The organism is Cyclobacterium xiamenense (genome assembly GCF_009467825.1).
Taxonomy (GTDB): domain Bacteria; phylum Bacteroidota; class Bacteroidia; order Cytophagales; family Cyclobacteriaceae; genus Cyclobacterium; species Cyclobacterium xiamenense.
In genome coordinates this window covers 1-56,113 of record NZ_WIOK01000014.1, presented here as the reverse complement: position 1 = coordinate 56,113, position 56,113 = coordinate 1, and the positions used below count along the sequence as shown (strand labels likewise).

Annotated in this window: 58 protein-coding genes (1 of these 58 cut by a window edge); 37 read left to right on the top strand and 21 right to left on the bottom strand. The window is 51.3% G+C overall.

All coding sequences use genetic code 11. The features are described from left to right. The 3 genes in view from GCU44_RS12185 to GCU44_RS12175 are tightly spaced (at most 6 nt apart) and all read left to right on the top strand, a layout consistent with a single transcriptional unit that may run on beyond the window. On the top strand, positions 1-504 hold the 3' portion of the coding sequence (locus GCU44_RS12185) for a metallophosphoesterase (protein ID WP_154856649.1). It extends 336 nt beyond the left edge of the window; only the last 504 of its 840 coding nucleotides appear in the window; the start codon falls outside the window, past its left edge; it ends in the stop codon at positions 502-504. 6 nt (positions 505-510) lie between these two features. Next, complete coding sequence (locus GCU44_RS23270; RefSeq protein WP_455423650.1) at positions 511-837, top strand: GDCCVxC domain-containing (seleno)protein; 327 nt, start codon at positions 511-513, stop codon at positions 835-837. Then, on the top strand, positions 792-1,373 hold the full coding sequence (locus GCU44_RS12175) for a hypothetical protein (RefSeq protein WP_162533410.1): 582 nt from the start codon (positions 792-794) through the stop codon (positions 1,371-1,373). The genes GCU44_RS23270 and GCU44_RS12175 overlap by 46 nt, the downstream gene beginning before the upstream one ends. A 131-nt stretch (positions 1,374-1,504) precedes the next feature. On the opposite strand, the gene GCU44_RS12170 is transcribed toward GCU44_RS12175, so the two are convergent. Together GCU44_RS12170 and GCU44_RS12165 are read right to left on the bottom strand one after the other, a co-directional pair. Beyond that, a complete protein-coding gene (locus GCU44_RS12170) occupies positions 1,505-2,035 on the bottom strand; it encodes a hypothetical protein (protein ID WP_154856646.1) in 531 nt (176 codons plus the stop codon). 218 nt (positions 2,036-2,253) lie between these two features. Beyond that, complete coding sequence (locus GCU44_RS12165) at positions 2,254-3,234, bottom strand: pyruvate dehydrogenase complex E1 component subunit beta (protein WP_154856645.1); 981 nt, start codon at positions 3,232-3,234, stop codon at positions 2,254-2,256. A 208-nt stretch (positions 3,235-3,442) separates the two neighbouring features. Here GCU44_RS12165 and GCU44_RS12160 point away from each other — a divergent pair, with 208 nt between their 5' ends. Continuing rightward, positions 3,443-3,943 (top strand): metallophosphoesterase family protein, encoded by a 501-nt coding sequence (locus GCU44_RS12160; RefSeq protein ID WP_092176561.1) that lies wholly within the window; start codon positions 3,443-3,445, stop codon positions 3,941-3,943. 35 nt (positions 3,944-3,978) lie between these two features. Here the strand turns inward: GCU44_RS12160 and GCU44_RS23115 are convergent, their stop codons facing one another. Next, positions 3,979-4,125 (bottom strand): hypothetical protein, encoded by a 147-nt coding sequence (locus GCU44_RS23115; protein ID WP_174238251.1) that lies wholly within the window; start codon positions 4,123-4,125, stop codon positions 3,979-3,981. Positions 4,126-4,291: 166 nt separating this feature from the next. On the opposite strand from GCU44_RS23115, the gene hisS reads away from it, so the two are divergent. Further along, entirely contained in the window at positions 4,292-5,665 is a 1,374-nt protein-coding gene (gene hisS / locus GCU44_RS12155) for a histidine--tRNA ligase (protein WP_154856644.1), read from the top strand. A 14-nt stretch (positions 5,666-5,679) separates the two neighbouring features. Here hisS and GCU44_RS12150 read toward each other — a convergent pair whose 3' ends face one another. After that, a complete protein-coding gene (locus GCU44_RS12150) occupies positions 5,680-5,973 on the bottom strand; it encodes a hypothetical protein (protein ID WP_154856643.1) in 294 nt (97 codons plus the stop codon). Between the two features lie 210 nt (positions 5,974-6,183). Between GCU44_RS12150 and GCU44_RS12145 the strand changes: the two genes are divergently transcribed. Further along, positions 6,184-6,516 carry a YbaB/EbfC family nucleoid-associated protein gene (locus tag GCU44_RS12145; protein WP_092176555.1) on the top strand — a complete coding sequence of 111 codons (333 nt, stop codon included), beginning with the start codon at positions 6,184-6,186 and terminating at the stop codon, positions 6,514-6,516. After that, positions 6,516-7,526, top strand: coding sequence for a glycosyltransferase family 2 protein (locus GCU44_RS12140; protein WP_154856642.1), 1,011 nt, complete (start codon positions 6,516-6,518; stop codon positions 7,524-7,526). The genes GCU44_RS12145 and GCU44_RS12140 overlap by 1 nt, the downstream gene beginning before the upstream one ends. Here the strand turns inward: GCU44_RS12140 and GCU44_RS12135 are convergent. Continuing rightward, on the bottom strand, positions 7,523-7,741 hold the full coding sequence (locus tag GCU44_RS12135; protein ID WP_092176550.1) for a PspC domain-containing protein: 219 nt from the start codon (positions 7,739-7,741) through the stop codon (positions 7,523-7,525). The genes GCU44_RS12140 and GCU44_RS12135 overlap by 4 nt on opposite strands. Positions 7,742-7,829: 88 nt before the next feature. Between GCU44_RS12135 and GCU44_RS12130 the strand changes: the two genes are divergently transcribed. The 13 genes from GCU44_RS12130 to GCU44_RS12070 all read left to right on the top strand — a co-directional run bounded on the left by GCU44_RS12130 (position 7,830) and on the right by GCU44_RS12070 (position 20,287). After that, positions 7,830-9,368 (top strand): tetratricopeptide repeat protein, encoded by a 1,539-nt coding sequence (locus GCU44_RS12130; protein ID WP_154856641.1) that lies wholly within the window; start codon positions 7,830-7,832, stop codon positions 9,366-9,368. Continuing rightward, complete coding sequence (locus GCU44_RS12125) at positions 9,365-10,219, top strand: ROK family protein (protein ID WP_154856640.1); 855 nt, start codon at positions 9,365-9,367, stop codon at positions 10,217-10,219. The genes GCU44_RS12130 and GCU44_RS12125 overlap by 4 nt, the downstream gene beginning before the upstream one ends. 74 nt (positions 10,220-10,293) lie before the next feature. Further along, entirely contained in the window at positions 10,294-10,806 is a 513-nt protein-coding gene (locus GCU44_RS12120) for a cupin domain-containing protein (RefSeq protein ID WP_154856639.1), read from the top strand. A gap of 7 nt (positions 10,807-10,813) precedes the next feature. Beyond that, positions 10,814-12,019: a DUF5009 domain-containing protein gene (locus GCU44_RS12115; RefSeq protein WP_154856638.1), complete on the top strand. Its 1,206-nt coding sequence runs from the start codon at positions 10,814-10,816 to the stop codon at positions 12,017-12,019. A gap of 22 nt (positions 12,020-12,041) precedes the next feature. Continuing rightward, positions 12,042-13,163 carry a family 20 glycosylhydrolase gene (locus GCU44_RS12110; protein WP_154856637.1) on the top strand — a complete coding sequence of 374 codons (1,122 nt, stop codon included), beginning with the start codon at positions 12,042-12,044 and terminating at the stop codon, positions 13,161-13,163. A 30-nt stretch (positions 13,164-13,193) separates the two neighbouring features. Further along, a complete protein-coding gene (locus GCU44_RS12105) occupies positions 13,194-14,327 on the top strand; it encodes an acyltransferase family protein (RefSeq protein ID WP_154856636.1) in 1,134 nt (377 codons plus the stop codon). 80 nt (positions 14,328-14,407) lie between these two features. Continuing rightward, on the top strand, positions 14,408-14,671 hold the full coding sequence (locus GCU44_RS12100; protein ID WP_092176531.1) for a DUF4235 domain-containing protein: 264 nt from the start codon (positions 14,408-14,410) through the stop codon (positions 14,669-14,671). A gap of 255 nt (positions 14,672-14,926) precedes the next feature. Then, complete coding sequence (locus tag GCU44_RS12095; protein ID WP_154856635.1) at positions 14,927-15,298, top strand: hypothetical protein; 372 nt, start codon at positions 14,927-14,929, stop codon at positions 15,296-15,298. Positions 15,299-15,534: 236 nt separating this feature from the next. Then, a complete protein-coding gene (locus tag GCU44_RS12090) occupies positions 15,535-16,824 on the top strand; it encodes an aminopeptidase P family protein (RefSeq protein ID WP_154856634.1) in 1,290 nt (429 codons plus the stop codon). A 9-nt stretch (positions 16,825-16,833) separates the two neighbouring features. Then, entirely contained in the window at positions 16,834-17,322 is a 489-nt protein-coding gene (locus tag GCU44_RS12085; RefSeq protein ID WP_154856633.1) for a hypothetical protein, read from the top strand. Positions 17,323-17,569: 247 nt separating this feature from the next. Beyond that, positions 17,570-18,280 (top strand): energy transducer TonB, encoded by a 711-nt coding sequence (locus GCU44_RS12080; RefSeq protein WP_154856632.1) that lies wholly within the window; start codon positions 17,570-17,572, stop codon positions 18,278-18,280. A gap of 121 nt (positions 18,281-18,401) precedes the next feature. Further along, entirely contained in the window at positions 18,402-18,632 is a 231-nt protein-coding gene (locus GCU44_RS12075; RefSeq protein ID WP_092176521.1) for a VF530 family protein, read from the top strand. A gap of 188 nt (positions 18,633-18,820) precedes the next feature. Beyond that, positions 18,821-20,287: a Gfo/Idh/MocA family protein gene (locus GCU44_RS12070; protein WP_154856631.1), complete on the top strand. Its 1,467-nt coding sequence runs from the start codon at positions 18,821-18,823 to the stop codon at positions 20,285-20,287. Positions 20,288-20,341: 54 nt separating this feature from the next. Here the strand turns inward: GCU44_RS12070 and GCU44_RS12065 are convergent, their stop codons facing one another. Beyond that, positions 20,342-21,448 (bottom strand): hypothetical protein, encoded by a 1,107-nt coding sequence (locus tag GCU44_RS12065; protein WP_154856630.1) that lies wholly within the window; start codon positions 21,446-21,448, stop codon positions 20,342-20,344. A 58-nt stretch (positions 21,449-21,506) separates the two neighbouring features. Then, on the bottom strand, positions 21,507-22,874 hold the full coding sequence (locus GCU44_RS12060) for a Gfo/Idh/MocA family protein (protein WP_154856629.1): 1,368 nt from the start codon (positions 22,872-22,874) through the stop codon (positions 21,507-21,509). 155 nt (positions 22,875-23,029) lie between these two features. Here GCU44_RS12060 and GCU44_RS12055 point away from each other — a divergent pair, with 155 nt between their 5' ends. The 6 genes from GCU44_RS12055 (at position 23,030) to GCU44_RS12030 (ending at position 30,802) form a co-directional block, all read left to right on the top strand. After that, positions 23,030-24,190 (top strand): sialidase family protein, encoded by a 1,161-nt coding sequence (locus GCU44_RS12055; protein WP_154856628.1) that lies wholly within the window; start codon positions 23,030-23,032, stop codon positions 24,188-24,190. Beyond that, entirely contained in the window at positions 24,187-25,407 is a 1,221-nt protein-coding gene (locus GCU44_RS12050) for an FG-GAP repeat domain-containing protein (protein ID WP_154856627.1), read from the top strand. Before GCU44_RS12055 ends, GCU44_RS12050 begins: the two co-directional genes overlap by 4 nt. Before the next feature lie 131 nt (positions 25,408-25,538). Next, complete coding sequence (locus tag GCU44_RS12045) at positions 25,539-27,137, top strand: fucose isomerase (RefSeq protein ID WP_206670835.1); 1,599 nt, start codon at positions 25,539-25,541, stop codon at positions 27,135-27,137. Beyond that, entirely contained in the window at positions 27,122-28,297 is a 1,176-nt protein-coding gene (locus tag GCU44_RS12040; RefSeq protein WP_241684930.1) for a sialidase family protein, read from the top strand. Before GCU44_RS12045 ends, GCU44_RS12040 begins: the two co-directional genes overlap by 16 nt. A 56-nt stretch (positions 28,298-28,353) precedes the next feature. Next, a complete protein-coding gene (locus tag GCU44_RS12035; RefSeq protein ID WP_154856625.1) occupies positions 28,354-29,295 on the top strand; it encodes a dihydrodipicolinate synthase family protein in 942 nt (313 codons plus the stop codon). Positions 29,296-29,314: 19 nt separating this feature from the next. Then, entirely contained in the window at positions 29,315-30,802 is a 1,488-nt protein-coding gene (locus tag GCU44_RS12030; RefSeq protein WP_154856624.1) for a sodium:solute symporter, read from the top strand. On the opposite strand, the gene GCU44_RS12025 is transcribed toward GCU44_RS12030, so the two are convergent. Together GCU44_RS12025 and GCU44_RS12020 are read right to left on the bottom strand one after the other, a co-directional pair. Next, positions 30,803-31,459 (bottom strand): MCP four helix bundle domain-containing protein, encoded by a 657-nt coding sequence (locus tag GCU44_RS12025; RefSeq protein WP_092176501.1) that lies wholly within the window; start codon positions 31,457-31,459, stop codon positions 30,803-30,805. A gap of 200 nt (positions 31,460-31,659) precedes the next feature. Next, positions 31,660-33,753 (bottom strand): ATP-binding protein, encoded by a 2,094-nt coding sequence (locus GCU44_RS12020; RefSeq protein WP_154856623.1) that lies wholly within the window; start codon positions 33,751-33,753, stop codon positions 31,660-31,662. A gap of 545 nt (positions 33,754-34,298) precedes the next feature. On the opposite strand from GCU44_RS12020, the gene pgi reads away from it, so the two are divergent. Then, complete coding sequence (pgi, locus tag GCU44_RS12015; RefSeq protein WP_154856622.1) at positions 34,299-35,945, top strand: glucose-6-phosphate isomerase; 1,647 nt, start codon at positions 34,299-34,301, stop codon at positions 35,943-35,945. A 30-nt stretch (positions 35,946-35,975) separates the two neighbouring features. Here the strand turns inward: pgi and GCU44_RS12010 are convergent, their stop codons facing one another. Beyond that, the gene (locus GCU44_RS12010) at positions 35,976-36,242 is read right to left on the bottom strand and encodes a TIGR03643 family protein (protein WP_154856621.1); all 267 of its coding nucleotides are present in this window, start codon (positions 36,240-36,242) and stop codon (positions 35,976-35,978) included. Between the two features lie 39 nt (positions 36,243-36,281). Between GCU44_RS12010 and GCU44_RS12005 the strand changes: the two genes are divergently transcribed. Next, entirely contained in the window at positions 36,282-37,745 is a 1,464-nt protein-coding gene (locus GCU44_RS12005; RefSeq protein ID WP_154856620.1) for a cryptochrome/deoxyribodipyrimidine photo-lyase family protein, read from the top strand. 3 nt (positions 37,746-37,748) lie between these two features. Here GCU44_RS12005 and GCU44_RS12000 read toward each other — a convergent pair whose 3' ends face one another. Next, positions 37,749-38,867, bottom strand: a complete 1,119-nt coding sequence (locus GCU44_RS12000) for a DegT/DnrJ/EryC1/StrS family aminotransferase (protein WP_154856619.1) — start codon at positions 38,865-38,867, stop codon at positions 37,749-37,751. Positions 38,868-39,020: 153 nt separating this feature from the next. Between GCU44_RS12000 and GCU44_RS11995 the strand changes: the two genes are divergently transcribed. After that, positions 39,021-39,866 (top strand): alpha/beta hydrolase, encoded by an 846-nt coding sequence (locus tag GCU44_RS11995; protein ID WP_154856618.1) that lies wholly within the window; start codon positions 39,021-39,023, stop codon positions 39,864-39,866. Between the two features lie 62 nt (positions 39,867-39,928). Here the strand turns inward: GCU44_RS11995 and GCU44_RS11990 are convergent, their stop codons facing one another. After that, entirely contained in the window at positions 39,929-40,900 is a 972-nt protein-coding gene (locus GCU44_RS11990; RefSeq protein ID WP_154856617.1) for a hypothetical protein, read from the bottom strand. 255 nt (positions 40,901-41,155) lie between these two features. Between GCU44_RS11990 and GCU44_RS11985 the strand changes: the two genes are divergently transcribed. From GCU44_RS11985 to GCU44_RS11975, 3 genes are read left to right on the top strand one after another with little or no spacing between them, the layout of a single operon-like run. After that, positions 41,156-41,656, top strand: a complete 501-nt coding sequence (locus tag GCU44_RS11985; RefSeq protein WP_092176480.1) for a QcrA and Rieske domain-containing protein — start codon at positions 41,156-41,158, stop codon at positions 41,654-41,656. Further along, positions 41,653-42,210, top strand: a complete 558-nt coding sequence (locus GCU44_RS11980) for a YceI family protein (RefSeq protein ID WP_241684929.1) — start codon at positions 41,653-41,655, stop codon at positions 42,208-42,210. Before GCU44_RS11985 ends, GCU44_RS11980 begins: the two co-directional genes overlap by 4 nt. Next, the gene (locus tag GCU44_RS11975; protein WP_154856616.1) at positions 42,207-43,070 is read left to right on the top strand and encodes a DUF5777 family beta-barrel protein; all 864 of its coding nucleotides are present in this window, start codon (positions 42,207-42,209) and stop codon (positions 43,068-43,070) included. Before GCU44_RS11980 ends, GCU44_RS11975 begins: the two co-directional genes overlap by 4 nt. Before the next feature lie 37 nt (positions 43,071-43,107). On the opposite strand, the gene GCU44_RS11970 is transcribed toward GCU44_RS11975, so the two are convergent. From GCU44_RS11970 to GCU44_RS11950, 5 genes are all read right to left on the bottom strand, one after another. Further along, entirely contained in the window at positions 43,108-44,067 is a 960-nt protein-coding gene (locus GCU44_RS11970; RefSeq protein WP_154856615.1) for a sodium-dependent bicarbonate transport family permease, read from the bottom strand. Positions 44,068-44,096: 29 nt separating this feature from the next. Further along, complete coding sequence (locus GCU44_RS11965; protein ID WP_154856614.1) at positions 44,097-44,537, bottom strand: hypothetical protein; 441 nt, start codon at positions 44,535-44,537, stop codon at positions 44,097-44,099. Positions 44,538-44,736: 199 nt separating this feature from the next. Next, complete coding sequence (locus GCU44_RS11960) at positions 44,737-45,660, bottom strand: LysR family transcriptional regulator (RefSeq protein ID WP_154856613.1); 924 nt, start codon at positions 45,658-45,660, stop codon at positions 44,737-44,739. 277 nt (positions 45,661-45,937) lie between these two features. Beyond that, positions 45,938-46,552, bottom strand: a complete 615-nt coding sequence (locus GCU44_RS11955; protein WP_154856612.1) for an NAD(P)-binding domain-containing protein — start codon at positions 46,550-46,552, stop codon at positions 45,938-45,940. Between the two features lie 192 nt (positions 46,553-46,744). Continuing rightward, complete coding sequence (locus GCU44_RS11950) at positions 46,745-48,052, bottom strand: MFS transporter (RefSeq protein WP_154856611.1); 1,308 nt, start codon at positions 48,050-48,052, stop codon at positions 46,745-46,747. Between the two features lie 114 nt (positions 48,053-48,166). On the opposite strand from GCU44_RS11950, the gene GCU44_RS11945 reads away from it, so the two are divergent. Then, positions 48,167-48,838 (top strand): FAD-binding oxidoreductase, encoded by a 672-nt coding sequence (locus GCU44_RS11945; protein WP_154856610.1) that lies wholly within the window; start codon positions 48,167-48,169, stop codon positions 48,836-48,838. A 20-nt stretch (positions 48,839-48,858) separates the two neighbouring features. On the opposite strand, the gene GCU44_RS11940 is transcribed toward GCU44_RS11945, so the two are convergent. The 3 genes from GCU44_RS11940 to trhA all read right to left on the bottom strand — a co-directional run bounded on the left by GCU44_RS11940 (position 48,859) and on the right by trhA (position 50,188). Continuing rightward, positions 48,859-49,005, bottom strand: a complete 147-nt coding sequence (locus tag GCU44_RS11940; RefSeq protein WP_154856609.1) for a hypothetical protein — start codon at positions 49,003-49,005, stop codon at positions 48,859-48,861. A gap of 43 nt (positions 49,006-49,048) precedes the next feature. Continuing rightward, positions 49,049-49,441, bottom strand: coding sequence for a DUF302 domain-containing protein (locus GCU44_RS11935; protein ID WP_154856608.1), 393 nt, complete (start codon positions 49,439-49,441; stop codon positions 49,049-49,051). A 114-nt stretch (positions 49,442-49,555) separates the two neighbouring features. Continuing rightward, the gene (gene trhA / locus GCU44_RS11930; protein ID WP_154856607.1) at positions 49,556-50,188 is read right to left on the bottom strand and encodes a PAQR family membrane homeostasis protein TrhA; all 633 of its coding nucleotides are present in this window, start codon (positions 50,186-50,188) and stop codon (positions 49,556-49,558) included. A gap of 354 nt (positions 50,189-50,542) precedes the next feature. On the opposite strand from trhA, the gene rimO reads away from it, so the two are divergent. The 3 genes from rimO to GCU44_RS11915 are packed head-to-tail and all read left to right on the top strand — an operon-like array spanning position 50,543 to position 53,891. After that, positions 50,543-51,868, top strand: a complete 1,326-nt coding sequence (gene rimO / locus GCU44_RS11925; RefSeq protein WP_154856606.1) for a 30S ribosomal protein S12 methylthiotransferase RimO — start codon at positions 50,543-50,545, stop codon at positions 51,866-51,868. Between the two features lie 26 nt (positions 51,869-51,894). Continuing rightward, a complete protein-coding gene (locus GCU44_RS11920; RefSeq protein ID WP_154856605.1) occupies positions 51,895-53,058 on the top strand; it encodes a hypothetical protein in 1,164 nt (387 codons plus the stop codon). Next, positions 53,055-53,891 (top strand): penicillin-binding transpeptidase domain-containing protein, encoded by an 837-nt coding sequence (locus GCU44_RS11915; protein WP_154856604.1) that lies wholly within the window; start codon positions 53,055-53,057, stop codon positions 53,889-53,891. The genes GCU44_RS11920 and GCU44_RS11915 overlap by 4 nt, the downstream gene beginning before the upstream one ends. Positions 53,892-53,905: 14 nt before the next feature. Here the strand turns inward: GCU44_RS11915 and GCU44_RS11910 are convergent, their stop codons facing one another. Next, positions 53,906-54,319, bottom strand: coding sequence for a hypothetical protein (locus GCU44_RS11910; RefSeq protein WP_177179683.1), 414 nt, complete (start codon positions 54,317-54,319; stop codon positions 53,906-53,908). 96 nt (positions 54,320-54,415) lie between these two features. Here GCU44_RS11910 and xerA point away from each other — a divergent pair, with 96 nt between their 5' ends. Then, entirely contained in the window at positions 54,416-55,852 is a 1,437-nt protein-coding gene (gene xerA, locus GCU44_RS11905; RefSeq protein ID WP_154856603.1) for a site-specific tyrosine recombinase/integron integrase, read from the top strand. Positions 55,853-56,113 lie beyond the last annotated feature (261 nt).

Genomic DNA, 56,113 nt, shown 5'->3' with positions numbered 1-56,113 from the left:
CGGTATTACCGGGAAACCATTGGGGAAGATTACTACCAATTCGACCACAAAAACCACTCCTTCGTAGTCACCAATACGCAGTTATGGAAAGTAGCGGTGGAAGAGGAATCCGAAAGGCACCGAGCCTGGTTTGAAAAAAGCCTTATCGAACAAGGGGACCGTGGGTATCCGGTGTTTGTGTTGGGGCATTATCCCCTGTATACGGAGCATCCGGATGAAGAAGAACACTACTACAACCTGCCCCTGCCAACGCGAAAGCGATTGCTGGATTTGTTTGTGGAAAATAATGTGGTAGCCTATTTGTCCGGTCATACGCACAAATTGACGAAGAATACCTACGAGAGCATCCAACTGGTAAGTGGGGAGACGAGCAGCAAGAACTTTGACGGGCGGCCATTGGGCTTCCGGGTATGGCAGGTGTCGACAGACAGCCTGTACCATCACTTTGTGCCCCTGGAAGCTACGGGAGCCGATTCCGTACCCACTACATCTTTCGTAAACTAGCGTCCTATGGCTCGCCTGGGCAAACTGTTGGTCAGAATGCCCTTCGTAAAAAAGAACCGTTGCACGCTTCTGTGTTTTGGTTCAGAAATTGGTCCAAAGACAAGGGGCAAAAAAGGAATGAATATACAACGCCAAACCATCATCCGATGCCCGGTATGCGGCCATCAAAAAGCGGAAACCATGCCTACCGACGCCTGTGTGTATTTTTACGCATGCAATAACTGCAGCAACGTAGTAAAACCAAAGCCGGGAGATTGTTGCGTGTATTGCAGTTACGCTACCGTTAAGTGTCCACCCGTACAAGCCGATACGAATTGCTGCAACCGAACGTAATCACCTTTGACTTTAAGCGACGCACCCTGATTTCAGGCCCCCATTTGCTGGGCTCGCTGCTGATCCTGTCCGGTATACTTGCCCTGGTAGGCACGTCATTCCTAAACCTCGGCGACTCCCTGGAAAGAAATCTTGCGGTTGGGATGGCTGCCATTCTCCTGGGACTACCTATCGTTTCTACCTACGGGGGCACGCGCATTGATTTTTCAGGCAATCGCTACAAAAACTATCGGTCCATCGCCGGGTTCAGACAGGGCGCCTGGAAAACACTTCCTCCCATTGTGCGGGTGGAATTGATCGAAACCAAGCGGAGGCGTACCAACCAACCGAATGGAATAAGCCCAACACTCTCCGGGAATGTCATCGAATTCACAATCCTAATGTATGCATCGGCCCCGCGTCCGCTATTTGTCTTCGTGTATACAAATGGAGACAAAGCGCTGGAACAAGCACAGTTGTTGGCTTCAGCCCTGAAATGCAAATTGGTCCTCCCTATTTCGCAATCCACCAAGCCTGGGAGAGAAGGAACCGAATAGAGAAAAAGCACCTTCTTTGCCAGGCAGCGAACTCCGGATCCAAAAATGTTGCTCACCGGGAAAAAGCCGTCGAAGAAAAAACAACCTGGCAAATGGCAAAAAAAGACGCCCTTTCGGACGCCTTTGACGAATTAGCTTTCTGTTTCCGGATCGTATTCCATGTCCATATCGATGTCCTCCGGATCAATATCCAGGATTTCTGGAAGGTCTATTTCCAGGACGACCTCCCGTCGAACCAGTTCCACCATTATGTCCATTTGCTGCGGAAAGGGGGCGCCTGCTTCTTTTAATTCATTGAACCGATTCATCAATTCATCGTCGCTGTAAGCGGCGTACCGTTGCTTCCGGTTTTCTTTAATCTGTGCTTTTTGCACCCTCAGGACGGAATCTTTCCGCGCTTCAAGCTTTTCTTCGTACCGGTCCATCAGTTGCTCCAATTCTTCGCTTTCTGCAAAGGGTGTACTGCTTACCGTCACTGGTTCGGCCACCCCATCGATGTGTACCACGGTCAGGGTGTCTGGATTCTTTACGTAATAGGCATCTCCGGTCTCGGTATCCAGTATCCGTTCGGTTTCAAAAATGTATCGATCCTCCTTTTCTCCCGAACATGAGGCCATGATGAGCAGTAGCAGTAGGATTCCTAATTGATTTCGAATAAGCATAGGTACGTATGGTTTGTAGGTGAACATTTCTTTCTTTGTACAGGTCCGATGACCTGCACCTTAAATGGTGCAAAAACCATGACAAAGGATGCCCAAACCACAGCCAGGTGGCGGAGAAATTTAATATTCTTAGTAAACTACTATAGAGACTCCTCAAAACACAAAAAAGGCAGCCCAACGGCTGCCTTTGTCTAGTCGAATACGTGGATAATTGCCCGTTATTTCTGGTAGGTGACCGATTTCACGGCGTCAATGGTGCGTTTGGCATTGGGTAATGTAGCTTCGATGTAGGTAGGGGAGTAACTCAACGGGATATCCATGGAGTTGACCCGCATGACCGGTGCATCGAGGTAATCAAATGCATGCCGCTGTATCGTAAAGGCCAGGTCGGTAGAAATGGAGGCAACCGGATTGGCTTCTTCTACGATGACGCATCGGTTCGTCTTTTTTACCGAATCGAGTACGGTCTTGTAATCGATGGGCCGAACCGTTCGCAGGTCAATGACTTCGGCCATGATGCCTTCTTTTGCCAGTTCGTCGGCCGCTTCAAACGCCACTTTCATCATCTTCCCGAAGGAAACCAGGGTAACATCGTCGCCTTTTCGTTTGATCTCTGCGATGCCAATCGGGAGTAGGTACTCGCTTTCGGGAACCTCGCCCTTATCGCTGTACATCAATTCAGATTCCATAAAAATTACCGGGTTTTCATCCCGAATCGAGGCTTTCAGTAGCCCCTTGGCATCGTAGGGGTTGGATGGCACCACCACTTTTAACCCCGGGGTATTGGCGAACCAGTTTTCAAAATTTGAGGAATGCGTTGCCCCTAATTGTCCTGCGTTTCCGGTAGGCCCCCGAAACACGATCGGCACGCTGTATTGACCACCGGACATGGCCAGCATCTTGGCCGAAGAATTGACCAACTGATCCATGGCCACCAGGGAGAAGTTAAACGTCATAAACTCTATAATGGGTCGCAGTCCGTTCATGGCCGCACCCACACCCAATCCGGAAAACCCAAGCTCCGAGATAGGCGTATCGATGACACGGTCGGGCCCAAACTCGTCCAGCATTCCCTGGCTGGCCTTGTAGGCACCGTTGTATTCCGCTACTTCTTCGCCCATCAGAAACACGTTTTTATCGCGTCTCATCTCTTCCGACATGGCTTCCTTGATTGCATCTCTGAATTGTATTTCTCTCATTTAGTCGCAAAATTTTCTATCGTCGTAAAAATAGAAAGGAATCTTACAATTACCAAGTAGGATGTATCATTCAGGAAGTTTAATTAAAAGATTCTGCCTTTATTTGTAGGAAAGCAAGGGCTGTCTCCTTGCCCCATCTTCCGGAACGGTTACTACACCCGCGCATGCAAAACCGGTGGAAGCGTAGGATACAGGTAAGTAGAAAAACATGAAAAAAATAGCATTGATTAGCGATACGCATGGTGATTTTCCGCAAAATGCCCGGGGCATATTGGAAGATGTGGACGAAATCTGGCATGCTGGAGATGTGGGAGATCCCCGTGTGCTGGCCGCCCTGCCACAGGGACCGCTGCAGCGCATCGTTTATGGAAACATCGACGATACCGAGCTGAGAAGTCGGTATCCGGAGGAACTATTTTTTGAAAGTGGAGGGGTAAAGGCACTGATGCTGCACATTGGAGGGAAACCCCCGCGCTACGCCAAAGGTGTCAAAACGAAAATCCGTTCCTTGCAACCGGACTTGTTTGTCTGCGGTCATTCCCATATTTGCAAAGTGGAATTCGATAAGCAACTGAATTGCCTGTACTTGAATCCGGGTGCGCTGGGAAATCAGGGTTTTCACCAGGTAAAAACCCTACTGACCTTCGAATTGGACAAAAAAATAAAAAACCTACGGGTGGTGGAGTTGGGAAAACGCGGAAAACTATAAAAAAAACCCAACAAGCGCTGGGTTCATTTGGGGTTTTATTTGTCGGAGAACTCCTTTTTGATCGCTGCAACATCCACGTTTTTGATCACGGGCTTGGCGTTCAATTGTTTGATTTTCAAGACTCTGGCGTTCTGTGCCTGTCTCTTTCTCCTCAACTTTCTTTTTAAAGTAGTAACAGCCATGGTATTTTTTATTTATGTTATTCCTGAAATCGAAGGGCAAAGGTAGTAAACTATTGGAAAAAAGTGCCATTTACGGGCAAAGAAGTTTACCTGTGCGGCGAAATATACCCCTTTGCCGGCCCTTCAATCCTGTAATATTTTATACCTTTGGGCAAATTTCCAACGCATGAGCAAACAAAAACCAAGCATACCAAAAGGAATGAGGGATTTTGGGCCGGTAGAAATGGCTCGACGGAACTATATTTTCACTACCATACGGGATACCTTCCGTCTGTTTGGTTACGAGCAGCTGGAGACACCGGCCATGGAAAACCTGAGTACCCTTACCGGCAAATACGGTGAGGAAGGGGATCAGTTGCTTTTTAAGGTGTTGAATAGCGGTGAATTTTTAAAAAAGGTGAACGATACCGCGTTTAAAACGGGCGAGACCGCTGTACTTCCCCTGCTTTCGGAAAAGGGATTGCGGTATGACCTGACAGTCCCTTTCGCCCGGTATGTGGTCATGCACCAAAACGAGATTAGTTTCCCATTCAAACGCTTTCAGATGCAGCCGGTATGGCGAGCGGACCGACCGCAAAAGGGCAGGTACCGGGAGTTTTACCAATGCGACGCCGACGTGGTCGGAACGGACAGCCTGATCTGCGAAGCGGAGATCATTGCCATGATCAAACGGGTCTTTGCCGCGTTTGGGTTGGCCGATTACAGCATCCACCTGAATAACCGTAAAATACTATCAGGAATCGCCGAGGTAGCAGGGGCAGCCGGCATGGAAGCGGAACTGTGTGTCGCCATCGACAAACTAGACAAGATCGGCCGGGAACGGGTAGAGGAGGAGTTGTACCAAAAAGGCTTTTCGCAGGAGGCAGTGGCCGTGTTGGCTCCCGTGCTGGAAGCGTCAGAACGAAGCAACGGCGAATGGCTGGACTTCTTAAAGGCATTCCTGGCAAACAGTGTGGTGGGTTCAACCGGTCTGAAAGAAGTGGAGGAAGTACTTTCTTTTCTTACCCTATTGGGCGAAGATACACGGTTTCTTACCCTGGACCCCGTCCTGGCACGGGGCTTATCCTATTATACCGGAGCCATTTTTGAGGTAAAAGTGTCCGGTGTGGGCGTTGGCTCGGTGAGTGGTGGCGGCCGTTACGACAACCTTACGGGGGTATTTGGACTTCCCGATATTTCCGGGGTTGGCTTTTCATTCGGGGTGGATCGTCTGTATGACGTTCTGGACGCCCTCAACCTGTTCCCAGAAGCCCAAAATGAGGGTACACGCGTGATGTTGGCGCATTTTGGTGCCGAGGAAAGGAAGCAAGCCATGGCGTACCTGGCCGCTTTCAGAAGAGCGGGTATTGCTGCGGAGATATATCCGGATCTGGCAAAAATCAAGAAGCAATTCAACTATGCCGACAAAAAAAATATAGCCTTTGTAGCTATCCTGGGTGCGGAGGAATTAGCAAACGGAACGCTGGGTCTAAAAAACATGGTCAGTGGTGAGCAGGAAACCCTGAGCCTGGAAGAGGCTATCTCCCGGCTCCAGGGGTAACTGCCGTACCTTCCTCAATCGATTTTAAAAATGGAAGAGATGGGGATGGTGATCCCTCCCTTCAGGGATATGAATCGTTCGCCAACTGCCCAAACGGTGGTATTGATCCGGTAGGCATTTCCATCCGCTGTCTGGAAGTAAATCCAGACTTTGTTGCGGGCTATATTACCAAGTATCTGGGACTTTTGTAATTCGAGCAAGCGCATGCGTTTCGCCTCGGGATCGACTACAACTTCCTTTCCGGAAAATCGGAGGTTCTGCACGTACTCTTTCTCAATGGTGATGATTTCTTTTTCCAGTGTGTTCATAAAGGTGTTAGTTAGGTTTGATTGAAACAAAGAGGATTCAATGCTATTTAATACGGGAAATGATTCAAAGAGGTTTAATAATTGGGGAAATCCTGCTTTTGTAAAAGTATCTGCCTGTTTGTTTCCGATTTGGGAAAGAAGTGCGAACAACTCGGAGGAACAAACGTTAGATATTCGATTATATTTGTAGATACATTAACGATAGAACCTATGATGGATTTCATGAACCTGATGAACAAGGTAAAAGAGGCGCAGGCAAAAATTAAAGAAACCCAGGCGGAGCTTGTTCACTTACGGGCAGAGGGCGAGGCAGGGGCAGGAATGGTAAAGGTCGTTGTGAACGGGCAGCGGAAAGTCCTGGACATCGCTATCGACAGCTCACTGGTAAACGAACAAGACAAAGACATGATGAAAGACCTGATTGTCGGCGCCACCAACAAGGCCCTGGAAAACATCGATGCAAAAATCAAAGAAAAAATGAGTGCTGCTACCGCAGGGATGATGCCCAATATCCCAGGAATGGATTTTGGTAACATGGTCTGATGAAGAAAGCCGCAATCGTCATTTTGAATTTTAACGGGAAAGGAGTGCTCAAAAAATACCTGTCCCAGGTGGTTCATCAGTCTGTTTTTGAAGTGATTGTGGTGGACAATGGGAGCACGGATGGGTCCATCGACTACCTAACCGTACATTTTCCGGAAATACGCTTGCTGCTCTTAGGAGAAAACCACGGCTACAGCAAGGGGTACAACCTGGGCCTGGAAACCCTTAACGGACAGTTTGACTACTACTTGTTGTTGAACTCGGACGTGAAAGTGGTACAGGGCTGGGACGAAGCATTGGTTCGCTACATGGAAGGAAACCCTACATTGGCGGCCTGTCAGCCCAAAGTCCTTTCGCTGAAACAAACAGGGTACTTTGACTATGCCGGCGCCGCCGGTGGCTACCTGGACCGGCTGGGGTATCCCTATTGCCGGGGTAGGATGCTGCATACGTTGGAAAAAGATAGCGGGCAATACGACCAATCCCAACCCATCGATTGGGCCTCCGGCGCTTGTTTCTGCGTCAGGGCCGATTTGTTTCACGAATTTGGCGGATTCAATCCCAATTTTTTTTCACACATGGAAGAAATTGAGCTCTGCTGGCGCTGGAGAAATGCCGGCTTTCAAATTCACCATTGCAGCGATGCCCAGGTCTATCACTTCGGCGGCGGCACGCTGGCTAGCACCAACCCCTTTAAAACCTACTTGAACTTTCGAAACAGCCTGTTTATGCTGTATGCAAACCTGACCAGGGTCGGTTTTTGGCCGGTTTTTTTCCTGCGGGTTGTGTTGGATACGGCGGCGGCGCTGCACCTGTGGTATGGCAGTGGACCTGCCCACGGCAAGGCGGTGCTGCGTGCGTACCGCGATTTTTGGAGCGAACGCAACCGGAAGGCACCCGGAAATGCGATTCGGGTAGGATGCGTTGGTTCAGAAAAATCTACCCAACCCTTCTCGTTGATCGTTTCCTACTACGTTCTCGGAAAACGGTATTTCTCCTCCCTCCACTAATCAAAGAGAATGGGATTGTTCATTCTCCGGAAATAAGTCCGCAGCTTCATCAGCATGGCCATGCTCACATAAAGGATGATGGGAGAGCCCAGGGTGATGAAAGAGCTGTAAATAAAAAACAACCGGATGCTGTCAATTGGGAAATGAAGTTTTTCTCCTAATTTTGAACAAACGCCAAATGCGCTGCCCTGAAAGAATAATTTGATCTGTTCCATCCTTTTAACCTGTTTAAATGTAAGGAAACCCTTAAGGCAAACAACTTACTGATATTAACCGGATTACCCTATGATTGTTGCAAAAAAAATGAGTACTGCGTTAGGTCTATTAGCTGTTTTATTTCTGTGTTCGTGTAACAAGGGGCAAGTTATAAAAAAAGCCGAAAATCAAAAAATTTTTATCACGCCCAAGGTACTCGAGCGATTAGGGGATTCCGTTCGTTTTTCCATACGCGTAGAGCTGCCAAATGCCCTACTATCCAGAAGCGAGCGTTACGCGCTGACGCCACGGTTTTCTTTTGGCGGGGAGGTGTTGCGTTTTGAGAAGAAATTGGAGGTCAGCGGCGATACGCTGGATCCCTATGCACCGGTAATTCTGGAAGGGGACTTCAGCATGCCTTTTTCAAAGGGGATGGAAAAAGGCGAGCTACTGGCGATCACGGAATTCAGAAAGGGCCGAAATCCTGTTCCGGTACTGACGACCGAAGAATTGCTGGCTCGCGGCATTGTTACCACGGCGTCTTTGGCTCAGATTGGACAGTACCGGGGTCAGGAAAAAATCCCTGTTTTGGGAACCTGGCTCCCTCCTGATTCCCTGGAGAAAGCCGGGATGGGGCTCCGCGGCTGGCAAGAGATGGAAGACCGCCTATCGGCCTACAGCAATTTGCCTTTTACCGAAAAAACCCCCTTTCTGGAGGTGTTGAGAGGACCCGGCGACTGGAGCTACAAAAAGTGGAAAATGACCGGCCTGCCCCATTATCCGGAGATCAACCGGCAGGTGCTGTTGCGGTTTGAACGCGAAATCCGCCGGCAACCCGAGCCGCCACTCTCCGTTTCGGACATGCAGCTGTCCATTTTGGCCCGGGGCATTCGGCAGGGAATGCTGCCCGCAGATACCCTCAGTGAGCGGGAACTCGCCCACGCAGTCTCCCGGGAACCGGGTTGGAACGAACAAGAGCAACTGCTGCTGGCCATGGAACAGGTATATCCCAGCGCCTGGGTGTACAGCAATCTGGGAATGGTTTTTCTAAACCGGGCGCAGCGTACGCAATCGGTACAGGAACGGAATCAACTGCTGGAAAATGCGCTTTTTTCGCTAAATCGCTCCAATGCCTTTTTTGAAAACCCCACTGCAGTATACAACTTGGGGCTGGTATTTTGGCTTTGGGGAGATAAATTCAGCGCTTACACCAACTTTTATCGGGCGCTGGCCTTGACGCAATCGGATGCGCAACGGGAAACCTACGAAGGTGCTTTGGGTGCCGTTTCCATATTTAATGGGGACTACCGCCTGGCTGCCATACACCTCAACAAAGCCGCCCAGGATCCCATCAACCTGTTTAACCAGGGATTGGCCAATTTTCTGGCAAAGGACTACTATAACGCCACCATCAAGTTTGAAGAAAGCGCGATTCAAAACAGGACAACCGGCTATCCGTTTTATGGTCTGGCGCTGATTGCTGCGCGAAATGGCGAGGAGGCAAAATTATACGAAAACCTGGGCAAGGCCCTGGAAAGGAACGATTTCCTGAAAAACAGGGCGCCATCGGACCGGGAGTTTTTCCAGTACCACGAACGGGAAGGATTTAAAGAGCTGCTGCGTGCGGCAAACGGGCAGGAACAATGAAGCAGTACCTCGGAATTGATATCGGTGGGTCCCATATAAGTGCCGGACTGCTGACAGCAGATGGAAAAGACATCGCTAACGAAAACCTGGTGCGCAAACCGGTCAATTCGTTAGCCAGCCGGGAGGAGATTTTAGCCGCCTGGGTAGCTTGCATCCAGCGCCTGGGCCCCACAAAAAATACCCTGCTGGGCATCGCCATGCCGGCCCCCTTTGATTACGAGCAGGGAATCTCCCTAATGGTAGACCAGGGCAAGTACCTGGCTCTTTACGAGGTGAACGTGACGACAGAACTATCGGAACGATTGCGTATTCCGGCTGAAAATATTCGGTTTATGAACGATGCAGCGGCCTTTCTACAAGGAGAGGCAGGGGTAGCAGGCTGGGATAACGGCACGCACCTGATGGGCCTGACCTTCGGTACCGGGCTGGGTGGGGCGTTCAAATCCGGGGATCTGGCCGAGGACGGAGCACTATGGTCCACGCCTTTTAAGGAGGGGATCGCGGAGGATTATTTGAGTACTTCCTTTTTTTCCAAGTGGGCCAAAGAGCGGTTTGGGCATTCGGACATCGGACTAAAGCCCTTGCTGGAAGCCGCAGAGACACGTGCCGAGACCCTGGAAATGCTTGGGATTTTTGGACGAAATTTGGCCGATTTAATAGAGATACAGGGGAAGATCCGGAAAATTGACGCGGTAGTGCTGGGGGGAAACATGGTGAAAGCAGCCGACCACTTTCTCCCCCAGGTGAGGCAACTACTCAACGCCCGTGGCCTCCAACTGGATATTCGCATCAGCAGGCTTGGTGAAAAGGCAGCCATGATTGGCGCTGCCAGCATCCATCGTGAAATCTGAAAATAAATTTAGTATCTTGAGCAGATTTTACTAGAAATTGATAAACGTTGTTTTTTTACGTAACCGCAGTTAACATGAATGTATCAAAAGAAGTGACAAAAGATGCCATTTTTAATCAGGTGGGCGATTGGTTGGACGGTTTTGGCTACCGGATTGTAAGTCGGGACGAAACCCGGCCCTGGGGTGGTTTTTTTGTGATCGATGAAGCACAGATCGGGCAGTTTCGGGAACAATTTTTTCCAGAGGTGCAACTTACCGAAGCGCAGCTGAAAAATAAGTTAAGTCCTAAAATTCTACTGGCTGGACCCGGAAAGCGCCTGTCCTGGCAGTATCACCACCGACGGGCTGAAATCTGGAAGCTGGTAGCCGGAGAGGGCGGTATTGTAACCAGTGCTACGGATACAGAGAATGCGCCAAAAACGCTGACCATTGGTGAAGTCATTCGGCTGGAACAAGGGGAAAGACACCGCCTTTTGGGGCTGGGCAGTTGGGCCATAGTAGCCGAGATTTGGATGCATACCGATCCGGCAAACCCTTCGGACGAGACAGACATCGTACGGGTACAGGATGATTTTGCCAGAAAATAAGCAGTAAATGGAGGCCGCAGCTGCACCGGTGACTAGCCGAAACCATGCGATCGATGTTTTTCGGGCGCTAACCATGATGTTGATGATTTTTGTCAACGACCTGTGGACCCTTCGCGGTGTGCCCGAGTGGTTGCTGCACGTGCCTGCCGGGGTAGACGGAATGGGCCTGTCAGACGTGGTTTTCCCCGCTTTTTTATTTATTGTGGGATTGTCCATTCCACTTGCCATCAATAACCGGTGGAAAAAGGGCGAAAATACCTCCCAAATTCTGTTGCATATAGTGAGCAGATCCCTGGCGCTGCTGATCATGGGGGTGTTTCACGTCAACCTGGAGTCCTACCAGGCCGAAGGAGCCCTGTTGCCCAAAGCGGTGTGGCAGATACTACTTACCCTGTCCTTTTTCCTGATCTGGCTGGACTACCCAAAAGTGCCGGAGAAACAACGGAGGAAGTGGGTAGGAAAAACCCTGGGATGGGGATTGTTGGTTTTTTTGGCAGCCAGCTATCAGGGAGGCGCGGGCGATGCGCCCATTTGGATGGGCTTTTACTGGTGGGGGATATTGGGATTAATTGGCTGGGCTTACCTAATTGCATCCCTGGTTTACCTTCTCAGCCGGGGGAAACAGGTTTGGATAGGCCTGGCATTTCTGCTCTGCATGGGGTTCAGTGTGCTGGCAAAGTTGGATATGCTGGCGTTTTTACAGGTAATCAAACCCTATATTTGGCTCATTGACGATGGGGCGACGCCAGCCTTAGCATTGGCGGGCATTTTGGTAAGCGGGTTTTACCGGGACCAGTTCAAACAAGGCAGGCAGGACCACTTTTGGTTCGTCCTTTCCGGCTTGGCGGCGGTATTCCTTTTTCTTGGTCTGGCGAGTAGACCCCTGTGGGGCATTCACAAGATTGGTTCTTCCCCATCCTGGGTATTGATTTGTATTGCGATTAGTATGGCTGTTTTTGGCCTGTTGATTGTCCTGGTCGAGCAGTACAAGAAGAAGCATTGGTTTGACGGAATACGGGCGGCCGGGACCAGTACGCTGACCTGTTATTTGCTTCCCTACATCCATTATGGGCTGTTGAGCATTACGGGGCTTGTTTTGCCCGAGGTGTTGCGGACCGGACTGCCTGGGATATTGAAATCCCTGCTATATGCCTGGCTCATCATACAGCTTGCAGGGTTTTTGGAGCGGAGAAAATTGCGTTTAAAAATTTAAATTTACCTTTAAATCGTAAAAAATGAGGCATTCGGTCATTGTATGGGTAAGCAGCTGCCTGGTTTATTTCGTTGCAGGATCCCTGCATGCCCGGCAAACCACGGCAGGCCTGCCGATTCGGGGACTTGCCATTGCTGCTCCGCAGGCGGGAGAGGTGGATTCCTTTGTAGCCTTCATGGAGCAGGTACTGGCACCGCGGGGCGTCAATACCTTGCTGTTGCGGGTGGATTTTAATTATGCCTACGAATCGCATCCGGAATTGCGTAACGAGGACGTGCTTTCGAAAACCGAGGTAAAAAAACTCGTGGCTGCGGCCGCCCGTCATGGGATCAAACTCATCCCCCAGATCAATTTGTTGGGGCATCAATCCTGGGCGTCCAGCCTGGGCAACTTGTTGGCGATGTACCCTGAATTTGACGAAACCCCGCATGTGCAACTTCCGGAGGAATACGAATGGCCGAATCCGGATGGGCTTTACTGCAAAAGTTACTGCCCCCTGCATCCGGAGGTCCACGGCGTGGTGTTTGACCTGGTCGATGAGATTGTGGAGGTATTCGAAACGGATGCCTTTCATGCGGGGATGGACGAGGTCTTTTACATTGGAGACGATCGGTGTCCCCGCTGCAACGGAAGAGACAAGGCCGAGCTTTTTGCCGGAGAAGTGACCCGCATACGCAATCACCTTAGCCGGACAAATACACGGCTTTGGATTTGGGGAGACCGGCTGATTGATGGCAAGACCACGGGAATTGGCATGTGGGAAGCCAGCATGAACAATACGCACCGGGCCATTGACCTGATTCCAAAAGATGTGGTCATTTGCGATTGGCATTACGAGCGCCCGGATCAAACGCCCGTACTTTTTGCCATGAAAGGCTTTGACGTGATTAGCTGTTCCTGGCGGAAGCCTGAGGTTGGTGAGATGCAAGTGGAGGATATGTATCGCTACCGAAGGTACCAAACGCCCGAGTTGAAGGACCGGTTCCAGGGGGTGATGTTGACCGTCTGGTCGGGCGCTGCTTCGTTTATGGAAGGATATACCCGGTACACGGAATCCGAGAATCCCGGGGAGGAAGCGCAGGAGCAGCCATGGGTAACCTTTATTCGAATGTTTGATACAATAGACCGGTTGTCCGGTAGTTAATTTCCACAACCTCAAAGCCAATTCTACGCCATGAATCCATTGCAGCAATCGACTCGCTACCAATCCCTGGATGTACTCCGTGGGCTCACCGTCGCCCTGATGATCGTGGTCAACACGCCCGGCAGTTGGTCTACCAATTTTGCCCCTTTTCTGCATGCTCCCTGGCACGGATTGACCATTACGGACCTCGTTTTTCCATCGTTTTTGTTTGTGGTAGGAAATGCCATGAGCTTTAGCCTGGCGAGGTTACGCGACCGGGGAGGGGCGATTTACTTTAAAAAAGTGATCCGAAGAACGGCCATTATTTTTCTGATCGGGCTGTTGCTTACGGCCTTTCCGTTTTTTCGAATCATAGACGGGAATCCCGTGCCGTATGATTTTACTTCCATCCGTGTACTGGGGGTGTTGCAGCGCATTGCCCTTTGTTACGGCATAGCAGCCACCTTGGTATACTTTCTAAGCCTCCGGACGTGCCTGGCCATCGCCGCGGCGACTTTGCTCGGGTATTGGGGCCTGATGTTTTTCTTTGGGGATCCGGGTGCGGATCCCTATTCCCTGGAGGGAAATGCCGCCAGAAAACTGGATCTTTGGCTGATCGGCGCGGGAAATCTGTACCGGGGCGAGGGGATACCCTTTGACCCGGAGGGCTTGTTGAGTACCCTTCCCGCGGTGGTGAACGTGCTGGCAGGCTATGCCGTGGGGCTTTTTATCAAACGGCAAGGGGCACAGGTACAAACGGTAGTGCGCCTACTGGCACTGTCAGTCCTGCTATTGGTCGTTGGCTACGCCTGGGATCTCCTTTTTCCCATCAATAAGAAGATATGGAGCAGTTCCTTTGTTCTGGTATCCGTGGGTTACGTCACGGCCCTTCTTGGGTTGCTTGTCTATCTTTTGGAGATCAAAAATTGGAAAAGCTGGGCCTACTTCTTTGAGGTTTTTGGTAGAAACCCCCTGCTTCTTTACGTGCTTTCGGGAGTTTTGGTACGGATCCTGCTCATGGTTCCCGTGAAGGGGTCTTCCCTGAAAAACTGGATCTATGAGGGCTTTTTCACCGGGATTTTACCCCCAAAAACAGCGAGTTTATCGTTCGCACTTGCATTTATGCTGCTTATTTGGCTGGTCGGCTGGATAATGGATAAGCGAGGGGTGTACATCAAAGTATAACCCCTTTTGATGGTCTCGATTGCGCTAAACTGGCACGATTTTCCCAGTGTATTTGTCAGCAGTTGTAAACCATTCATCACATGAAGACCGACGATAAAAAATTCATCCAATCCCTGGCCATTTCTGGCCTGACACTGGCAGGTGGTTACCTTATCCGGAAAGGGCTGGAAAAGTCCTGGGAAAAAACCACAGGAAAAACACCACCAACGAGCCCTTACCGTCCGGAAAACTCGATGAAAGAGGTCATGGCCTGGGCGGTGGCGACGGGGATTTTGGTAAGTGTTTCCAAAGTACTTCTGGACTGGGCCTTTTCGGCAGGCACGGATACATTGGTAGACGATTGACCCTGGCCGATCATCTTTTACTGAAAATACTGGGAATTTTCCGTAAAAATGGGTGGTATTGATTGTAAATCAGTGAATTACTTCTTTCAGAATGGGTAATTGTGCGGTAAATGGGGAGAATTCCTGACCTCATCGGGTAGGTGTTTCGCACCGATTCCCGACTAAACCCAAGATGCCCCATGAAAAAGTTGCTGGTATTTTTCTTCTTTCTGTCAAGCCTGCTGCCGTTAATCGCTCGGCAGGTACAGGTGGCAGGTGGCAGAGCCGGAATTTTCCGGTATCGTTCTTCTGGTTAGGACCGAGCAGCTAGGAGAACCGCTGGAAAAGCAAAAAGCGTCTACCGGGTCAAAAGCCAGTGTTGGGTTGGCCCTGTTTGGGGTGTCGAAAGCGAAAGGCATGAATCTGGTCGATAGGGCAAAGAGTCCTGTGAGAACCGAAGCTGGTGAAAATGTCCGTTTGCTGGTCAAAGCAGACCAAAACACCCGGGACCCCATCGAAATCATACATGTGTTTTTACTTGAGTCCGACCCGGATAAAAACCGACGATTAATTACCACAGGCACCGTTAATTTTAATAAAACTACTGCCGCGGATATTGATTTTATTCCATTTACCGCCTCAAAATAGGAAAGTTCGTCCTACTTATTGGAAATAGAGGCTTTACCTCCCGGCGAATATGCAGTCACGTTGGACGGTTCGCGGGATGTATTCAATCTTTTTGGGGTGGATGCCAGGTAAGGCAAATCCGCAAAAAAGCAGGTTCCGAAGTCATTTACTTTCTACGAGGGATTTCTTTTAAATACCCGGTAAATTCAATGTGCCGGGCGGGTATATTTTTTACCTTTGCAAAAACCGATGACCACATGAGATACCAACCGGCTCCCGCCTCGCTTTACAAGAAGAACCGTAAAAAAATCGAGAATAAGCTGCCGTCTAAGGCTATTGCCGTCTTTCATTCCAACGATATACTGCCTACCAACGCAGACGGAACCATGAGATTCCGGCAAAACAACGACTTGCTCTACCTGTGTGGTGTCGACCAAGAAGAAACCGTATTGGTGATTTGCCCGGACTTCCCCGATCCTAATCTAAGGGAAATCCTGTTTATAAAGCCTACGAGTGAACACATTGCCGTATGGGAAGGGCCTAAATTGACCAAAGCGGAGGCCACTTCCCTTTCGGGAATCCGTACCGTGAAGTGGACAACGGATTTTGAACAGATCTTCCACACCTTAATGGCGCTTAGCAAGCACGTATTTCTCAATACAAACGATCACTTGCGTGCCGATGTCACCGTAGAAACCCGGGATGCCCGGTTTATCAAATCCTGCAAGGAACGCCACCCCCTGCACGAATACCACCGCGTTTCGCCCATGATGCATGCCTTTCGTAGCGTAAAGGAGCCGGAGGAAATCGCCCAACTTCAAAAAGCCTGTGACCTAACGGAACAGGCCTTTCGGCGGGTGTTGGCCTTTGTGAAGCCGGGAGTCCGGGAATACGAGATCGAAGCCGAGTTTGTACACGCGTTCGTGAAATCCGGCAGTCGTGGCTTTGCCTACGAACCCATCATTGCCTCGGGAAAAAACGCCTGTGTGCTGCATTACATCGAAAACAACGAGGTTTGCCAGGACGGAGACCTGGTGCTTTTTGACGTAGGCGCAGAATACGGTAATTACAACGCCGATATGAGCCGCACCTTGCCGGTCAGCGGCCGATTTAGCAAACGGCAACGACAGGTGTACGATGCCGTGCTGCGGGTACAGCGGGAGGCGATGAACCTGTTGCGGCCAGGAATAACCATACAAGCCTATCATAAAGAAGTGGGACTGATCGTGCAATCCGAGTTGGTGAGCCTGGGTCTGCTTGACCAAACCGATATCCGCAATCAGGATCCGGAAAACCCTGCCTACAAGACCTATTTTATGCATGGAACGTCCCACCACCTGGGATTGGACGTTCACGATGTCGGCACCATGTACGAGCCCCTGCAGGCGGGTATGGTGCTTACGGTAGAGCCGGGGATTTACATTCCGCAGGAAGGAATGGGCATTCGGTTGGAAAACAATATCGTGATTGGAGACAACGGGTACACCGATTTGATGGAAAATATTCCCATTGATCCCGAAGAAATCGAAACCCTGATGAACGCCTAACCCCATCCATTGGAACCAATCGATCTGAACGAACAATCCCCGGATGCCATTCGGGAATTCAAGGCCGGCCTGAAAAAAGAGGCGTTGGATAGCCTGCAGCAAAAGAAAGAAGAACTGCAAACGCAGCTTTTGGCGCTGCAGGAAGCGGCTTCGACCGATACAAAAAGTAGTGCCGGCGATAAATACGAGACGGGAAGGGAAAGCATTCGGCAGAGCCGCACCTTGCTCGAAAAGCAATGGCAGACCCTTGCGCAGTGGGAATCCGCAGTGCAGAAACTCTCGGTGGAACCGGCGTTCATCGTCCGCGAAGGAGCCCTGGTTGTACTGGATATTGGGTGGGTCTGGGTATCTGCTTCGTTTGGGAAAATGGTCTTCCGTAGCCAAGAAATTCAGGGCGTTAGCAGCGCCTCCCCATTGGTGCAAGCCTTAAAAGGCAAGAGAAAAGGAGAAACTGCATTTTTCCGAGGCAAAGCGATTGAAGTCAGGGGGGTAATGTAGAATAAGAAGAAAAAATTTATTTTTCCGAATAAAATTTTATTTTTTAATTGAAATACCGCTTAATGGCATGGTCCTTGGGAGTTACCTATCCGAACTAGAAAAGCACTCTGGTTGCTAATTTGGTTAGTTTGTACCGGCCACAGGTAAAACTACCCAATTGTATTTTCCATCGGAGTGCCCGGCCAGGTCCGTATTCAAGGCTCTGGTTGGATGATGAATAGATTTTAGAACCAAAAAAAGCAATGTCATGAAAACGTTACACAATGCAATGAAATTAGTATCCATACCTGTCACCCTTCTGTTTGTATTTATGCTCAGCGCCGGGGCACAAGCGCAACAGGACGACAGCAAACTGTCCGGCAGCGAATTAGAGCGTATGCAAGATCGGAACATGAATTACATGTTTCAGATCAATGAAATCATCAAGGACTATCCGGCGTTTTCCTACTCCTATAAGATGAAGGATGGAGAACTAGATGACGTAGTAGTTACCGGTGTGGACAATGAAATTGACCGGAAGAAATTGGAAGTGATCATGTTTGATCTGAAGAGCAATCGAAATAAGATGAAGAGTAAAGCCAACCGGATGGGCGTATTTTACTCGGTGGACGAAGAAGCCGATTTCGAGGGGGGAGAAGAAGCCCTACGCACTACGGTTCTAAGTAACCTGGAATATCCGGAGACCGCCAAAAATTGGGGATTGGAAGGAACGATTTTCGTGAAGTTCGTAATTGATGAGAATGGAGAAATTCCTTTTGCGACGACTACCAGCAATATCGAAACTTCCATGGAACGCTACCTGAAAGACATGGAAGCGCAAGCCATTAAAGCGATCAAAGCTACCTCCGGGGAATGGGAACCTGCAGAAGTGGAGAACGTTGAAGTCGCTTCGCTGTCGGTTTTACCCATAACCTTTGATTTCGAGAAAAATCCCACGCTTCCTGCCTTAATCAGGTAAGGACAGGTACACGTACCAACACCTATACGGGCAATTTCAGGAAGACAATTCCTGAATTGCCCGTATTTTTTTTACAAGCGTTCGCTAGGAGAAACTGCCCGGAACACTTATTTTTATTGGAATGAAAGACAAGTCAGCCTCCCAACCCGCTAATCCGCTCCACGGAGTTCGATTGGAAGATATGGTCGTACATTTGCAGGAAACCTATGGGTGGGAAGCGTTAGGTAGGCGGATTCGCATTCGGTGCTTCACCCACGATCCTTCTGTCAAGTCCAGTCTAACTTTTTTGCGGAAGACACCTTGGGCCAGGGCTAAAGTGGAGCAACTGTACCTGGAATCGATTGAAAAATGATCGGTCGACAAGCAATCGAAGACAGGGGTATGTTAGTTCATCCCTGAATTCAACCATTTATGGAAATAACAGCGAGGCAAATTGCCGTAAACGAGGTGCCAGGCGTATATTTTTGATGCCCAGATTTAAAAAGTACCGCAAATTTTACATACATTAAGTTTTTATCCAATCAATAAGTTGAAATAACCATGAAATCACCAAAGAAAGAAAAATCGGATCCCGGCAGGCGATCTTTTATTAAGAATGCGGCGATTGCCTCTTCCATCATTTTTGTTCCTCGCCACGTGTTGGGAGGAGTGGGGTATACGGCGCCCAGCGATCAGCTAAATCTCGCTGCCATCGGTGCGGGGGGAAAGGGCGCCAGCGATATTAAAAACGCATCGGTCAATGGCCGGGAGCGGGTAGTTGCCCTCTGTGACGTTGATTTTTCGGGTTCTGCTTCCCGCTCCGTAGAGAATTTTCCCAATGCCAAACGGTACAGCGATTACCGGGAGATGCTCGATAAGGAAAAGGACATCGACGCGGTGACCATTTCTACACCGGACCATGTACACGGCCCTGCCGCTGCCTATGCCATGGAGCGTGGCAAACACGTATACGTGCAGAAGCCCATGACGCATAATATCCGGGAGGCGAGAATGCTGACCGAAATGGCGCGAACGAACAAAATCGTCAGCCAAATGGGAAATCAGGGTGGCTCCAATCCACTGTTGGACATGGTGCAAAAATGGGTTGATGACGACAAAATTGGCAAGGTATCCAAGGTTCAGGTTTGGACCAACCGTCCCGTATGGCCACAGGGAATTCCTTTTCCGGAGCCAGCTCCCGCCAAAAAGCCGGACGATTTGGCATGGGACCTGTGGTTGGGACCTGCCGAGTACATTCCCTACACCCCAAATCTCCACCCCTTCAACTGGCGGGGATGGTGGGATTACGGAACCGGCGCTCTCGGTGATGTGGGCTGCCACCTGATCGACATTCCCTTCCGTACCCTTGGTTTGAAGTACCCAACGGATGCGGAATGCAGCGTGGCCTCCATATACACCGATATGTGGACGGCAGATTATTATCCCAAAGGCTGTCCTCCTGCTTCTTTTATCACCTTGCATTTTGACGAGACGGTCAAAAGCCGTGCACCCATTGAGATGACCTGGAGTGATGGGGGGATTCGTCCTTCCCACCCCGATATCATCCCTGCAGACGACGATATTGGCGGGAAAAACAGCGCCAATGGGGTGCTGATCATTGGAGAGAAGGGGATCATTTCTACCAATATCAACGATAGCTCGCCGCTTATGCCCAAGTTGTACCTAAACGACGGCACCACCGAATTTGGTCCGGAGGTAGAGAAAAACGACGAGCCTGAATACGGTCACCAGCGCAGATGGGTGGACGCTTGCAAGGCGGGATTCAACAGCCCCGAACACAAGGCGCTTACCTCCTCCTTTGACTATGCCGGCCCCATGACCGAGACGGTCCTGATGGGCAACCTGGCCATCCGAAGCTACATGCTTCGTAGAGAAAACAGCAAGGGACAGGCCGAGTTTTTTGGCCGTAAAAAGCTGTTGTGGGACGGAGAAAACATGCGCATCACCAATTTGGAAGAAGCCAATCAGTTTGTGGGAAGAACCTACCGCGAAGGCTTCAAGGTTTAAACAGACAAACGTTGCCATTTATAAACCCACCGGACATCTGACCGGTGGGTTTTTTTAATACCCCGTGATTTCCCGAAGCAGGGCAAAAAAGTCTCTTTTTCGGTCTGATCCCGTACTCCAGTCTACGGGTACGCTCTGATAGCCTTGTTCGAAGCCCTCGCCCTCCATTCGGAAATCAAAGAAACCCCAGGAAGCTCCGGCTGATACCGCCGCTATGAAATTGTTCCAGTCCTTATCGAAGTCAAAATGATCGTCCTCGTTGAATACAATGGGCATGTCCCGGTAGCCCTCCACCGATTTGGTTTTACGTACCATTTCCACGATCTGGTCCGGATCCGATACGCCGTTGCCATGGATGAGGAGAAAATCGGCCGCCTTCACCACATTGGGTAAGGGAATAAATCCGCCTCCATAGCTGGTGCTGACGAGATAGCGAAAGCCGTTTTTTTCGTTGGCTTTCACGCGTAGGATCAATTCGTGTACCCGGTCCGGTTGCAAGATCTCGTGGGTATAGCGAACGTTGCACTCGTTATTTACTTCGATAAGTACGTGTTTGTAGGCCTGCATGTGTAGCCAGTTCAGGATATTGTCTACCGCCCGGATGACAGCCGCCTCATCCGCCAGGCGGTGGTCCTGTCCAAAATAGAACAATCCCAGAATGGGCACCATCTCCAGCCGCTCCGCTTCGTCCAGGATTTTCTTCAGCCGTTGCAGATAGGCAGGCCGCAATTCTCCGCTTGCCGTGAATGCGGAATTGTGCCAGGGTTGATTCCGGCTGTAGCCTTCGGGGCTTCCTCCCTGAAGGTTTAGCGTAAACGACAACAGGCCATGGGCTTTCCATTCGGCCATGTTCGCAACAAATTCCCGGGTATTGCGGTCGGGATCCCACACTTCGGTATCCGGGTACTTCCACCGATTCACCGTTTCTGGATTCAGGTCGTCAAAAATCCCCTGCACCATGCGGCTATTCATGAGCAGGCCTTCGATGGCGTGGCCTTTCCAGGTTCTCTCGGGATAGGTGGGGCGGCCGTTGATGTAGAATTTTTCTCCCGTTATCGCCACAGTTGTTTGGGCTACAGCCTGGGAGACTGGATAGCTGAGCAGCCCGAATGACAGGCAAAGCACACCCACAAAGCAAATATATGAAGAATTGCGTATCATGGTTTGGTTCGATTGGGTATGAGAAAAGGCCTGTCCTTGTTGAACAGGCCGGTTGGTATTACACAAAGTTGGGATCCGGATGCTGATAGGGAGCCCGGTAAGGGCGCCGCAGCAAGCGCGTGGCCTCCTCATCGCCGATCACCATTCGTTTTTCGGGATCGTATGCCAGGGGTCGGCCCAGTTCCATGGACATGTTTGCCAGAATACAACTGGCAGTAGAAATATGGCCTTCTTCCACGTCAGCGACCGGGCGTCCGCCCTCTTCGATGGCCCGTAGAAAATCCCGCATGTGATCCCGGGTAGCGGGGGCTGCGTGGAGTTCAATGTCTTTTTCGTTTAGATCTTCCGGGTAGCGTTCCCGTTCGTAGACTACGTCTCCTTTGATCACCTCACCCCCTCCCTGAGGAATAAATTCGTACTTCATGACGGAAGCTTTAAGGGTTCCTTTATCCCCATAAATTTTGTAGGCCCAGGGATATTCCGGATCCTGGGGAGTACCCCAGGAGCGGTGGGTCCACACGCAATCCAGTTCATCGTAATGAAAGGTTGCCGTCTGGGTATCGGCAGTGGTGGATTTTCCGCCTTTTTGCACGTAGATTCCTCCGGTAGCAAACACACTTTTGGGCCAGCCCAGACCCAGGGTCCACCGTACCGCGTCAAACATGTGCACACACATATCGCCGGTAATGCCGTTGCTGTACTCCATCATGGTACGCCACCAACGGCGGTGCGGAAGCCCGTCGAAGGGCCTCATGGGACCCGGACCTACCCATAGCTCGTAATCGAAAAAATCGGGTACCGGTTGCACCTCCGGTTCCCCGTTGGCCCGCATGTGGTAGTAGCAGCACATTTCGGCATGGGATACTTTGCCCAACAAGCCCTTGTCCACGATGTTCTTTTTTGCCTCCACCAGATGGGGGGTGCTCCGGCGTTGGGTGCCGATCTGCACCACCTTGTTGTGTTTGCGTGCCGCTGCCAGGATGGCTTCCCCTTCGATCACGTCTACACTGATGGGTTTCTGTAAATATACGTGGGCACCCGCCTGTATGGAGTCAATGGTCTGCAGGGCATGCCAATGGTCCGGACTGCCTACCAGTACGATGTCCAGTTCGTTTTCCTCCAGCATTTGCCGGTAATGCGTGTATTTTTTTGGCGTATTTCCCGAGGTCTGCCGTTGGCTGACCAGTACGGCGGCTTCGTCCAGCAGGTTTTGGTCGGGATCTGCCAGGGCCAGGACCTCTACCTCGGCCACCTGAATCAATCGGAATAAATCACTTTTCCCATACCAGCCAGTTCCGATCAATCCGACTTTGTAGGGAGATTTTCGTGCCCTCCAGGGCATGGCCTGTACCCCCACACTGGTCAGCGCCATGAGGGCAGTACTACTTTTGATGAATTTTCTTCTGTTTACGTGTAACGGGTCCATTGCAAAATTTATGTTTTTCCAGATTAAGGAATGAATATAGAAAATTAATCCCTCAGAATACGTGTTTTTGTAAGGAACGGTCACATTTAACGGAAATTTCTTTCAAAGCGGAAAATCTTGGTGTATTTTTCAGCAGTAGACCGAATAAACCCCGCATGAAACCAAAAATAACCGCAGCCTTCTTTCTTTCAGGCCTTTTTTATGTGATTTTCCCCTCCCTGGCACAGGAAAACCGCGCCTACTTGCAGGCTCCCGAAGTGTATCTCAAAGGTAGCTACGCACCGCGACACCAGCCGGATCAACGTCGATTTTCCGGTATCCCCAGCCTGGCTCTTACAGGGGACGGGCAGCAAATGTGGTCGGTTTGGTACGCCGGACCGAGTCCCGGGGAAGACGAAAACAATTACGTGGTGCTGGCCCACAGCAAAGACGCCGGCAATAGCTGGGAAGAGCTGCTGGTGATCGATCCGGATGGACCCGGAGCAGTCCGGGCCTTTGATCCGGAGATATGGATGGATCCAACGGGCAGATTATGGGTATTCTGGGCCCAAACCATCGGGATGGACGGTACCGAGGCGGGCGTTTGGGCCATGACAGCCGATCTGGATTCCGAAGGCGGAGCCACCTGGTCCACTCCCCAACGGCTGACGGATGGCATTATGATGTGTAAGCCCACGGTATTGCGTACCGGGGAATGGGCTTTGCCAGCCTCGACCTGGCGATTGACTGACAACAGTGCCCGAATGGTGGTATCCGCAGATCGTGGAAAAACCTGGCAGCTAAAGGGCGCCATTCACGTGCCGCCAGCAAACCGGGTCTACGACGAACACCAATTTGTAGAAAAAAAAGACGGGAGGATTTGGGCCCTGCTTCGCACCAATTACGGCATCGGCGAAAGCTATTCCACGGACCAGGGAGCGCGTTGGTCTCCGGTGCAGCCCTCCTTGTTTGCCCACCCAAGTGCCCGGTTTTTTATTCGCCGCCTCCATTCCGGAAACCTACTTTTGGTAAAGCACGGTCCACTGACCCAACGCACCGGGCGATCCCACCTGATGGCCTTTGTTTCCCGGGACGATGGGCTTACCTGGTCCCGTGGACTGTTGCTGGACCAACGCCCCGGTGTCTCTTATCCGGATGGACAGCAGGCGGAAGACGGAACCATTCACCTGGTGTACGACCGCGATCGGACAGGAGAACGGGAAATCGTGCAGGTCTCTTTCCGAGAAGCGGACATTTGGGATAGCGCCCACGACGAAGCCTTGTACCGGGTGTTTACTTCCCGAAAAATCATCAGTAGCAAATCAAAAACCGAATGAAGACTGGCATACGGCTAAGCGAATTAGTGGTTCTGGCGTTTTTTCCGCTGGCGGGCCTTGCTCAGGAGGAGCAGGGTTTTGCGGATACTACTCCCTGGATCCGGCATACGATCGACAATACCTCCCTTGGCTCGGACGGTACCAAAACCGCCGATGTCAACGGTGACGGCAAGTTGGACCTGGCGGTAGGCTGGGAAGAAGGCGGGGTGGCCCGTCTGTACCTGCAGCCAGCAGACCCCAGGCAGCCCTGGCCGTACGTGGAGGTACCGGCACCGGATGTGGAGGATGCGTTTGCCGCCGATTTGGACGGGGACGGGCAAATGGACCTGATCACCTGTTCGGAAGGAGATCATCAGCGAGTGACCATTCACTGGGCTCCTGCTGACCCGGAAAAATACCTGGATTCGAAAGCCTGGCGGTCCGAAGATATTCCAGTTACCCTGGGTACGACCCGCTGGATGTTTGGCAGGGCCGTGGATGTGGATGGTATCCATGGTCTGGATTTGCTCGTCGGATCCAAGGATCCCAACGGGACCGTGGGCTGGCTGGAGGCGCCGGTAGATCCGCGAAACATGGAGGGTTGGGTGTACCACGAGATTTCTCCTGCGGGTTGGATCATGTCCATCGAATGGGTGGACATGAACGGAAACGGCACACCCGACGTGTTGATTACGGATAGGAAAGGTTCCCTGCGTGGCCTCCGCTGGTTTGAAAATCCGGGTGCGTCCGGAGTTCGTGGCGCCTGGAGGCCTCATTTGCTGGGCGTGCGATCCGGTGAACCCATGTTTTTGGGTCTGGAACCCGATACGGGTGCCTCGCCACAGGCCATTGTTGTTGCGGATCTGCTTGGAGGCTGGACGCAGTTTTACCGGCAGGGGAAGCAGTGGCTTTGGGAGCAGCAGGCTTATCCGGAAGGTCTGGGAACCCGGGGCAAATCGGCCCTGTTGACCGATCTGGATCAGGATGGGAAAATGGATCTGGTGCTCTCCTTTGAAGGGGCCCTGGGAAAATCCGGGCTGGCTGCGCTGATGGATTTTCGGTCGGATTCCCCGGGACTGTTGGACATTAGCGGAGCAGCAGGCGTCAAATACGATTTTGTCACGGCAATCGACCTGGATGGAGACGGAGACCTGGACCTGGTTACTTCCGAGGAAACGGCCGCAGACGGAAGCAAAAAGGGTCTGGGAGTAATTTGGTACGAAAACCCACTGAAATAAGCCGGTGACCGGCCGCAAATTTTTTGGTCAGGCATGGGCCTGATTGGAAGAATTCGGCGTAGTATTCCCAAGCAGGAAGAAGAATCACTCAAGGTACCGGCATGTACGGAAGCAAATAACTAAAAATGCATATGATAGACGAAATTTACCTGATTGCGAGTGGCGACCTGCGATTGGCTGCCAACCAAACTTGTTGGCCGGCGCAGGAAGAAATGGAGGAAAAGCTGGTGCGCGTTTTCAGCGAACTGGGGGTGCGGGTAATCCGCGCTCATCCCTATGACGCCGAAAAAGGGCATGGTTTCATCGATTCCCAGAAAATGGGCATGCAGGTTTTTCGCGACCTGGATCCGGCGAAGCCCCTGGTCGTGGCCGAAAGTGTCTGGCAGTATTCCCACCACGTCTTGGCAGGATTAACGACGCATAAGGGACCGATTTTGACACTGGCCAATTGGGACGGGCAATGGCCTGGCCTGGTGGGAATGCTAAACCTGAATGGATCGCTTACCAAAGCCAGCGTGTCCTATTCCAGCCTTTGGAGTCGGGATTTTAGCGACGACTTTTTTCTCAATGGCCTGAAGGAGTGGATTCACTCCGGAAAAGTGACCCATGACCTTGGTCATGTACGGGACTTTGACACTGCAGCTTTTCCAAATGGACCCGCCGAAACGGGTCGTCGTTTTGCCCGGGAATTTCGGAAACAGAAGGCCATTATGGGCGTGTTTGACGAGGGCTGCATGGGCATGTTCAACGCCATTATTCCGGATCATTTGCTGCATCCCACCGGCGTCTTCAAAGAACGGCTAAGCCAGTCTACGCTCTATGCCGCCATGAAAACGGTTACGGAGGAAGAGGCAGCGCAGGTGCTGGATTGGTTACTGGACCGGGGGATGACCTTTGTCTGGGGATCGGATCCCGCCACGGAGCTCACCAAAGCGCAAACCCTGGAGCAGTGCAAGATGTACATTGCCGCCCTGCGGCTTGCGGAGGAATTTGGCTGCGATACCATCGGTATTCAGTACCAGCAAGGATTAAAGGATTTAGCGCCTGCCAGCGATTTGGCGGAGGGGCTGCTGAATTGTACGGAACGACCGCCAGTCCTGGGACGGGACGGGAAGGAAATCCATCCAGGAAAAGCGCTTCCCCATTTCAATGAGGTGGACGAATGTGCCGGACTGGACAGCCTGCTGACCTACCGCCTTTGGGAAAAACTGGGCATGCAAGGGGACAATACCCTGCATGATCTCCGCTATGGGGAGGACTACCCGCTTGCAGGAGGAGATGCCTTTGTCTGGGTCTTTCTGATTTCCGGGGCGGCTCCGGCCTCGCATTTTGCAGGAGGATATGCCGGGGCAAGTAGCGAACGGCAGCCCCCCATGTATTTTCACCTGGGCGGAGGCAGCCTCAAGGGCGTTAGCAAACCCGGGCACATTGTCTGGAGCCGTGTGTACATCATGAACGACCGGCTGCACTGCGACCTGGGTACGGGAGAGGTTGCCGAATTACCTGCCGAGGAAACCCAACGCCGTTGGGACCTGACCACCCCCCAATGGCCCATCATGCACGGGGTATTGGATGGCGTGAGCAGGGATCAAATGATGGCGCGGCACAAGGCCAACCACATTCAGGTGGTCTACGCGACCAGTAAAGAAAAAGCGCTGGAGGCATGCCTTGCAAAAGCCGCAGCCATGGACGAACTAGGAATAAAAACAGCATTATGTGGTATCGAGTAAAAATGGTTTTCGCAACGGTTACGGGGGCTTCCGCAATGGCCCTGACATTGGTTGGTTGTGGATCCGGGGAGAATACTTCCCAATCCCGGCAAGAACAGGAGGCAAACGACATTACGGGAAACTACTACCTACCGCCCAAAGCCGAGGTCGGTGAAGGGGCACTGGTACATGCGGAGTTGATTTATCCGCTGGACAACCGGCCCACGCCTCAGGTACATGCTTCCACGTTGGTGGAGACACCGGCAGGTATCGTGGCCGCCTTTTTTTCCGGAACCCATGAGCGCAATCCGGACGTAGGTATCCGGGTAAGCCATTTGGAAAACGGTACCTGGTCCTGGCCCGAAGAAGTGGCCAATGGCGTGCAAAACGACACCTTGCGGTACCCTTGCTGGAATCCCGTGCTTTTTCAGCCGGAGGAGGGACCGTTAATGTTGTTTTACAAGGTGGGGCCTACCCCCCGGGATTGGTGGGGAATGCTGATTACCTCCGAAGACAACGGCAAAACCTGGTCTGCTCCCAGCAGGTTGGGCGAGCACCCGGCGATTGGCCCCCTGCTGGGTCCTGTCAAAAACAAGCCGGTACAGCTGGAAGACGGCACGATAATCAGCCCTTCCAGTACGGAAGTGGAATCGGATGGGGAAACCTTCTGGAAAGTGCATTTTGAAATTAGCAAGGACCGGGGAAAAACCTGGCAGGTGGTCGGACCCATCAATGATGGGGTGGCATTTGATGCCATTCAGCCCAGTGTGTTGCTGCATGAAGACGGCGCCTTGCAAGTCCTTTGCCGGACGCGGCAAAATGTCATCGCTGAAAGCTGGTCCAGGGATCAGGGTCAGACCTGGTCGGAAGTGGAGGCGACCTCCTTACCCAATCCCAACTCGGGGACGGATGCCGTGACGCTGCAAGACGGAAGACACCTGTTGATCTACAACCACAGCACCAAAGAAGGAGCGGAGCCCAACGGTAGAAACATCCTCAACCTGGCCATTTCGGATGATGGCAAAACCTGGCATCCCTTCATGACCTTGGAAAATGAACCCAATAATGCGGGGTACAGCTATCCGGCCATCATACAAGCCGAAGACGGCATGGTGCACCTTTCGTACACCTACGACCGCATATCGGTGAAATACGCAGTCATCGATCCATCAAAAATATAAGAAATTTCCCAACGAATCCTGATTTTTAAACGCCCTACGAAGTAGGAATAACACACATGCAACGAGACTTACTCAATCAACCACTTCGGGGGATCATTCCCCCGGTCGCCACGCTATTACAGGATGACACCCGCCTGGATACAGAAGGTATGTCCAAACTTCTGGCCCACCTCATGGAGGGTGGCGTGCAGGGATTGTTTATTCTGGGCACCACGGGAGAATGCACCAACCTTTCCTACGATCTTCGACGGGAATTGATACAGCTGACTTGTAGGGAAGTAGACCAACGCCTCCCGGTGCTGGTAGGTGTGACCGACACCTCTTTTCATGAAAGCCTGCGGTTGGCAGGGGTTGCCCGGGATGCCGGCGCCGATGCCGTGGTGGCAGCGCCTCCGTATTACTTTGGATTGGGAGAGCGCGAAATCCTGGCCTACTTTACAAAATTGGCCGACGAGTTGCCCTTACCGCTCTACCTGTACAACATGCCCTCCCATACCAAAACCATGTTGAGTCAAGCGAACGTTGTCGAGCTTTCCCAGCACCCGAATATTTTGGGGTTAAAGGATAGTTCGGGTAATGCACCCTACTTCAATGCCATGGTACATGCCTTTCGCAACCGTCCTGATTTTACCCTCCTGGTGGGGCCAGAGGAAATGCTGGCATCCGCGGTACTGATGGGAGGCCACGGGGGCGTGAGCGGAGGAGCAAATATGTTTCCAAAGGTGTACGTAGACCTGTACCAGGCAGCAGCATCCGGTAATTTGGCCGAAATGGCCCGTTTGCAAGATATGGTGATGGAAGTTTCTGCAGAGCTTTACAGCCTGGGAAGTTACGGCTCGAGTTTTCTAAAAGGTTTAAAGGCGGGCTTGCATTTTCTAGGCCTTGGAAATGGCTTCCTGGCTGCCCCACTGACGGCTTTCGAAGGGGCACAGCTGGAGGAAATACGGGAAAAGTTGCCCCAACTGGCTGCTTACCGCTATTGCACTAACCCTATATAAGTTCAAATTCAGGTAAGGTATGAATCTACCCATTATTGATCTAGTTGTTTTTTTATCCTACATGCTGGCGATTGTCTTGTTTGGAGCTTCGTTTTATTTCAAAAAACGCTCTTCGGAGGACTTTATCACGGGAGGAGGAAAGCTTCCGTCCTGGGCAATCGGCATGTCCATTTTTGCTACGTTTGTCAGTAGCATCAGTTTTTTGGCCTTGCCGGGCAACGCCTACCTTTCCAATTGGAATGGGTTTGTCTTTAGTCTTTCCATTCCCATTGCCGCCATTTTGGCGGTGAAATTCTTTGTACCTCTTTACCGGGGTATAAAAAGTCCCTCGGCTTACTATTACCTGGAGACTCGCTTCGGCGCCTGGGCCAGAACGTATGCCTCCATCTGCTACCTGTTGACGCAGCTGGCACGGATGGGGGCTATCATGTATTTGCTCGCGCTACCAATGAATGTGCTTTTCGGATGGAGTATTCCGGTAATCATTGTCATCACCGGAATCAGCGTGCTAATCTATGCCATCATGGGTGGTTTTGAAGCGGTGATCTGGACCGATGCCATTCAGGGGATCATATTGATCAGCGGAGCGGTGGCCTGTTTGGGTATTATCTTTTTTTCCATGCCCGAAGGTCCCGGACAGGTGTTTGCCATTGCCTCCGCCCACAATAAATTTAGCCTCGGGAGTTTTGGGTTTAGCTTTTCGGAAGCCACCTTTTGGGTCATTCTGATCTATGGCCTGTTTATCAATTTGCAAAATTTTGGTGTAGACCAGAACTACGTACAGCGGTATTTGAGCGCCAAAACGGACAAAGAGGCGGTAAAATCCACCCTTTTGGGTAGTTTATTGTACGTACCGGTATCCTTGTTGTTTTTCTTTATCGGCACGGCCTTGTTTGCCTACTATCAGGCCCTGCCGGATCTGTTGCCGGTGGAGTTTAGGGGTAGCGAACAGGCCGATAAGGTATTTCCTTACTTTATCGTCAATGGATTGCCGGTAGGGATGACTGGCTTATTGATTGCTTCCATCTTTGCGGCCGGGATGAGTACCATTTCTACCAGTATCAACAGTTCGGCAACGATCATTCTAACCGATCACTTCAAAAAGTACCTCTCGCCGGACTTACAGGAAAAAGCAGAAATGAAGGTATTGGTAATCGCTTCCCTGGTGATGGGCTTTCTCAGCATCGTGATTGCCATTGCCTTCAACGGGGTAACGAGTGCCCTGGATGCCTGGTGGGCACTTTCTGCCATCTTCAGTGGTGGAATTTTGGGATTGTTTTTGTTGGGATTTATTGGCAAAAACATCCGCCAAAAATATGCCGCCATTGGCGTGGTTTTGGGGGTATCGCTTATCGGTTGGATGAGTTTATCTCCGGTAGTCCTGGAGGAAGGGGCCACCTTTAGAAGCCCCTTTCACGCAAACCTGACGATTGTTTTCGGCACCCTGGTTATCTTTCTGGTAGGATTTCTCCTATCTGCGCTGGCCAATCGGAAAAATGCGCGTTAGTTAAGCCGTTTCTTCTTTTTTGCGGATGGCTCGGGAAGAATAGATCAGCATGCTGATGATGATGAGCAGGACAAACAATACGGCGTATTCGAATTGCATCCAGATATCGGATCGGGCTTTGATGCGGTAACTGAGGTTGGTGAGTTTTTCTCCTTCTCTGAGCTGAATCTTTGAAAGCTCCCGCAGGTCATAAAATACCCGCTCAAAGTCCGTGTTAAACTTTTCCACGGTGGTTTGGTAGTTTTGCTCCGATTCTTCCAGGTCGGTAAAATAACTTTCGATTTCAAGCTTTTCCGTAATTAGCGATTTGAATTCTTTCAGATACTCCGACTCTTTGGGTGTGAGGTGTGTTTCTTCGAAGGACGAGATGATGTTCAGAATTTGATCGTGGTAATCCATTACCTGTTTCTTCACCGAAAGGTATTGCTCCAGGGATTCGGTATCGGCTACCAGTAATCGCATGCGGAAAAGGAGTTCGGTGATGTTGAAAATATAGTCCTGAACGACCAGCCGGTCTTCGTAGACCGAGACAAAGGAGGCTTCCAATTCATCGACGTTGCTTTTGTCCACGAGACTTTTTGCAAAAATCAGAAACAAAACCAATGACAGCGCAATCGCTATCTTGATTTTAAAGGCTTTAAACGAGCTATCATTCATTTTTTTCAGTTTTTGTTGCGGTACTCACCTGGCCCATTTCCGGGGAAATTCCTGCATAAAGATACCAGCAAGGAGGAAAATGCATACACGTTTGCATCAATTATTTTGCACTAATTTTAACGTGCTACATTCTCCAATAAAGAAAAAATAATCCGAAATACCAATTTACCCGCTGACTATTCACGGATGCGGCCCTTCGATCAGGCGATCGGCAAGGTAAAGGTAAATTTACTCCCTTTTCCCGGCTCGCTTTCCACATGGATCTCTCCACCGTTTTTACAGATAAAGTCCTTGGTTAGCTGCAGGCCGAGTCCTGTTCCTTTTTCCCCAGCGGTACCGTATCGGTGTTTTTCCTTCAGAACCGGCGTGAATAACCTGGACAGGGTAGTATTGTCCATGCCAATGCCGTCGTCTTGAATGGCTATTTCCCAAAAGGAGTCATTGATTTTGTTGCTGCTGATTTGTACCTGTCCGCCACGGTTGGTGAATTTCAGCGCGTTGTTCAAGAGGTTTCGAACAATCAGGTTGCATTGTTCCCGGTCGGCCAGGCAATCGGTTTGGGGCGAGAGCAGGTCAATAATAGCGATGTCCTTTGCTTCCGATACCGGTTTGTAGAGGCTGATATTTTCTTTGAGGATTTTATTGATGGATACTTTTTCCGTGTCGGTCACGATCCCTTTCATTTGGCTTTTCGCCCAATGAAGCAGGTTGATCAGGGTAAAATGCACCTGTTCTACCTCGTTTCTTAACTGCGCTGAAACCAGCAGAAACTCTTCCTGGCTTAATTTTTCATCGACTACGTATTGCATGAGGCCTTTGAGGCTATTGATTGGGCTTTTGAGGTCGTGGCCGACGATGCTGAAGAGTTTGTCCTTGGTTTGGTTTACTTCAAATAGCTGGTTGGCCACCTTTTCGATTTCATTTTTTTGTTGGAGGATTTTTTTGTTCAGTGCTTCCAGTTCGTTTTTTTGTCGGGTCACCACGCCTCTGGCTTTCACCTGGTAGCGTATCGATCGAAGGGCCACAAAAAAGGCCACCAATAGAATGGCCAGGATGATGGTAACACCCATCCGCAGGCGCTGCTCCATTCGGGCCTCGTTCCTAAGCTCATTTTCCCGTTGTTGCTGCAGGAGTTCGGCTTCTTTTTTTTCGAAGGCATATTCTGCAGCAAGTTTCTGAATTTGCTTTTCCGAATCCTGATTGAATATGCTGTCCTGGTATGCCTTGTGTAACTTGAAATGGTACAGGGCTGCAGTGGCATTTCGCTGCATTTCGTTCAGTTCGCTAAGCAACAAGTGGGCTCGTTGTATAACGGACTTGAGGTTACTTTCCATGGCCATTTCCAAGCTTTCCTGAAAAGCGTTTTTGGCGGCAGTCAGTTTTCCCAAATTCATCTGCGCCTCACCGATGCCCAGGTAATCTTCGGCAGTTCCCGCCTTGTCCTTGATCTCCTGATCCAGGCTCAGACCCGATTCGAAATGGAACAAGGCTTCCGCAAAGTTTTGTTGGGCCAGATTGATCTCTCCGATATTGAAATGACTGGCGGATGCCAATCGCTTGTTGTCGATCGCTGCCCCAATCGCCAGGGAAGACTGGAAGTTTTCCAGGGCCTGATCGTACGCACCGGTGTGTTTGTAGACGTCGCCAATGTTTAGCATGGAAGAAGCGATACCCAGCTGATCGTTTGCTTCCTTGCGAATCGCAAGGGCTCTTTGGTGATAGTTGAGCGCTCTGTCGGTATCTTCCATGTCCAGAAAGACCAGACCCAGGTTGCTTAGCGTTCTGCTTTGCTCGATTTTGGACAGGTGCTTTTCCTTTATTTCCAGCGATTTGAGGTAGGCAGTGACCGACTCTTCCAAAATACCCCGATCGTAATAGTTAAGCCCGATACTATGGTAGGTATTGGCCAACCCCTTCCAGTATTGATTTTCTTCGGCAATATGCAGCCCCTCCCGAAAAAAGCCCATTGCCTGCTCGTACTCACCGCGAAGGTTGTGGTAGGCCCCGATGTTTCGGTACGCATCCACTACCCCTTCGATATAGCCGACCTTTTCGCTAGCGTCCAGGCTCTTCATTCCCAACAAAAAGGTACTATCCGGGTCCAGGTTGTAGTACAGTTCGCCCAGGTGGTTAATCAAATCGATGTAAGGCTTGTCTGGCGAAAAGTTTTCGCTACGTTCAATCGCATGCAATTCCAATTTCATGGAATCAATCGCTTCCCGCTGGCCAAACGTATGCTGAGACCAGGTAACAGCAGCAAAGGTCACGGATAAAAAAAGTATTTTAAGATGCAAAATCACTTTCAAGATTTCGTGTAATTGATTTTTGGTACCACTATCCAATTCAGTTGCAAAAATGGTGCAATTTCCAGTTTATTGTCGCATTTAAGCCGGCTTCTATCATACAGGTTTGAATGCTAAGTGAATGTCTATGTATATCCTTTTAAAATTAACTTCGGTTCAGAAATGTTCAGAAATTTTACGTCTAAAAAAATAAACCAATGATAACTGTAGGGTTGGTCCTGAATATGACTCTAATTTATTCATTTTCATTTAATTTTTATTTTATTTTAAATAATTAACTAAATAAATTCAAGAATTTTTTATACCGGGTTGCTTCACTAGCAAACGGACGAATGCTTCATGTGCGCTTACGTGTCCACAACCTGCTGGTTTTCAGTTTTTTCGGGTGCCAATTTGGCTGCCACCTGTTTTTCAGGGCCCTGGTTGCCCGGTTTGGTCCGCTGCGTGTTTTTTTTGAAGCGGCAATTTGACCGGCTAATTTCACAAGCTACCGTTTTATTTTTAGTTTTACGCCCGAAACCTGAACAAACAAACGCATGAAAAATATAGATCCGACCACCACCAATGCCTGGAAGCACCTAACTGAGGCAGCCAACGAGACCATTTCCATCAAAAAGCTGTTCGAAGAGGATCCCGCAAGGTTCGAAAAGTACCAGGTACGGTTCAAAGACATCCTGGTGGATTACTCCAAAAATCGCATCACAGACGGTATCCGCCAAACCTTGCTCGACCTGGCCGAACAGACCGAGCTAAAAGCGGCTATCGAGGCCATGTTTGAGGGCAAACTGATCAACGCCACCGAAAACCGGGCGGTGTTGCATACGGCTTTGAGAAACCGATCCAATAGCCCCGTCTACGTGGATGGAAAAAATGTCATGCCGGAAGTAAACAAGGTCCTGGAAAAAATGAGGGTCTTTTCGGAAAAGGTATCCAAGGGCGTGTGGAAAGGCTATACCGGCAAGCCCATATCCGCGTTGGTGAATATTGGCATCGGCGGCAGTGACCTGGGTCCTGTGATGGTGACAGAGGCGCTCAAACCGTTCCAGTTTCCGCACCTATCGACCTACTTCGTATCCAACGTGGACGGTTCGCACATTACCGAAGTACTGAAACAAGTAAATCCGGAGACCACGCTGTTTTTTATCGCTTCCAAGACCTTCACCACCCAGGAAACCATGACCAATGCCCACACGGCGCGCGATTGGTTTTTGGAAAATGCGCATGATAAAGAAGAGGTGGCCAAGCATTTTGTGGCCCTCTCTACCAATGGCAATGCGGTACGCGAGTTTGGCATTGACCTCAACAACATGTTTGAATTTTGGGATTGGGTCGGTGGAAGGTATTCCCTGTGGTCGGCGATTGGCTTGACAATCGCCTGTGCCGTCGGTTTCGACAATTTCCGAAAACTCCTGGAAGGTGCCCATGCCATGGATACCCATTTTAGAAACGAACCATTTGATCGGAACATACCGGTATTACTGGCCCTGATTGGTATCTGGAACACCAATTTTTTGGGAGCCGCATCGGAAGCCATTTTGCCCTACGACCAATACATGCACCGCTTTCCCGCCTATTTTCAACAGGGCAATATGGAGAGCAATGGCAAATACATCGACCGGGAAGGCCGTCCGGTAACCTATGCCACCGGTCCGATTATCTGGGGAGAGCCAGGTACCAACGGACAACATGCATTTTACCAATTGATCCATCAGGGAACCCAGATGGTGCCCTGCGACTTTATTGCTCCGGCGCATACCCACAATCCCCTGGGGGATCACCACCTCAAGTTGATGTCCAACTTTTTTGCACAAACCGAAGCGTTGATGAATGGAAAATCCCTGAAAGACGTGCGGGAAGAGATGGAAAAAGAGGGAAAAGCCCCCGAGATCATCGACAAAATAGCTCCGCACCGGGTGTTTGAAGGCAACCGTCCCACCAACTCGATTTTGGTAAAGAAAATCAATCCCTCCACATTGGGCGCCTTGATAGCCCTGTACGAGCACAAAATTTTTGTTCAAGGCGTGATCTGGAATATTTACAGTTTTGATCAGTGGGGTGTGGAACTGGGCAAAGTTTTAGCCAAATCCGTTTTGTCCGATTTGGTTTCACCGGATGAAGTCACCGGGCACGATGCTTCCACCAATGGGCTAATCAACGCATTCAAGAAATTCCGTCAGGAGTAATAAACCCGGAAGCAATCGGCCGGGTTCAAATCAGGTGATTTGGTTGTGACTGATGGGCTTTTGTCGGGAACATTTAAACCGGTGCTCCTTTTTTGGGAGCAATTTCTCGTGTTTGGTGGCCCGGTTTTGTACCCGTTTTCTCCACCTTCGAAAGGCACTTGCTTTCAATTCGCGGCGCATCAGTTGGATGACTTCTTTTTCTGGGAGCCCAAATTGTCGGAAGATGGCATCAAAGGGGGTACGGTCCTCCCAAGCCATTTCCACAATGCGGTCCCGGTCTTCGCTAGTTTGTTGCATGCCTGGTAAACTTTTATTTGTACCAATGGTTTTCCGGTTATGGAAGAAATTACCCTGGTTTGGCTGAAAAGAGACCTGCGCCTGCGCGACCATGCCCCGCTGAAAGGGGCCATCGAGCGCGGGCTTCCGATCCTGCTGGTATACGTGGCAGAACCCTCCCTGCTGCAGGCCGACCAAAGCGATAACCGGCACTGGCGTTTCGTTTGGGAAGGGTTATGCGACCTGAATCAATCTCTTGCGCCGGTGGGAACAAAGGTCCTGACCCTGTATTCGGAGGTCCTTGCAGCCTTGCAGACGATTCAGCGGCACGTTCGCATCCGCTACCTGTATTCCCATCAGGAAACCGGCATCCGGCTCACCTATGAACGGGACAAGGCAGTGACCGTTTATTGCCGGGAGCAGGGGATTAGCTGGTGCGAATGGCCGCAGCAGGGCGTGCAACGGGGAAGAAAAAACCGAAGCGGCTGGTCCGAGCAGTGGGATGCCTTTATGCACCAGCCCCTGGAGGATCCGGACTGGAAACGCGCTACGTTTTTGAATCCCGACCGCCTTGATTTTTTAAGGGATCTCTTTTGGCAGCAGCCCCCGGCACCCAACCCTGCGGGCATGCAGCAGGGTGGTGAAAAAAAAGCCCAGCGATACCTACGCAGCTTTCTGGAAGGTAGGGTGCGCGATTACAGCCGACACATTAGCAAGCCGGAAGCGAGCCGAAGGAGTTGTTCCCGGCTTTCTCCCTACCTTGCCTGGGGTAATCTTTCGGTACGGCAGGTGTTTCAGGCCACCGAAACCCTACGAAAAAGTGGGGTTCACGCCGGTCAAATCCGGAATTTTCAATCCCGGTTGCGGTGGCATTGCCATTTCATCCAAAAGTTTGAAATGGAGCCCCGAATGGAGCTGGCCCCGATCAATACCGGCTTTAGCGACTACGGCTACGATAAAAACCCGGTCCTGTTGGAGGCCTGGAAGCAGGGAACGACCGGCTTGCCGCTGGTGGATGCCTGCATGCGCTGCCTGACCGCAACGGGCTACCTGAATTTTCGGATGCGGGCCATGCTGGTTTCCTTCCTTACGCATCAGCTCAACCTGGATTGGCGAGAGGGGGCCGCCCACCTGGCTCGCTTGTTTTTGGATTTTGAACCCGGCATCCATTATCCCCAGCTTCAGATGCAGGCGGGGGTGACGGGCATCAATCAGGTGCGGATATATAATCCGATAAAGCAGTCCCGCGAGCAGGACCCCGAGGGCCTGTTTATCAAAAAATGGGTGCCGGAATTGGCGGATATTCCGTTTCCGCATTTCCACGAACCCTGGAAAATGTCGCCCATTGAGCAACAGTTTTATCGTTTCAAGCCGGGGGAAACGTATCCCTTGCCGGTAGTGGACCCGGAATTGGCCTCCAAAAAAGCGCGGGACGCCATTTGGAAGGCGCAATCCCTGCCCCAGGTAAAGGCCGACGCCAAACGAATCCTCGCCAAACACACCCTTGCCAAACGCTGGCGCTAAGGATTACCAGCGATTGATGCAGGTTATGATGTAGTCCTGCTGTTCCTCGCTCAGGGCGGGATGAAGGGGCAGGCTGAGGGTTTGTCGGTGAATTTTCTCGGTAACGGGCAGCCGGTACCCCTGCAAAAGGGAGGCAAAGGCAGGCTGCCGATGCGGGGGTACCGGATAATGAATGGCCGTTTCGATGCCCTGTTTGGCCAAATAGGAGCGCAGGGAATCCCTTTGTTCCGTCAAAACGGTAAACAAGTGCCAGGTATGGTAAAAGGGCCTGCTTTCCGGCTCCGGAAGGAGCAAATCCGGATGGCTGAGGCGCTCCAGGTAACGGGCGGCCAGCAAGGCCCGGTGTTGGTTGTCCCGGTCCAGGTGGGGCAACTTCACCCGCAAAGCCGCCGCCTGAATCTCGTCCATTCGAAAATTGAATCCCGTATAGGCATACCGGTATTTTTCCGTACTTCCGTAATGCGCCAGGGCCCGTACGCACGCTGCCAATTCCGGATCGTCCGTGGTCACGGCTCCCGCATCGCCCATGGCGCCCAGGTTTTTGGTAGGGTAAAAGCTATGGGCGGCTGCATGGCCCAGGCTGCCGGTTTTTTTGGCATTCCATTGGTTTCCCACCGCCTGCGCATTGTCTTCGATCAGCAGCAGGCCCTGGGAGTTTGCCCACTCGGCAATGGCTTCCGAATAGGCAGTTCTTCCGTACAAGTGGACCAACACCAGGGCTTTGGTTTTTGTACCCAACGAACGTTTCAGGGCAGGCAGGTCCGGGAGGAAGGTCTGAAGGTCGGGGTCTACGGGTACCGGAACCATTCCCTGATTGACGATCGCCAGGAAGGTGGCGATAAAGGTATTGGCCGGAACCAGTATTTCGTCGCTTGGCTGTAGCAGCCCCTGTTCCCGGTAGCCGCGCAGGATGAGTTCCAGGGCGTTGGTCCCGTTACTTACGGCAAGGACATGGCGGGTACCGATATAGGCACCGAATTCCTGTTCAAACTTTTCCGTGTGTTCCCCTACCAGATACTGCCCGGCTCGAACCACCTGCAAGGCGGATTGGCTCAATTGAGGCTCAAATCGCTGGTTGACGGCCTTCAGGTCGAGGAAGGGTATGTACGTATCGGGTTTCATGGAAAACAAGATTCCTTTTGGTTGCGAGAAGGATCGGGGCCGCAGGGGGAGCCCACGAGTTACCGGTTTATTTCCTTTATGTGGTGATTTTTCTTTTATTGCCGGATAATTGGCCTCTTTTTACTCGCCAAAGGTATGTATTAAAACGATTTTATGGCAAACTATCTTTGCATGCTGCTACTAGCGGTGCTGGCCTCCTGTTCGTTCAGGGGGATCACCGTGACGGAAAACATCCCCTACATGGAAGAGGGCTTCCTGGAGGAAATGCCCGAAAAACGCCTTTCGCTTTTTGTTCCGAAAAGAGCCGCGGAACCTGTACCGGTGCTGGTATTTGTTCACGGGGGAAGTTGGCGATCGGGCAATAAGGAGCGCTACGGTTTTTTCGGTAGACGAATGGCCCGTCGGGGGATTTTGACCGTGATCATCGATTATCCGCTGAGTCCGGCCTATCAGGTGCATGCCATGGGTCTGGCCACGGCCAAGGCATTGGATTGGGTGGCCACGAATAGTGCAGATTATGGCGGAGATCCCGAACGCATCGTGGTGTCGGGACATTCCGCAGGCGGTCACCTCGCCGCCCTGGTGACGCTTACTAACCGGTATTTTGACAGCCTTGGCGTAGACAACCCCGTGGCTGGCGCCGCATTGATCGACGCGGCGGGCCTTGATATGTACCAGTACCTCAAGGAACAGGACTATGCACCGGGGACCTCGCACCTGAAGACATTCACCGATGATCCGGAGGTATGGAAAGCCACCTCGCCGATCTACTTCCTTCGCGACGACATGCCACCGCTGCTCATCCTGATGGGAGGGAAAACCTACGACAGTATTCTGGAAGGAACGGCCCGATTTTTGGCTGCCTACCGGGAATTTGAGCCCGAACCCAATTTTAAACGGCAAGACAACAAGCGCCACGTGCCCATGATGGCCCAGTTTCTGTACACCCCCGGAAGGGCATTTCGCTGGGTGCGGGACTTTGTGCTGGAGATCGACTGAACGGACAAAAAATAAGGGATGGGCGGGCCAAAACCCCATCCTCCAGCACCTTTGTACCGGTATTACTTATCGTGGGAGGAAAACACATCAATGCGGGTGCGGCCTTCCAGCTGATAGGGGGCGCCGAGCAATTCCAGGCTTCCCCCGGAACCGATCACCAAACCGGCAGCGGCTTTAAAATCCACCGGCTCCCCCGGGTGAAAGACCTTGCTGGCCAGCTTTCGAAGCGAGGGGGGCGATTTTTCTGTCTGGAGCTCAAACAAGTCCCCAACCTGGTTTCCCTCCCCGTCTCTACCCGTACCCACCAGGTACAGGCGCTCCTGCTGATCGGTAAACAAATTGATGTTTTGGTAGGAATTCCAATCCGGGTCCGACCAATCGGATCGGGGTAGCTTGCTTGCGTCCAGACTGATTTGCAGATCAAAGGATCCGGTACCCTGCTCAAATTCGGCTTTCGGGCAGGTGTAGATGTCCAGGTTTCGGCTGTCCCAGTTGGCCACCAGTAGCCATAGTTTCTGCCGGTAGGCGGTAAGCCCGACGGCTCCCGCCGTGACCCGTTCGTAGGCCCCCTCCCGGAGCAGGCTGTAGTGTGGCTGGGACCAGGGATTTTCCGCATGCAGGTCGTAAATCTGTACCCGGGAAGTCGTACGTTTTTGATTGTCCTCGATGCCAACGGCCAGGTACCGACCGTAAATCTGAAAGCCCCCTGCATGGCGAAAGGGGGCAGGCATCAGGCTGTCTACGGACACGATTCGCTTGCGTTGGGTATCCCCCAGGGCCATGTAGCTGTGGGTTTCGGTGCTACCGCTCAGGTACAACGCTGATTCCCCAAAACGCTGCATGCCCTGCAAGTGTCCGCCACCTGGATCGAAGGAAGGCTGGTAATCGAGGAAATAGGTCCGGGTTGGCAACGTGTCCAGATTCAGGAAGAGCAGCGTAAAATCCGGTACCAGCTGACGGTCTGTGGATTGAGCCTGCAGGGAGACTGGAAACGCCAGAAATAGCAGAAAGAGTACAGCACAAACAAATTTCATTTCCTCTAGTTTATTGTCAGTTATAAAGGTAGCGCATCGCGGGAAATCGGCAAGGAAATGCATCTATTTTGATCCGGTTTACGGGCGATTATTCGCTGGTATCCGGGTTGAATAGCCTTCCGGAAAACCGGAAAACGTCGGCAAAAGATGTCCTTAGTAGATCCAGCGCGGGTACTGGCTTCGTAGCTTAGAAAACAATAGAAAACAAAATCAACTTTATGGGGCGGATGTACCCGAAAACTAAAACCAATTCAAATGAAAAAGACAGCGGAATTCAAACAAGGAAAACTGGCGGTTGACCGGAGGCAGTTTCTGGAAAAGTCGGGAATGGTCTCTTGCATGGCCCTTTTTGGGCTGGGCTTTTTTACCAGTTGCACGGAAGAAGAAGATCCCATGCCCGATCCCGATGCGGGCAACGGTGGAGGCGCCGGCAACGGTATACAGGTGACGCAGCAGGCCGTGCAAATCGATTTGGATCGAAACGAAGCCCTGGCGAGTTCCGGGGGATGGTTGCTGATCACCCAGGCCCGTGTTTTGGTGGTCAATGTCAACGGGCAGTTCAATGCGCTCACCTCGGTTTGTACCCACTCCCAATGCGATCGAAACTGGTCCTATGGCAACGAGGTGTTTACCTGTTCTTGCCACGGTTCCCGCTTCGATACCAACGGACAGGTGGTCAATGGCCCTGCTTCCAGCCCGCTGAGATCCTACGGGGTCAGCCGTGATGGGGACAACCTAACCATCAGCTTGTCATGAGGCGGATGGTCTTGCGCTTTCTTTCGCTGATCCTCCTGCTGCTTGCAAGCGAGGCCAGCGCACAGCGGTTCCAGACGGAGGCCGGTGAGGTGGTCTTTTTGTCGACTGCGGCACTCAATGAATTCACGGGTGAATCCAGCCAGCTAAACGGATTGCTGGACTTGGAAAGCGGCCTGATTGATTTTTACATCGATCTCAATACGCTGGACACGGGCATTGGGCTACGGGATCGACACATGCGGGACAATTACCTGGAAACAAAAAAATATCCTTTCGCAGAATTCTCCGGAAACCTGGAAAAATCCGGCCCGCTGGAAATGAACGAGCCTCTGGAGGTAGAGGCCCGGGGCACCTTTACCCTGCACGGGAAGGAGAAATTCCTTAACATCACCGGGACCCTTACCCAGCTTACAGCTTCGGAAATCCTTTTGGAAACCGGTTTTGAGGTGGTATTGGGAGATTTTGACATTGAGATTCCAAAACTGATGTTCTACGAATTGTCCGAAACACAAACGGTGACCATCCAGGCACGTTTAAAAAAAACTGATTTATGAACCGATCGATCCTACTGACGCTGGCGCTTCTGCTGGTGCAGGGAATTTCCCTGGCCCAACTCGAACGAAAACTGGCCAACGCCGACCGTGCCACGGAATTGACCTTCCATGCACCCCGGCACATCAACTTGCTGACGGTGGAGCCGCTGGACAAGAAGGTCTTGCATTTCGCCATCATGCATACCTTCGGTCCGGTGTCCGGAGGCTTACGCAACCTGTATGGTCTGGATAATGGGGCCAATATCCAATTTAGCTTTGAATATGCCTTTGATGAGCGGTTTTCGGTGGGCGCCTCCCGATCGGGCAGGGATAAATTCTACAACCTGTTTGGCCGGTACCACCTGGTCAAGCAAACCGAGAGCGGGAGTGTTCCGATCTCCGTTTCGCTGATGGGTGCGGCGGGCGTCAATACCGTCGACTACGGTTTTTTGCAGGAAGCGGCGCCAACCTTCAGCGAGCGGAGCAGTTTTGCCGGGCAACTGATGGTGGCACGGAAGTTTTCGGAAAAACTCAGCCTGCAACTTAGCCCCATGTTTGCCTATTTCACCGAGCCCTTGCCTGCCTACCTGATCGAAGGGGAGCAGCAGTTGTACCTGGGGCTGGGCTTTTCCGGAAAATACAAAATTACCGGGAAGTCTTCCCTGACCCTGCAATGGATCCCAAACCTGAACAGCGATTTGCGGAACAACCTGGGGCTGGGAATCGATCTGGAAGCGGGGGGGCATGTTTTTCAGCTCTACTTCGTCACTTCCCAAAACCTGAACGAACAGTACCTGCTTGCCGGGGGAAATGGTTCTCCTGGTGAGGAATTCCGACTGGGCTTTAATGTCAACCGTATTTTTGCCAGCGGGCGAAAATAGCGCCGATGAACCGTGGGCACTCCGGGGTGGAATTCTTTTACAGCAGGATAAGCATAAAATAAATGGGAAAACCGATCGTGATATTGATTGGAAAGGTCACGGCCAATGCCATGGGTAGGAAGATGCCCGGATTGGCTTTAGGGACGGCCATCTTCATGGCAGCTGGAACGGCGATGTAGGAGGCAGATGCGGCCAGGATGGCCAGCATGAACCGATCTCCGGGCTCCGAACTAACCCAGCCGCTAAGCAGGGCCACCAGCGATCCGTTGATCAGCGGAATCACAACGGCGAATACACTGGTAAACCAACCCGAACGCAAGAAATCCGAAAGCTTCTTGCCGCTTGTGATCCCCATATCCAGCAGAAAGATCGCCAAAAAGCCCTTGAAAATATCCGTGGTAAAGGGCTTGATTCCTTCCGCCTCCTGCTCGTTTGCCAGGAAGCCGATCACCAGGCTCCCCAGAATAAGGAAGACGCTTCCGTTGGTCATGGAATGTTTTAGCAGGCCTCCCAGGCTGGTTTCCCGGCCCTCACCGGCACCAAACCAGCGAATCAGCAATACCCCGAGGATGATGGCGGGGGCTTCCATCAGCGCCATGATGGCAACCATATGACCGCTGAAGGTGTAGTTTTGAATTTCCAAAAAACTGGCAGCGGTCACAAAGGTGACGGCACTTACCGATCCGTAGGCAGCGGCGATTGCCCCGGAGTTTTCGATCCCCATGCGTTTTTTCAGGATAAAAAACGTATACAAGGGTATGACGCAGGCGGTGACCATGCCAAAAAGGATAGACCAGACGATCTCCATGCCAAAAGGACTGTGGGCCAATTCCTGTCCGCCCTTAAAACCGATCGCAAACAGCAAATACAGGGAAATAAATTTGGAGGAATTATCGGGAATTTTTAAATCACTTTTGAGCTTTACTGCGAGTATCCCGAGAAAAAAAAACAAAAGGGCAGGGTTGGTCAGACTCTGCAGGAGTAGTTGTAAATTCATAAGCGGGGTTAATGGGGCAATTAGCGAGTTTAACTAATGGAGATTGCAGATGGCTTCCAGGCTTCCACAGGTACGGCTTCCAATTTTTGGCAAGGGGGATCGATCAGCATGCCCCCTATGCCTATTCCTTCCTCACGGAGGACTCCTTCGATCAGGGGATGCCGTGCCAGCTTCTGACAAAGGCTGCCGATATGCAGCAGTGCCAGTTCCCGTACCTTTTCCTGTTCCGATTCGAGCGGATTTATCCGGTAATAATGATCGATATACAGTTCAAATAGCTCCTTCTCCGCGTAGGAATCCAACTCCCGGGAGTGGTTGATGATTTTCTTTTTTAGGGGGCAATCCAGGTTATGCACCAGGATGATTTGGGCTACCGGACCATTTTTTAAAAACTCCACCACTGCCTCGACGAACCGCACCTCTTGAAACCGGAAAACCGAACCCAGCGCGGTGAGAAAATAATGATGCAATCCGAATTTTCTTTGGATATAGCTTTCCGCAAAACCTAGAGGACAAACTAAATACAGGTTCTTTTGCATGAGACAAGGACTATTTGTTCCTGCAAACCTAAGGAGGATATTTAATTAATAAAAATTTATAATTATTATAAAGTACATAAATAAAATTAATGATAAGGCTTTTTCCCGGCGAAACGGATTTGGCTTTTTCTTAGTACTTGATGTACCACTCAAAATTCTTTTGGATGATGGCCGGCGCTTCCCTTTTGATGTAGGCGATAAATGCCTGGGCTACGGGACTGTGGTTTTTTCCTTTTACCCATACCAGTTGCCACATGGTCGCCATAGGCAGGCCTTCCAGCGGAAATATCTTAATATCGCCGTTGTTTAGTTCGTTTTTTAGCCCGATGAGGGGCATGATGGAAAAACCGAGTCCGGCGATGATGGCTTGCTTGACGGCTTCGTTGGAAGTCAATTCGATTTTTTTGGCAATGGACCAGTGGCTTTGTTCCACAAAGGCCTCCATCATTTGCCGGGTTCCGGACCCTTTTTCCCGGTAGATCCAATTCAAGGTATTGAACTGTTCGTTGATCGTGAGGCTTTCGTTGATGGAGGCTTTGGAGTTACCCACCAGGTACAGCTTGTTGGGAAGTAAGTCGATGTGCTCCAGGTTGAGCTTTTGGGGAAGGATGGAAACCATGGAAAAATCCACCTCGTTGTCCTCCAGGCTTTCGATCACCCGCTGCTTGTTGGTCACGTCCATCAGCAGTTCTACCCCCGGATTCCTACGCAAAAACTCGGAAAGAAAGTACGGCATCACGTATTTCGCCGTGGAGACAATGGTAATTTTCAGTCGGCCGGCCAGCTGTCCTTTGTATTGCAGGGTTTTTTGGTTGATGCCGTTTACCTGATTGATGATTTCGGAGGCTGCTTCGGCGATTTCCTTTCCAAATTCGGTGATGTATATTTTCCTACCCACGACCTCGGTAAGGGGAATGTCGAATTGTGCCTGGAAATTCTTCAGCTGTATGGAGACTGCCGGCTGGGTTAAGTGGAGTTGCTCCGCAGCTTTGGTCACGCTTTGGGTTTGGGCAACCTTTAAGAAGACCTGCAGTTGATTTAATGTATAATGCATTGCTTATGTATGATGCACCAAATATATTTATTTATTTATTATCTGCTAGTTTTTAAGCGGGAATTTTTTTGTATCCGACCCGGGTCGATTTGCGGTGCTTGCCTGTGTTCAGGCCGACTATCCGCTTGCATGCAGCCGGAGCGGGAGGTGTTTCGATGAAAAAATTGGAATAGGGGGTGAAAAGAGCGTCGGGGGGGGGTCAGTCTTGCGGGAGCTGCCTGCACCAGCATTTCCCGGTAGGTTACGGCGACCCTACCGGCCTATCGGGGAAAGTGCCTTAGACGGAAATCAGCTTGAAGTGACACTGCTTGTTTTGTTGTTGCTGCCTGCCAATTTTCAGTTTGAGGTGGTAAAAGGCCTCCAGGAGTCGGGCGCTATCGTATTCGCCGGCATCGATTGCCTTGAAACCGGCCAATTCGATCCATTTTTTTACCTTGGATTTGTTTTCGTTGTTTGCTCCGCAATAGTACGTTTCCTGAATGACGCCCAGGGGATCGGAGAGGGGATAGTCCAGGCCCAGGTTATTGAAGGCTTTGTACAGGTTTTTGCTGCCCAGCTTTTCCATGAGGGGGAAGGTCTCGCCCGCGTTTTCCTCCGCATAGGTGCCATTGGTGCAGTCAATGATGATTTTATTGGGATCATTGACCTGCAGCAAGCTGTCACAGATGCCGGGCAGGCATTTGGTGTCACAACAGATAAAGACCAACTCCGCATGGGCGATGGCTGCGGCATAAGGCAGAACCTTGTCGGAATTCTTGTTGTAGATTTTCCAGGCAATGTCTGTGATTTGAAAATTCTTTTTTACGCCAAAAACCACGTTGATGCCCCTGTTCATGTACCGGTACCCCAGATTTCTGGCCAGTGCGCTGTCTCCTAAAATTGCGATATTCATTCTTTCTACCTGTTTATTTCCCTACTACCCGATCGCATTGTCTGGCCTATTGGTAGGGGAAATGTAAACAAATAAGCTGGATCTATAAAATAATATAGTGAAAAAATTGCATTAATAAAATAACATACAGGAATGGTAGGGTATAAGTCAAATTTTGCTACACAAAATTCGCTTGCTCTTTTCGGACGCGTCCTACGCTTCCTCTAGTTGGCTTCCCACCAGCAGGGCCAGTAGCAGCAGTCCGGAAAAGACGAGCAGCATCACCTGAATGCCAAAAATCCCAGCCAGTGTGCCCAGGGCTGCGCCAATCAGTGTAAAGAGGCCAATGGCGGTATTGGATAGGGATACGTAGGAGGGACGGTCCGCGTCCGGCGCAAAATCCACCAAATAGGTTTTTCGGCTTAGTCGGGCACCTCCGTGTACCATGACCTGAATGAGAAAAAGCGGGACAAAAAGGTACTGGTGCTGCAGCACATCCGGCCAGAGCGGGAAGGAAGCCATAAGGGCCACGTTCGTCATGCCAACAGCGGCGACAACCATCATCAGCTTTTTGCTGGACCGGTCGGCAAACCTTCCCCAGAAGGGACTGCTGACCACGCCGGCGATTCCGGCTGCCAGCACCATCAGCCCCAGGTTGGATACTGCTTCCCCCAGCTGTTGCCGCCCCAGAATAACGAAGAAGGGTTGGGCCAGGGGAATGGCCATCAACAATCCCCGGGTCAGGACGAACAGGCGCAGGTTGCGGTCCGCCTGCCAAAACTCCCAGGCTTTTTTTAATTCCTGTAGGGGCGTCCTGCCTCCGGAGGTAGCTCCCTTCTCTTCCACGATACGGCTAAAGATAACTCCAGAAATCGCCCACAATACGGCGCCGGAAAGTACCAGCAAAAAGAGCAGGTATCGGTCACTGTCTTCGGATAGGTCGGTCAGTAACAGTGCACCGGCTACCAGGGTAAGGATACCCCCGGCCGTGGCCCGCATGGCCAGCAGTTGCCCACGTTTTCCTTTGAGTATGGTTTTGGCGGTGACATCTTTGAAACCAATGCTCGCTACTCCGCTGCTGCCGCTGAAGATCGCCAGGCAAGCCAGTACCAGCCAGCCAGCCCATGCCCCTTCTGCGGTCAATACCACCCCGGCCATGGCCAATAGGGAAAGGGCCTGAACCCAGGCAGGGATGACCCAAAACCATTTTCTTCGGGGATACGATCGGATTTTAGCCGAAACCAGCAACTGCGGCAGCAGGGAGCCCGCATCTTTGATGGGGACCAGGGCGCCCGAAAATGCCCCCGGTACACCCATGGCCGCCAGAATCCAGGGAAGGGTGGTCCCGGGGTGAACCAGCTGTTCGGCTAGCTTGGACAGGGCACCGCTGCTCACGTTTTTGGCAAAATTATAGGGCGTCTCCCGGCAGGCCGTTTCCGAAATATTTGCGCATGCCCGCACTTCGCCCTCATCGGTGATCCATTCGTATACCTTTTCGGTTAAATCTTCGTTGGTTTTCATGCGGTACCCGGAAAAATGGTGCGAACAAAAGTAAAAATTATCCCTTTCCTAACCAGTAATTGGTGCAATGTTTGCGGTTTATGCCGTAGATTTTTAACACATTAACCAATCATCATGGATACATTTGACGTACAAATTCTCAATAAAAAACAAGTAACGCACGACACCTACGCTTTTCAGGTAGAGAAGCCGGAAGGGTATACGTTTGAACCCGGACAGGCCACGGAAGTAAGTTTGCTGAAAGAAGGCTGGGAAGAAGAAAAGCGTCCCTTTACTTTCACCAGTTTGCCTTCCGATGCCAACCTGGAGTTTACCATCAAGACCTATCCCGACCACGAAGGGGTCACCAAGCGGCTACGGGATGCGGAAGTCGGCGATCGGCTGGAAATTGGCGATGCCTGGGGAGCCATTTCCTACAAGGGGCCTGGCGTGTTTATCGCCGGAGGAGCGGGAATTACGCCGTTTATTTCCATTTTCCGGGACTTGCGGCAGAAGAATGCGGTAGGTACCAACGAACTGATATTTGCCAATAAGACCAACGATGACATCATTCTTTTCGAGGAGCTTAAAACCATATTGGGCCATACGTTTTACAACATCATCGAAAAGCAGGCCGATACCGCTTACGATCAGGGAAGGATCGACAAGGCGTATTTGGAAAAGAAAATCACGGATTTCACGAACCGGCATGTTTACCTTTGCGGACCGGAAGGCTTTATGAAGGCGGTAGAAAAGGCGCTGCAGGAGTTGGGCGTGAAACCCGATTCCCTGGTGTTTGAGCAGTAAGTGGCAGGTAGTTTAGCTATTTATTTTAGGGTCGTTACGTAGGTAAATCCCTCCCGAAACTGCACGGGCTGGGTGCTTTGCCCTCCGCCACCGCGGAGGGAATTGTGCACGTTTTGGTTTAGGGAATTAAACGCCTTGTCGTCTTTCGGCCCGATTAGATTTTTCAATTTTCGCAGCAAAAGCGTGTTTCAGCGAATCGCTCTTTCACCGTTAGGCCAGGGCGGCGATAACTTTTGCCAGTTTTTCCCTGACTTCCCGGGCCAGGGGTTTGATTTCCTCCTTGCCTACGGGCACCATGGCAGCTTCCGGGTCAATGGCCGACACTTCAAACTTGCCGTCGGGCAGTTGTCGGATACTGACATTGCAGGGCAGCATGGCCGTCATGTGGGGGTCGGCCGTCAGCACTTTGTCGGCGAAGACCGGATTGCAGGCACCCAGTATCAGCATGGGCGGGTAGGCTTTGTCCAGTTTCTTTTTCATGGTGGCCTGAATATCGATTTCGGTCAATACACCGAAGCCCTCTTCCTTAAGGGCGGCTGTTACTTTTTCTTTGACTAGGTCGATGGAAGCAGCTTCCATTACGTGATCCATGTGGTAATTCATCGTGCAGTTTATTTTGGTTAAAAGATTACCTAAAGGTACGCGAAATTCGTGCCATTGCCGGTGACCTGGGTCACAGGAGTGCAGGTAGCCTGCCGGAAAAATGGCTGCGGCCCTTCAGGTGACCATCCGAAGAATGGCCATAAAGTGAAAGATCGTGCCACCCAGCACAAAAAGGTGCCAGATGGCATGGGCATACCGCATTTTTTTGTTCGTATAGAAAAAGACGCCCACCGTATACGCCAGGCCTCCTGCGGCGATCAGCAGGATGGTCGGAAGGGAGAGTTGGGCCAGTAGGGGTCGGATAAAGAAGATCGCCAGCCAGCCCATGCTTATGTACAGGGCCAGCGATAGTTTTGCAAAGCGGTGGGTGTAAAAAAGTTTGAATACCAGTCCGATCAGGGTAAGGCCCCAGACGATGGCCAGGTAAATCCAGCCGGCTGTTTCACCCAGCCCGATCAGCAGGAAGGGGGTATAGGTACCGGCAATGAGAAAATAGATGCTGATATGGTGAAAGGTGCGCAGCAGGGACTTGACCGGGCCCGGAGGAAAGGCATGGTACAGGGTAGAGAAGGTGTACATGAGCAGGATGGTGCCGCCAAAGATGCTGCAACTCGCCACGTCCAGCGGGCTGCCGTTGAGTACCGAAAATACCACCAGCAAAGCAATGGCCACGATGCTAAACAGTACCCCAAAAAGGTGGGTAATGCTGTTGGCAAACTCCTCGTTCAGGCGTTGCGTTCGTTCCATTGGGGCGGGGCATTTGGTGCTTTTGCAAATATCGGGTACAAAAGCACAGGGAACCAACCTTTCGCCGGGTTTCGGCAGGGAAATCTGTTCGGGCGGGGATGGCGGTTACCAGGGCCAAAAGAAAAAGACCCCGATAGACACCGGAGCCTTTTTAAAAAAGATTCAAGGAGTAATAAAAAAATGGTCGCTGTATTACTGGATCAAAAGTAGGTTTTCCTTCCCGGAAAGCCGGGGATCGCCGGTTAAGGATTCGTTATAAAATCACCGGTCAATTAATATTTCAGTAACATCTTTTCCGAGCGGGCCCAAATACCGGCGGTATGTCGGCTAAATTTTGTATTTTTGCAGGAATTTATGAAAGCAAGAACCTTAAAAAAAGACAAGGTCAATATCATCACCATGGGCTGTTCCAAAAACCTGGTGGACTCCGAAGTGTTGCTGAGCCAGCTCCGGGGAAACGGCATTGACGCCCGGCACGAATCCAATGCCGGGGACACTAACATCGTCATCATCAATACCTGTGGCTTTATCGACAATGCCAAGCAGGAATCGATCAATACCATTCTGGAGTACGCCCGGGCCAAGGAGCAGGGCCTGGTGGACAAGGTCTATGTCACCGGTTGTCTTTCCCAGCGGTACAAAGACGACCTGGAGGTAGAGATTCCTCAGGTGGATGCCTTTTTTGGTACCCGGGATTTGCCGGCCCTGTTGAAGAAGTTTAAAGCCGATTACAAGCACGAGCTGGTGGGGGAACGCTTGCTTACGCATGCTTCCCATTATGCCTACATGAAGATTTCAGAGGGCTGCGACCGGCCCTGTTCCTTCTGCGCCATTCCGCTGATGCGGGGAGGCCACGTGTCCCGTCCCATCGAGGAGTTGGTCAAAGAGGCCGAACACAAGGCTGCCAACGGTACCCGGGAACTCTTGCTGATCGCCCAGGACTCCACCTATTACGGCCTGGATTTGTACAAGAAGCGCCGCCTCGCCGACCTGCTGCGGGCACTTTCCGATGTGGAGGGCATCGATTGGATCCGCCTGCACTACGCCTACCCAACCGGTTTTCCCCTGGACGTGCTGGACGTGATGGCAGAGCGGGAGAATATCTGCAAGTATTTGGACATTCCCCTGCAACACGGATCCAGCGCGGTGCTGAAAGCCATGCGCCGGGGCACCACCCGGGAAAAGCAGGAAGCCCTGATCGGGGAGATCCGGGAACGCGTACCTGGCATCGCCATCCGCACCACCCTGATCGTCGGTCATCCCGGAGAGGGGGAGCGGGAGTTTGAGGAAATGATGGACTTCGTGCAGCGCATGCGCTTTGAGCGGTTGGGCGTCTTTACCTATTCCCACGAAGAGAACACCCATGCCCATAGCCTGCCCGACGAGGTGCCGGCGGAGGTGAAGCAGGAGCGGGCCAATCGGCTGATGGAGGTACAAGAACAAATTTCCTTCGAACTCAATCAGGAAAAAATCGGAAAGACCTTTAAGGTATTGATCGATAAAAAGGAGGGAGGTTATTTTGTGGGGCGTACCGCCTACGATTCGGTGGAGGTAGACAACGAGGTCCTGATCGATGCCAGCAGTCAGTATTGCCGGATTGGTGATTTTGTACAGGCCCGAATCACCGATGCCACCGAGTTTGATCTGTACGGAGAGGTCGTCGGCCCCGGTACCGAATAACCCATTGTTTGCAAAATACACAACCCATGCAGTTAGTAGAAGTCAGCACCCAAGCGCAGCAAAAGGAATTTGTCGAGATGGCCGCCCGGCTTTACCGGGAGGAGAAAAACTGGATCCGGCCGCTGGACAAGGACATAGAGGACCTGTTTCATCCCGAAACGAATAAATTGTATAAAAGTGGCGGAAAGGCCATTCGCTGGCTGCTGCTGGACGATCAGGGGCAGACCATTGGCCGGAATGCGGCCTTTGTCAACCCCAAGTGGAAAGAAAAGCAGCCCACCGGGGGCATGGGTTTTTTTGAATGTATTCACGATAAAGCGGCTGCCTTTTTGCTTTTTGATGCCGCCCGGGATTGGCTGCAAGCGGAGGGGATGGAAGCCATGGACGGCCCGGTCAATTTTGGCGAGCGGGACAAATGGTGGGGCCTGCTGGTGGAGGGTTTTTCCCCGCCAAACTACAATATGTACTGGCATTTCCCGTATTACCGCTCCTTTTTCGAGGAATACGGGTTTCAGATTTATTTCCGGCAGTTTACCTACATGCGCAAGGTGCGGGGGGTGGTGATGGACCCCAAGATCGAAGCCCGGGCCAAAATCATCCGCGAAGACAAAAACATCACCTTCCGCTACCTGAAGGGGAAGGAACTCTGGGACAAATTTCCGGAGTATTTTATGAACGTTTATAACAAGGCCTGGGCGGGCCATATGGGAAAGACCATTTCCGAACGGGAGGCTCGGCTGATCCTAAAAAACATGAAGCCCATCGTGGATCCGTACCTGGTCTACTTTGGCTTTTACAAAGAGGAACCCATTTCCTTTTTTGTGAGCATTCCGGAAATCAACCAGATCTTTAAGTACGTCAACGGCAAGCTGGATCTGATCGGCAAATTGAAATTTCTTTGGCACCGGGCCGTGCATCCTCCTGACAAGATGCTGGGATTGGTATTTGGGGTGGTGCCCGAATTTCAGGGCAAGGGCGTGGAAAGCGCCATGGTGACCGAATACCGGGACAATATTGCCGAAAAGAAATTGTCCTACGAGACCATTGAGATGAACTGGATTGGCGACTTCAATCCAAAGATGATGCGGGTGTGCGAGCAACTAAACGCCAGCATCTTCAAAACGCACCATACGTACCGGTACCTCTTTGACCGGCAAAAACCTTTCGAACGCCATAAAGTACTGGGATGAACCGAACGCGCAGCTACCCCTACCTGATTTGGATCGCCTGCACCGGGACGATCTTTCTACTTCTTTCCGGTTTGGCCGCGGCACAGGGGGCGGGCAGGCAGCATTCTCCGGCCCTACAGGAGATCCTGGAGGCCTCCGGGCTACGTGGCAGCCTGCTGGTGTACGATGCGGGCGAAGACCGGTACTATTCCAACGACTTCGCCCATGCCGAGCGGGGGCAGTTGCCTGCTTCTACGTACAAGATTCCCCATTCCCTGATTGCCCTGGACCTGGGGATTGTGGCGGATGCGCAAAGCCTGTTTGTCTGGGACGGGGCGCCCCGGGGCATGGCCCAATGGGAGCAGGATTTGACGGTTACCCAGGCCTTTCACCTCTCCTGCGTACCCTGCTACCAGGAAATTGCCCGGAAAGTAGGCCTGGACCGGATGAAGGAGTACCTGAGGCGCCTGGATTACGGACAGATGGATGTGCGGGCCGACAACCTGGATCAATTTTGGCTGCGGGGTGATTCGCGGATCAGCCCGATGGAACAAATCCGCTTTTTGCGTCGCCTATATGCGGGGGATCTGGCGCTGCGTCCGGAGACCCTGGCAGTATTTCGTGCACTGATGGTCATGGAGGAAAGCGAGGGCTACCGGCTGAGTGGCAAGACCGGCTGGTCGGTGGATCAGGGGGTAGACAATGGCTGGTTTGTGGGCTACCTGGAGCAGGGGGCAGCGGTGTACTTTTTTGCCAGCAACCTGGCCCCTGGCCCGGGAGTCAGTGATGGGGAATTTCTGGAAGCCCGAAAAAGCCTGACCCTGCAGGCGCTGCGGGTGCTGGGGTTTTTGTAGGGGGGCTCGGGCAGCTACGGCCGATTGGTCTCCGGATCCACGGTGGAAATCTGGTACCCGACCAACTGTTGGTTCATGTAATCCTGCCAGGTCACCACGTTGATTTTCTCCTTCTCGGCATAGGCGTAGCCGTATTCGTAGCAAAAAAAATAATAGTTGCCTTTTTGGGTGATGTATTGGTGGGTAAAGAAATTGAAGTCAAATCCCTGCCGGGTGAGGATTTCCCTGCGAACGGCCGTCAGTCCTATTGGGTTGAGGTTTTGCAAGATTCGCCGATTCTTCCGCAGGATCTTATTGATATCCAAAATGGTTTTTTCGCTTTTCCGCTTGTTTCGATTATGTCGTTGAAAGCGGCATTCGTCCGAGCAGAAAATTTTATCTTCTCTACCATGGATAACATCTCCACATTCGGGGCATTTCCGATCCATATCCGTGTTTTTACACGTGTATAAACGTTTATACACGTGTAAAAATACGGATATTATTTTTCGAATTCTTTTTTTTACCACAAAAAAAAGATCAAGATGGAAAAGAAAGCCACCGTTTATTTGAATTTCTGCGAAGAAAGCAACAGGGACCGGGTGTATTTCCGGCTTAAAGCGGATCATCCGCTCAGAAGCAAGGTTACCGGTCAGGCCTGGTTGGAATTCCAGGCGGATCAGGGACGCTGGGAAATGGACTATTCGGATCACAGCCTTCAGTTGCTCAGGAAGTTATGTCTTCCCGATACCCTGCTGAATACCTATTACCTGAACCGTGAACCGGTGACCTATTCATCGGGCTGCCAGGTATTGAAACCCGAGTCGGATAAGCAGGCAGGTGGGCAGGGAATGGGTTTACCTACGTTATGGGCGATGCCCATACTTCACGAGGGGTGTACCTTGATCAAGTATTCCTTTTCCTACAGCAAGCCCATCTACCGACTCCTAAAAGCACAATCCTTCTTAAAATGGAATGAATCATACCGGTGCTTTGTGGGCAATAACGACTCCAGCGATTTCCAGGTCCTCATTCGGGAGCTTAGAGGAATAGCCCTGTTGAATTTCCGGAAAGGGATTGAGATCAGGGACATGGAATTGCTCCAACAGTATCAGGCGCAGTGGGACAAGGGTGGCCATCGAAAAAGTTGTCGGGTGGATTTTCTGGAGATGATGCAGGCCCGGAATTACAGTGAACGGACCCTGGTTACCTATAAAAAAATGATTGAGCGCTTTATCAATGATCCTCGTTGGCTGGATCGGGATATGGGAGAGGTAACCGTATCTGACATCAATCGGTACCACGAGGAATGGTCTTCCCGGGGAGGGTCCGCCGCCTCTATCCACCAGTCGGTGAATGCGCTCCGCTTGTATGTTGCCCATTTGGGTAGGGGTAAATTGGTACTTTCCGATATCAGTCGTCCAAAGAAGGAAAAGGTACTTCCGAAAGTATTGAGCAAGGAAGAGGTAAAAGCCTTGCTAAAAGCCAGTGAAGTCAACGAAAAGCATTACCTGATCCTGATGTTGTTGTATGGGGGAGGATTGCGGATAGGGGAGCTGATTCGGCTCAAAAAAGGGGATCTGGAAATAGACCGAAAAATGGTACGTGTACTACAGGGGAAAGGAAAAAAAGACCGGTATACCCTACTGCCGCTAAGCATTCTGGACCGGCTAAAGCGCTACTTGGCTGCGGCGGATGTGAAGGAATACGTATTTTCCGGACAATTTGGGGGAATGTACAGCAGCAGCAGTATTCAGCAATTTATTCGTAAATATGCCGGTGCAGCGGGGATTAGGAAGCAGGTAAATCCGCACATGCTGCGGCACAGTTTTGCTACCCATTTATTGGAGGGGGGTACGGACCTGCGGTACATTCAGCAGCTGTTGGGTCACAACTCCAGCAAGACCACGGAGGTATATACCCATGTGAGCAGCAAACACCTGGGACAGATCGTCTCTCCGGGAGATTTGCTGGATAGCTAAGCGGAATAGAAATGAAAAAGCTAGTTGAATTTTATTGGAATTTTTCTATCTTTAGGAGGCTGTGTTCGTACGGCCAAAAGGGGACTAACCGCAATGGCTGCGGTTAGCCAATAGTTACAGGCAAGGCCATGTACAGTAAGAAAAGGTGGTACCGATGAAAGCTTTCCAATTTCTGGTGGTGCACGAAGGACCGGATCGGGGCTTTTTCCAGCATCAAGGGCGTGGATAGGTATCCGTTTACGGAGATGGAAGACATACCTG

Bases quoted from the DNA above. Each gene is read 5' to 3' on its own strand.
- GCU44_RS12150 (WP_154856643.1), bottom strand. From the start codon at position 5,973: ATGAACACACTGGAAAAAGAAATCATCACCATTGAGAAAGAGTACGTG.
- GCU44_RS12105 (WP_154856636.1), top strand. From the start codon at position 13,194: ATGAATCCATTGCAGCAATCGACTCGCTACCAATCCCTGGATGTACTC.
- GCU44_RS12120 (WP_154856639.1), top strand. From the start codon at position 10,294: ATGAATGTATCAAAAGAAGTGACAAAAGATGCCATTTTTAATCAGGTG.
- GCU44_RS11990 (WP_154856617.1), bottom strand. From the start codon at position 40,900: ATGAAATTTGTTTGTGCTGTACTCTTTCTGCTATTTCTGGCGTTTCCA.
- GCU44_RS12110 (WP_154856637.1), top strand. From the start codon at position 12,042: ATGAGGCATTCGGTCATTGTATGGGTAAGCAGCTGCCTGGTTTATTTC.
- GCU44_RS11945 (WP_154856610.1), top strand. From the start codon at position 48,167: ATGGATACATTTGACGTACAAATTCTCAATAAAAAACAAGTAACGCAC.
- GCU44_RS12010 (WP_154856621.1), bottom strand. From the start codon at position 36,242: ATGCAACAAACTAGCGAAGACCGGGACCGCATTGTGGAAATGGCTTGG.
- GCU44_RS12145 (WP_092176555.1), top strand. From the start codon at position 6,184: ATGATGGATTTCATGAACCTGATGAACAAGGTAAAAGAGGCGCAGGCA.
- hisS (WP_154856644.1), top strand. From the start codon at position 4,292: ATGAGCAAACAAAAACCAAGCATACCAAAAGGAATGAGGGATTTTGGG.
- GCU44_RS12045 (WP_206670835.1), top strand. From the start codon at position 25,539: ATGATAGACGAAATTTACCTGATTGCGAGTGGCGACCTGCGATTGGCT.
- GCU44_RS11950 (WP_154856611.1), bottom strand. From the start codon at position 48,052: ATGAAAACCAACGAAGATTTAACCGAAAAGGTATACGAATGGATCACC.
- GCU44_RS12030 (WP_154856624.1), top strand. From the start codon at position 29,315: ATGAATCTACCCATTATTGATCTAGTTGTTTTTTTATCCTACATGCTG.
- pgi (WP_154856622.1), top strand. From the start codon at position 34,299: ATGAAAAATATAGATCCGACCACCACCAATGCCTGGAAGCACCTAACT.
- GCU44_RS12060 (WP_154856629.1), bottom strand. From the start codon at position 22,874: ATGGACCCGTTACACGTAAACAGAAGAAAATTCATCAAAAGTAGTACT.
- GCU44_RS12130 (WP_154856641.1), top strand. From the start codon at position 7,830: ATGAGTACTGCGTTAGGTCTATTAGCTGTTTTATTTCTGTGTTCGTGT.
- GCU44_RS12140 (WP_154856642.1), top strand. From the start codon at position 6,516: ATGAAGAAAGCCGCAATCGTCATTTTGAATTTTAACGGGAAAGGAGTG.
- GCU44_RS11935 (WP_154856608.1), bottom strand. From the start codon at position 49,441: ATGAATTACCACATGGATCACGTAATGGAAGCTGCTTCCATCGACCTA.
- GCU44_RS12090 (WP_154856634.1), top strand. From the start codon at position 15,535: ATGAGATACCAACCGGCTCCCGCCTCGCTTTACAAGAAGAACCGTAAA.
- GCU44_RS11975 (WP_154856616.1), top strand. From the start codon at position 42,207: ATGAACCGATCGATCCTACTGACGCTGGCGCTTCTGCTGGTGCAGGGA.
- GCU44_RS12000 (WP_154856619.1), bottom strand. From the start codon at position 38,867: ATGAAACCCGATACGTACATACCCTTCCTCGACCTGAAGGCCGTCAAC.
- trhA (WP_154856607.1), bottom strand. From the start codon at position 50,188: ATGGAACGAACGCAACGCCTGAACGAGGAGTTTGCCAACAGCATTACC.
- GCU44_RS12115 (WP_154856638.1), top strand. From the start codon at position 10,814: ATGGAGGCCGCAGCTGCACCGGTGACTAGCCGAAACCATGCGATCGAT.
- GCU44_RS12165 (WP_154856645.1), bottom strand. From the start codon at position 3,234: ATGAGAGAAATACAATTCAGAGATGCAATCAAGGAAGCCATGTCGGAA.
- GCU44_RS12080 (WP_154856632.1), top strand. From the start codon at position 17,570: ATGAAAACGTTACACAATGCAATGAAATTAGTATCCATACCTGTCACC.
- GCU44_RS12050 (WP_154856627.1), top strand. From the start codon at position 24,187: ATGAAGACTGGCATACGGCTAAGCGAATTAGTGGTTCTGGCGTTTTTT.
- GCU44_RS12135 (WP_092176550.1), bottom strand. From the start codon at position 7,741: ATGGAACAGATCAAATTATTCTTTCAGGGCAGCGCATTTGGCGTTTGT.
- GCU44_RS12100 (WP_092176531.1), top strand. From the start codon at position 14,408: ATGAAGACCGACGATAAAAAATTCATCCAATCCCTGGCCATTTCTGGC.
- GCU44_RS11980 (WP_241684929.1), top strand. From the start codon at position 41,653: ATGAGGCGGATGGTCTTGCGCTTTCTTTCGCTGATCCTCCTGCTGCTT.
- GCU44_RS12170 (WP_154856646.1), bottom strand. From the start codon at position 2,035: ATGCTTATTCGAAATCAATTAGGAATCCTACTGCTACTGCTCATCATG.
- GCU44_RS11970 (WP_154856615.1), bottom strand. From the start codon at position 44,067: ATGAATTTACAACTACTCCTGCAGAGTCTGACCAACCCTGCCCTTTTG.
- GCU44_RS11955 (WP_154856612.1), bottom strand. From the start codon at position 46,552: ATGAATATCGCAATTTTAGGAGACAGCGCACTGGCCAGAAATCTGGGG.
- xerA (WP_154856603.1), top strand. From the start codon at position 54,416: ATGGAAAAGAAAGCCACCGTTTATTTGAATTTCTGCGAAGAAAGCAAC.
- GCU44_RS23270 (WP_455423650.1), top strand. From the start codon at position 511: ATGGCTCGCCTGGGCAAACTGTTGGTCAGAATGCCCTTCGTAAAAAAG.
- GCU44_RS12070 (WP_154856631.1), top strand. From the start codon at position 18,821: ATGAAATCACCAAAGAAAGAAAAATCGGATCCCGGCAGGCGATCTTTT.
- GCU44_RS12125 (WP_154856640.1), top strand. From the start codon at position 9,365: ATGAAGCAGTACCTCGGAATTGATATCGGTGGGTCCCATATAAGTGCC.
- GCU44_RS12025 (WP_092176501.1), bottom strand. From the start codon at position 31,459: ATGAATGATAGCTCGTTTAAAGCCTTTAAAATCAAGATAGCGATTGCG.
- GCU44_RS12075 (WP_092176521.1), top strand. From the start codon at position 18,402: ATGAAAGACAAGTCAGCCTCCCAACCCGCTAATCCGCTCCACGGAGTT.
- GCU44_RS12160 (WP_092176561.1), top strand. From the start codon at position 3,443: ATGAAAAAAATAGCATTGATTAGCGATACGCATGGTGATTTTCCGCAA.
- GCU44_RS11960 (WP_154856613.1), bottom strand. From the start codon at position 45,660: ATGCATTATACATTAAATCAACTGCAGGTCTTCTTAAAGGTTGCCCAA.
- GCU44_RS11920 (WP_154856605.1), top strand. From the start codon at position 51,895: ATGCAGTTAGTAGAAGTCAGCACCCAAGCGCAGCAAAAGGAATTTGTC.
- GCU44_RS12005 (WP_154856620.1), top strand. From the start codon at position 36,282: ATGGAAGAAATTACCCTGGTTTGGCTGAAAAGAGACCTGCGCCTGCGC.
- GCU44_RS12035 (WP_154856625.1), top strand. From the start codon at position 28,354: ATGCAACGAGACTTACTCAATCAACCACTTCGGGGGATCATTCCCCCG.
- rimO (WP_154856606.1), top strand. From the start codon at position 50,543: ATGAAAGCAAGAACCTTAAAAAAAGACAAGGTCAATATCATCACCATG.
- GCU44_RS11910 (WP_177179683.1), bottom strand. From the start codon at position 54,319: ATGGATCGGAAATGCCCCGAATGTGGAGATGTTATCCATGGTAGAGAA.
- GCU44_RS12040 (WP_241684930.1), top strand. From the start codon at position 27,122: ATGTGGTATCGAGTAAAAATGGTTTTCGCAACGGTTACGGGGGCTTCC.
- GCU44_RS12065 (WP_154856630.1), bottom strand. From the start codon at position 21,448: ATGATACGCAATTCTTCATATATTTGCTTTGTGGGTGTGCTTTGCCTG.
- GCU44_RS11985 (WP_092176480.1), top strand. From the start codon at position 41,156: ATGAAAAAGACAGCGGAATTCAAACAAGGAAAACTGGCGGTTGACCGG.
- GCU44_RS11915 (WP_154856604.1), top strand. From the start codon at position 53,055: ATGAACCGAACGCGCAGCTACCCCTACCTGATTTGGATCGCCTGCACC.
- GCU44_RS23115 (WP_174238251.1), bottom strand. From the start codon at position 4,125: ATGGCTGTTACTACTTTAAAAAGAAAGTTGAGGAGAAAGAGACAGGCA.
- GCU44_RS11995 (WP_154856618.1), top strand. From the start codon at position 39,021: ATGGCAAACTATCTTTGCATGCTGCTACTAGCGGTGCTGGCCTCCTGT.
- GCU44_RS12055 (WP_154856628.1), top strand. From the start codon at position 23,030: ATGAAACCAAAAATAACCGCAGCCTTCTTTCTTTCAGGCCTTTTTTAT.